This window comes from Streptomyces sp. NPDC007856 (assembly GCF_042868225.1).
Taxonomy (GTDB): Bacteria; Actinomycetota; Actinomycetes; order Streptomycetales; family Streptomycetaceae; genus Streptomyces.
Genome location: NZ_JBIAEC010000014.1, coordinates 181,798 through 237,900 on the forward strand (window position 1 = coordinate 181,798; position 56,103 = coordinate 237,900).

The window sequence follows — 56,103 nt, forward strand, 5'->3', positions numbered from 1 at the left end:
CGGGGCGGATGCCGCCTGCGGGTAGCCGTAGCCGGGCTGCGGCTGCGGAGGCTGCTGTGGCGGCTGGTTCGGGCTCGGGGGGCCGAAACCGGGCTGCTGCGGGGGCTGGTTGGGCGGCGGAGGGGGCGGCTGGGTCATGGGACGGGTACCTCGGTGAGGCCGAAGCGGCCGGACGGCGAAGGGATTCGGTGGGGACGGCGCAGAGGCCGGAACTGGCGGGCCGGAACCGGGAGCGCCCGGTACGGCGGCTCAGTTGCCGAAGGCCATGATCAGCTTCTCCTTCGTCTGGTCGCCGCCGGACAGCCGGCCGTTGGAGATGAAGAACCGCCCGTCGGCCCAGTCCACGACGGACTCGAAGAAGGTGTCCTCGATCTCGGCGGTGCCCTGCGGGTTCTGCAGCAGCCTGGTGGTGCTGTGGGAGGAGCCGGTGGTCGGGATCGACACCACCTGGCCGCCCGTGTCGTACGACGGCTGCACATAGGCGACGAGCTTGCCGCTCTCGGCCTTCAGCGGGTACATCGGCTCGGCGGCCGGAGACTTGACCCGCCACTTCGCCTTGCCGGTGACGAGGCTGATGGCGACGATCTCGTTGGCGCTGCTCGTGGTGTCCGTCGGCAGGTACAGCGTGTCGGCGTCGACCACGACACCCTGACAGCCCTGCAGATCCCGGTTGAGGAAGCCGCAGCGGGGGGCGAACTTCTCGTCGACCGTCACCTGGGAGCGGATCTTGCCGTCCTTGGTGAATGTGGAGATGTTCCAGGCCTTCTTGTCCGGGTTGGTCAGGTACACCACGAGCGGGTCCAGGGAGTACACCTTGGTCACCTGCCAACCCTTCTTGACCGGCAGGCTCCACTTGACCCTGCCGGTGGCCGGGTCCAGTTCCTGGATCTCGTCGTGCTCGTTGGGGGCGTACGCGGCGCAGCCGGACGCCTGGATCAGCCGGCCGGCGCCGCCCGCGTACGCGCTCGGATAGCAGGACCCGCCGTACTTCCCCTTGTCGTACAGCTTCTTGCCGCTGTCGATGTCGTACGCCGTGCCCGACTCCCCGCGGCCCACCATCAGCGTTTTGCCGCTGACGGAGAGGTTGATCTCGACCGCGTTGTCGAACAGCGCGCCGTCGGAGACCTTGCCGCTCCAGCCCTTCCGGCCGGTGTTCAGGTCGATCTGCTGCAGCTGGTTGCACTCGGTCTTGTCGCCGGTGCCGCTCTCGTAGGCCACGACGACCTTGTCGTCAGTGGACTTCTGCGGGGTGATCGCGCAGATCTTCTGCGGGAGGGTGATCGGGGACCAGGCGGGCCTGCCGTCGCCGACGCCGTAGCCGAAGACCTGCTTGTACGCCGCCTTCACCACGGTCGTGCCGGTGACCCACAGGCCGGGCGCGTCGGCACCCGAACCGGGCGCGTCCGGCGCCGACTTGTACCAGAGCACCTTCGCCTCACCGGCCTTCCGGCCCGCGTTGAGGTTCTCCGGGTCGTCACCGCCGCTCGACGGGTTCGGCGAGCCGGAGCCGGACGGCTCGCGGCCGTCGCTCTGCTGGGCGACCGGCTTCTTCTTACCGCCCTTGCCCCCGCCGCTCGTGACCGCGTACACCGTGCCGCCTATGAGGAGCAGCGCGGCCACCGCGGCACCGATGATCAGCGCGGTCTTCCCCCTGGGCCGCCCCCCGGGCGCGGCACCGGGCACACCCGGGTACGGCGGCTGCTGCGGCTGCCCGAACCCGGGCTGGGGCGCCGCCCCGTAGGGCCCCGGTTGCTGCGGATAGCCGTAGGGGCCCGGGGTGCCGGGTGGGGTGGGGGCGCCGTACGGTCCCGGCTGCTGGGCGCCATACGGTCCCGGCTGCTGGGCGCCGTACGGTCCCGGCTGCTGGGCGCCGTACGGTCCCGGCTGCTGGGGATAGCCGTAACCCGGCTGGGGCGGCTGCGGCGGGACGGCGGGCGGCTGGGCCGGCGGCGGGGGCGTGGGAGGTACGCCGGGTGCGCCGGGCGTACCGGGTACGCCCTGGGGGGCGCCCGGGGTGTTGTACGGGGCGCTCGGGGCGCCGAAACCGCCCGGGGCCGGTGGCGTCTGCGGGGCGCCGAATCCGCCGCCCTGCGGCGGCTGGTCCTGCGGCGCTCCGAATCCACCCTGCGGCGGCTGGTTGGGCGGCTGGGTCATCAGCGCTCTTCCCCCTCGTTCACTGATTTTTCGCCACGCCCTGAGGTTCTTGACGGACCCTGGGTCGTTACTCAGACGGTTCTCAGACGGCCCTTTGTATCACCCGGCACCGACAGCACACGGGCCCGGATCCGCCGCTGTTCCCAAGGGACGACCGGCCCGTGATGCCGCCGTTACGCGCCTTCACGCCCCCTTCACGCGGCGCACGCAACGGCCCCGCGCGCCGGGGGCGGGCGGCGGGGCGGTTGGGGGGTGGGGTGGTGAAGTGGGGGTGTGCGGTGGCTGGTTCACGCCAGGGGGCACCCCTCGCGCTACGCGTCCTCCGCCAACTCCAGCCAGCGAAGTTCCAGTTCCTCGCGTTCGCCGGTGAGGTCGCGCAGTTGGGCGTCCAGGCCGGCGACCTTGGCGAAGTCGGTGGCGTTGTCGGCGATCTGGGCGTGCAGCCTGGACTCCTTCTCGGAGATCTTGTCCAACTGGCGCTCGATCTTCTGGAGTTCCTTCTTGGCGGCGCGCTGGTCGGCGGCGCTCTTCTCGGCCGTGGCCGGCTTGGGCACCGCGGCGGCGGCCTGCGCGGCGACCGCCTCCTCCATGCGCCGGCGCCGCTCCAGGTACTCGTCGATGCCGCGCGGCAGCATCCGCAGGGTGCCGTCACCGAGCAGGGCGAAGACCCGGTCCGTGGTGCGCTCGACGAAGAAGCGGTCGTGGGAGATGACGATCATCGAGCCGGGCCAGCCGTCGAGGACGTCCTCCAGCTGTGTGAGGGTCTCGATGTCGAGGTCGTTGGTGGGCTCGTCCAGGAAGAGGACGTTGGGCTCGTCCATGAGGAGCCGCAGCAGCTGGAGCCGCCGGCGCTCACCGCCCGACAGGTCCCCCACCGGCGTCCACTGCTTCTCCTTGCCGAAGCCGAACGTCTCGCACAGCTGCCCGGCGGTCATCTCGCGCCCCTTGCCGAGGTCGACGCGCTCGCGGACCCGCTGCACGGCCTCCAGGACCCGCCAGGTCGGGTCGAGTTCGGCGACCTCCTGGGAGAGGTAGGCGAGCTTGACGGTCCTGCCGACGGCGATCCGGCCGCCCGCCGGCTGTTCCTCGCCTCCGGTGCGGGCGGCGTCGGCCATGGCACGCAGCAGCGAGGTCTTGCCGGCGCCGTTCACGCCGACGAGACCGATCCGGTCGCCCGGTCCGAGCTGCCAGGTGACGTGCTTGAGCAGCACCTTCGGCCCGGCCTGCACGGTGACGTCCTCGAGGTCGAAGACGGTCTTGCCGAGCCGCGAGGAGGCGAACTTCATCAGCTCGCTGCTGTCCCGGGGCGGCGGCACGTCCGCGATCAGCTCGTTGGCGGCCTCCACGCGGAAGCGCGGCTTGGACGTACGGGCGGGGGCGCCGCGCCGCAGCCAGGCCAGCTCCTTGCGCATCAGGTTCTGCCGCTTGACCTCCTCGGTGGCCGCGATCCGCTCGCGCTCGGCGCGTGCGAAGACGTAGTCGGAGTAGCCGCCCTCGTACTCGTACACAGCGCCGCGCTGCACGTCCCACATCCGGGTGCACACCTGGTCCAGGAACCAGCGGTCGTGGGTCACGCACACCAGCGCCGAGCGGCGGTTCTGCAGGTGCTTCGCGAGCCAGGCGATGCCCTCGACGTCGAGGTGGTTGGTGGGCTCGTCGAGGACGAGGAGGTCCTGTTCCTCGATGAGCAGCTTGGCGAGTGCGATCCGGCGCCGCTCGCCACCGGACAGCGGTCCGATGACCGTGTCGAGCCCCTTGGGGAAGCCGGGCAGGTCGAGCCCGCCGAACAGCCCGGCCAGCACGTCCCTGACCTTGGCGTTCCCGGCCCACTCGTGGTCGGCCATGTCACCGATGACCTCGTGGCGGACGGTGGCGGCGGGGTCGAGGGAGTCGTGCTGCGTGAGCACGCCGAGCCGCAGCCCGCCGGAGTGCGTGACGCGCCCGGTGTCGGTCTCCTCCACCTTGGCGAGCATCCGGATGAGGGTGGTCTTGCCGTCGCCGTTGCGTCCGACGACCCCGATCCGGTCCCCTTCCGACACGCCGAGCGAGACGCCGTCCAGCAGTGCACGGGTGCCGTACACCTTGCTGACGTTCTCGACATTGACGAGGTTGACGGCCATTTCACTCCTGTGCGCGGGGCTGTGTCGGCGTGCGGCTCCGCCGCGTGGGTCAGCCTTCTAGCGTAGGGCCTCGGGAGGTGGGGACGGACTGCGAGGGGATGGTCACTCCTTGTGGTGACGCGATCCCTCGTCCGCGGACCGTTCCGCACTCCGTCGCGGTGGACGTCGAGACCCTCCGAGCCCCGCCGTCAGAGGACCGTCGCCCCCGCCACCGGCCCCGCCGCCGTCCGCACCGATCTGCACGTGCCGGACGCCCGCAGGCCCGCCGCCACCTTCTCCGCCGACCCGGCATCACGCGCGAGGAACGCCGTCGTAGGCCCGGACCCGGAGACCAGCGCGGCCGGCGCACCCGCCCCGCGCCCCGCCTCCAGGGTGTCCGCCAGCTCCGGGAACAGGGACAGGGCCGCGGGCTGAAGGTCGTTGGAGACGGAAGCCGCCAGCGCCTCCACGTCGCCCTTCGCCAGCGCCTCCAGCAGGTCCGCCGAGGCCACCGGCTCGGGGATCTCCCGCCCCTGTGCCAGCCGGTCGAACTCGCGGAAGACGGCCGGGGTGGACAGCCCGCGCCCGGCCATCGCGAACACCCAGTGGAAGGTGCCGCCGACCTCCAGTGCGGTCAGTCGCTCGCCCCGGCCGACGCCGAGTGCGGCGCCGCCGACCAGGCTGAACGGGACATCGCTCCCCAACTCGGCGCAGATGGCGAGCAGTTCGGCCCGCGAAGCCCCCGTGCCCCACAGTGTGTTGCAGGCGAGCAGTGCGCCCGCGCCGTCCGCGCTGCCGCCCGCCATGCCACCGGCGACCGGGATGTCCTTGGCGATGTGGATGTGGACGTTCGGTTCGATGCCCCGGCGCGCGGCCAGCGCGATCGCGGCGCGTGCGGCGAGGTTCGTGCGGTCAAGGGGGACCTCGGCGGCGTCCGGGCCCGCGCAGGTGATCCGGAGTTCCTCCGCCGGGGTCACCGTCACCTCGTCGTACAGGCCGACCGCGAGGAAGACGTTGGCGAGGTCGTGGAAGCCGTCGGGGCGCGCGGCACCGACCGCGAGCTGGACGTTGACCTTGGCCGGGACCCGTACCGTGACGCTCACTTGCCGGACTCCTTGTGCTCGGCGATCCGCGCGAACTCCTCCACCGTCAGCGACTCCCCGCGCGCCTGCGGCGAGACCCCGGCCGCGACCAGCGCTGCCTCGGCCTCGGCGGCGGACCCGGCCCAGCCGGCGAGCGCCGCCCGCAGGGTCTTGCGACGCTGCGCGAAGGCCGCGTCGACGACCGCGAAGACCTCCCTCCTGGAGGCCGTCGTCTTGATCGGCTCGGCCCGGCGGACCAGCGAGACCAGGCCGCTGTCGACGTTCGGCGCGGGCCAGAAGACGTTACGACCGATCGCCCCGGCCCGCTTCACCTCGGCGTACCAGTTGGCCTTCACCGACGGCACGCCGTACACCTTCGAGCCGGGTGCGGCGGCGAGGCGGTCGGCGACCTCGGACTGCACCATGACGAGGGTGCGCTCGATGCTCGGGAAGGTGTCGAGCATGTGCAGCAGCACGGGTACGGCGACGTTGTAGGGCAGGTTCGCCACCAGCGCGGTCGGCGGGGGGCCGGGCAGTTCGGTGACGTGCATCGCGTCGGAGTGGACGAGCGCGAACCGGTCGGCGCGCGCCCGCATGCGCGCCCCGATGGTCGTGGGCAGGGCCGCGGCGAGCACGTCGTCGATCTCGACCGCGGTGACCCGGTCGGCGACCTCCAGCAGCGCGAGCGTGAGGGAGCCGAGCCCCGGGCCGACCTCGACGACCACGTCGTCGGGGCGGACCTCGGCGGTGCGGACGATACGGCGGACCGTGTTGGCGTCGATCACGAAGTTCTGGCCGCGCTGCTTGGTGGGTCGGACACCGAGCGCTGCCGCCAGCTCACGGATGTCGGCGGGGCCGAGGAGGGCGTCGGGGGTGGGGCTGCTCACGGGACAAGGGTACGGGGGTCTGCCCGACCGGTTCGCCAGGTGCTCGGCGCCGCGAGCGCCCCGAAGGGGGGGGCTGACCATGCAACCGCGCCCCGCAGCGGGGCTAACCGTGCAGCCGTCTCCCGCAGTGCGGCCAAGGTGCCGACCCCCGCCGCCGGTACAGCTTCTTCGCGCGGAAGGTCTGTTCCGCCGCCGAGGCGTCCTGGGGGCGGCCGGAGCCGCCGAGGCTGTGCCAGGTGTGGGCGTCGAACTGGTAGAGGCCCCCGTAGGTGCCGGAGGGGTCGACCGCGTCCGGGCGCCCGCCGGACTCGCAGGCGGCCAGACGGTGCCAGTCGAGGTCGTCGCCGCCGTCCGCGAAGGCCGGCAGGGGCTTGGTGCCCACCTTCACGATCTGTTTGCGCGGCTCGCGCACCACCTCGGAGGTCTCCCGGCGCGGTCTGTCGCGCACCCCGTTGACGGTGCGCAGGAGGTAGGTGTCGCGGCGCAGTCCGGGCTGCCCGGGCTGCGCGACGACCTCGGTGCCCTTGAAGAGGGTGGGGTCCTCGGTCCGCTCGGTCTCGAACGGGATCTGCTCCTCGCGTACCTCCCGCATGCCGCTGATCCGGAGGACGGTCACCGTCTGCCCGTCCCGGGGGAAGCTGTCGGGCGGGACGGAGGTGGTGTCCTGGCCGTTCAGGCCGATCCCGGCCTCCTCGACGGCCTCGCGGACGGTGGCCGCGTTGGTGCGGATGGACCGGGTCCGGCCGTCGGCCATGATCGTGACGGCGCGCTCGGTGCGCACGTCGAGCGCGAGCCCGGCGCGTCCGATGGGCTGGGAGCGCGAGGCGGACAGGTACGCGCCCTCCGCACGCACCCCCAGCTCGTCCAGCGCCCCTTCCACGGTGTCCGCCGTCGTCCACACCTCGCGCCGCGTGCCGTCCAGAGTGAGCCGGACGGGGCGCCCGTAGCGCACGGCGACTGCGTCTCCGCTGCTGAGCGCGGCGCCGGGGGCGGGCGCGACCATGTCGTGCGCCCCCACGCGCACGCCCTGCTCGGCAAGCAGCTCGTGCACGTCGTCGGCGAAGGTGTGCAGGGTGCGCGGCCGGCCGTCGACGGTGAGCTCGATCGCCTTGTCCTGGGCGACGAACGCGGTGGTGCCGCCGGCGAGGAAGGCCACGACCAGCGCTTGCGGCAGCAGACGGCGCACGGCGGACTCGTGGCGCTCGGCGACCCTGCGCCGGCGTCCGGCATGCCCGTCCGCGCCCTCGGGTGGTCCGGGGTCCTCCGCGTGCACCGGCTCGGGCACGCTCACCACCTGGCGGGACGGCACCGGCTCGGTGACGAAGTAGGCCTGCGCCTCGTAAGCGGGCCGGTAGGTGTCCCGGTACAGCCCACAGGGCAGCGTCTCCGCGTTGTGCACGGAGGTGTCATGGCCGTACGGCTCGTACGTCTCGTACTGCGACTTGCTCACGCCGACACGCTCCAGAGATGCCAGAGGGGTCCGGATCGGGCCCCCAGAACCTAGCGGAGCAGTCGTCACTCTCCAAAGCGACGCGACTACGCACTGTTGCCCGTCGAGCGTGCGCCCAGCACTCGAACGCGGACTCGGCGGACCGCGGAACTCAGTAGCCGAAGGCGCGGGCGGTGCTGGCGGCGAGGGCCGTGGCCAGTGCGTCCTCGTCGATGCCGCGCACGGCGGCCATCGCGCGCACGGTCACCGGGATCAGATACGGCGCGTTGGGGCGCCCGCGGTACGGCGCCGGGGTCAGGAAGGGCGCGTCGGTCTCCACGAGGACCAGCTCCAGCGGGGCGACGGCGAGGGCGTCCCGCAGGTTCTGGGCGTTCTTGAAGGTGACGTTGCCGGCGAAGGACATGAAGTAGCCCTCGCGGGCGCAGATCTCCGCCATCTCCGCGTCGCCGGAGTAGCAGTGGAAGACGGTGCGCTCGGGGGCGCCCTCCTCCTTCAGGACACGCAGGACGTCGGCGTGCGCCTCCCGGTCGTGGATGACGAGTGCCTTGCCGTGCCGCTTGGCGATCTCGATGTGGGCGCGGAAGGACCGCTCCTGCGCCGCCTTGCCCCCCGGGCCGGTGCGGAAGTGGTCCAGCCCCGTCTCGCCGACGCCCTTCACCTGGGGCAGCGCGGCGAGCCGGTCGATCTCGGCGAGGGCCTCGTCGAGCGCCGTCTCGCCGCCCGGCTCCCGGGCGCCCTGCCGCGACCAGCCGTCGGGGTCGCCGTGGACGATGCGCGGGGCCTCGTTGGGGTGGAGGGCGACGGTGGCGTGGACGCTGTCGTGGGCGGCGGCGATCTCGGCGGCCCACTGCGAGCCCTTGATGTCGCAGCCGACCTGGACGACGGTCGTCACCCCCACCGACGCCGCCTTCGCGAGGCCCTCCTCGACCGTGCCGGACTGCATGTCGAGGTGGGTGTGCGAGTCGGCGACCGGAACCCGCAGCGGCGGCGGAAGCGGCGGTGCGGCGTTCTTGTCGCCCTTGGAGGTCTGGCCGGCGTTCGAAGGCATGCCCCGATCCTACGAAAGGGCCATGCCCGCACCGTCCGGTGATCCGCTCAGCCGGCCTTGCGCTGGAACGGGTGCAGAAGATCGGACAGGTGCCAGTGGTGCGGTTCGCGGGGCTCCGCGGGCACCTGAGGGGCCTCGACCGGGCCCGCCTGCGGCACGGCGTGGTGGTGCCCGGCGACCCCGCGCACCGAGGAGACCTGCCCCGCGCGCATGATCCGCACGACATGACCGTCGCAGTTGTGGCAGCCGGGCCGGCTCAGCGGCGACGGCACGACCCGGCCGTCGGCCACGTACAGCACGAACTGGTGCCCGTCGGCGTCCGTGTGGTGCTCTATCTCGTACGACTGCTCCCAGCCGTGGCCGCATCGCATACAGGCGAACGAGTACGACTCGTGAACGACGGCGGTGGGCGTACCACGGAGGCCGGTCTGCCCTGCGATCTCGCTCATGCCAGCTCCTCTTGTCCGCTGGACAAACGCCCCGCAACGGGGCGTCTCTTCAACCAGTGGACGCCTTCACCAGCGCGAACGCACCAGGGCTGTCGAGTGTTGGCAGCGATTTGAGTCTTCCTTGCAGAAAAGGCCCCGATCGGCGGCGTTTCCCTTTGCCATCGGCGACAGCCCTTTGCCGTCCCATGGGCCGCCCGCTCACCCGAGAACAGCCCTGCTCAGAGGGGTTGTCAGGCAGGCCGGGGGCAGCGCCCCGCAAGGGGCGCGGAGGACTGCGCGACAAGCCACGACGGACCCGCGGTCCGCCGCGAAACCAAAGCCCTCACGGCGCTGCCCGGCCCCGGCTCACCCGGCGGAACGCTTCGCTGCAACTACCGCGTCAAAAACAATCCGCTTCGGCACCCCCGCCTCCACGGCCACCGCCGCGATCGCCTCCTTGCGCCGCTCCCCCGCCTCCTCACGCGCGCGTACCCGCCGTACGAGCTCCTCGTCGTCCAGTTCCTCGGGAGAACGCTCCGGCGCCCCCTCGACCACCACGGTGATCTCCCCGCGGACCCCCTCCGCGGCCCACTCCGCCAGCTCGGCCAGCCGGCCGCGCCGTACCTCCTCGTACGTCTTGGTCAGCTCCCGGCACACGGCGGCCCGCCGGTCCGCGCCGAAGACCTCGGCCATGGCGGCGAGGGTGTCGTCGAGCCGGTGCGGGGCCTCGAAGTAGACCAGCGTGCGCCGCTCTGCCGCGACCTCCCGGAGCCGGGACAGGCGCTCGCCGGCCTTGCGCGGCAGGAAGCCCTCGAAGCAGAAGCGGTCGACGGGCAGCCCGGACAGCGCGAGCGCGGTGAGCACGGCGGACGGCCCCGGAACGGCGGTGACCCGGATGTCCTTCTCCACCGCGGCCGCGACCAGCCGGTAGCCCGGGTCGGAGACGGACGGCATACCGGCGTCGGTCACGAGCAGCACGCGCGCGCCGCCGAGCAGTTCCTCGACGAGTTCCGGCGTACGGGCGGACTCGTTGCCCTCGAAGTACGACACGACGCGGCCCTTGGGCGTGACGCCGAGGGCCTGGGTGAGCCGGCGCAGCCGCCGGGTGTCCTCGGCGGCGACCACGTCGGCGCCGGCGAGCTCCTCAGCCAGCCGGGGCGGCGCGTCCGCGATGTCGCCGATGGGGGTACCTGCCAGGACAAGGGTTCCAGTCACACCCCCATCCTCCCAGCCCCCGGCCCTCGCGCGGCCCGCCCCCGCACCCGGGAGAACGACCACATCCCGACCGGTACCCCACATGCACGGGACTCGCACAGAACGGTTCCCTACCATGGCGCGAGTGACCAGTACCGCGTCCTCCATGGACCTCCGGCAGGGCCAGGCGCCGCACGACCAGCGGCCGTCGTGGCAGCAGCGGCTGCGCCGATTCGGGTACGTACCGGCCAAGGACGCGCCCTCGGGCGACGTACGCGGCCGGCTGGTGCCCCCGTACGCCGAGCCGGGCCCCCGGCTGTGGCAGGTGCTCGGCGTGCCGCCGGTCCTCGCCGAGCGGATCACCCGCTGGTCGGGCTGGGGCGGTCCGCTGCTGGTGACGCTGACGGCGGGCCTGATGCGGTTCTGGAACCTGGGCAGCCCGCGTGCGGTGATATTCGACGAGACGTACTACGCCAAGGACGCCTGGGCGCTCGTCCACCGTGGTTTCGAGGTCAACTGGGACAAGAACGCCAACGACCTGGTGCTGCGGACGCACGGCCATCTCGCCATCCCGACGGACGCGGCGTACGTCGTGCATCCGCCGGTCGGCAAGTACGTCATCGGGCTCGGCGAGCTGATGTTCGGGTTCGACCCGTTCGGCTGGCGGTTCATGACGGCGCTGCTCGGGACGCTGAGCGTGCTGCTGCTGTGCCGGATCGGGCGCCGGCTGTTCCGCTCGACGTTCCTCGGCTGCCTGGCGGGCACGCTGATGGCGGTGGACGGCCTGCACTTCGTGATGAGCCGGACCTCGCTGCTCGACGGCGTGCTGATGTTCTTCGTGGTGGCCGCGTTCGGCTGTCTGGTCATCGACCGGGACCGGTCGCGGGAGAGGCTGGCCGCGGCCCTGCCCGTGGCCGCCGACGGCCGGGTCCGCCCGGACTGGCACGTCGCCGACAGGTTCCGTTTCGGCCTGCGCCCATGGCGCTGGATGGCCGGGCTGATGCTGGGCCTGGCCATAGGCACCAAGTGGAACGGCCTGTACATCCTGGCCGCCTTCTGTGTGATGGCGGTGCTGTGGGACGTGGGGGCGCGCAAGACGGCCGGCGCGCGGCACCCGTACACGGCGGCCCTGAAGTACGACACGGGCATCGCCTTCCTGGCGACGGTGCCGGTGGCGATCGCGGTCTATCTGCTCTCCTGGCTCGGCTGGATCCTCTCCCCGGCGGACGGCACCGGCGGCTACTTCCGCAACTGGGCGGCCACCGACGGCAGGGGCGGCAGCTGGACCTTCCTGCCGGACTGGCTGCGCAGCCTGTGGCACTACGAGCACGAGGTGTACAAGTTCCACGTCGGCCTGACCTCCCCGCACACCTATCAGTCCAACCCGTGGAGCTGGATCGTGCTGGGCCGCCCGGTGTCGTACTTCTACGAGTCACCGAACCCCGGCGCCGACGGCTGCCCGGCGGACGCGGGCCAGAAGTGCGCCCGTGAGGTGCTGGCGATCGGCACGCCGCTGCTGTGGTGGGCGGCCTGCTTCGCGATCCTGTACGTGCTGTGGCGGTGGGGGTTCCGCCGCGACTGGCGCGCCGGTGCCATCGCGTGCGGCATCGCGGCGGGGTACCTGCCCTGGTTCCTGTACCAGGAGCGGACGATCTTCCTCTTCTACGCGGTCGTCTTCGTGCCGTTCCTGTGCCTGGCGGTGGCCATGCTGATCGGCGCGATCATCGGCCCACCGGGCTCCTCCGACACCCGCCGAGTGATCGGCGCGGCGGCGGCGGGCGTCCTGGTCCTGCTGATCGCCTGGAACTTCATCTACTTCTGGCCCCTGTACACCGGCACCGCGATCCCGATCGACTCCTGGCGGTCGCGGATGTGGCTGGACACCTGGGTCTAGCTGGACAGACGCGCCACGAGGGCACGGCCGTCGGCCGTGCCCTCGTGGTCGTTGTTCGTCGTTAGCGGTCACCGTTGGCCACCCTCGGACGGCCCAGAGACGGCCCAGACGTGGCCCCCGGCAGATTTACAGCGGGCTAGCTTTAGGTGTCCTGATCAGCTCTTTCCTGCTCCACCGAGCCGTGTGGGGAACGACTGGGGGAAGCGGCACACCCACGGCCACCAGTCGGGCTCTAGCAGGGATCCGGCTGGCCAGCAGCAGGTTCAGCGGCGCGAGCTTACTGACGACGGCGCTGGATCGCCGAACACCTGGGAAAAGCCGGGCTCGACCGCTTATGCTGACGATCGGTAAGGCAGCACGTGGTGGAGGGGTTGAGACGTGCAGGTCATATTGAGCCTCGCTGGAGACTCGGCTGAGGAAGAGGTCCGTTCTCTGTATGACTGGCTACTCCTAGACCGTAAGGTTCGCCGTGAGGCACGCCTTGAAATGGGGTCGTCATCCGCCCCAGTGCCGGGACAGCAGGGCGCAGCCCTGGACCTGATTTCGCTAGTTCTAGGCAATGGGATCAGTGCGGCTTCACTCGGGGTTTCGATCGCGTCATGGCGTGCAACTCGACCGAAAGAGCCAACTATCACTGTCGAACGCGTTGACGGCAGCAAAGTGACGATCACGGGTGCTTCCCAGGCTGAGGCTCAACACCTGGTAGAGCAACTACTCGGGGACCAGCAGTAGGGGTACACATGGGCAGGCTTCCCGACCCGAAAAAGTCGCGGGCACTCTTCATCGGTGTCGACAGCTTCGCCGACCTCGCCCCCTTACCAGCAGTCCGACGTAATGTGGCTTCGCTTGCCAGCCTATTCGCCGACAACGTATGGGGGCTAGGTTCAGCACACTGTTCCAGCCTGCTCAACCCCACCTCCATGCGAGAGGTGGATGAGGAAATCTCACGCGCGGCAGGCGCGGCAACAGACACGCTTATCATTTACTATGCGGGGCATGGACTTCTCGACCGTCAAGGGCGCCTACACCTGGCGATGCCCGACAGCGATAGAGGCTCTGTTCATTCGACAGCATTGCCGTACGAATGGATCCGTATGCGGCTGGCGGAAAGTGTCGCGGCCCGCTGCGTCGTGATTCTTGACTGCTGCTTCAGCGCACGTGCAATGGGTTTGCAGTCGCCAGCTTCAAGCGTGGCGGCCCTCGCGGAAGCGGAAGGCACTTATGTGCTTGCAGCCGCCGATGAGCGCGCGATCGCCCTAGCACCACCTGGGGAAGATTTCACAGCATTCACAGGCGCTTTGGTGCGCGTGTTGACCCACGGCATTCCTGACGGACCAGAGTTTCTTGATCTGGACACGGTCTTTCAGGGAGTCCAGGCCATACTGCGGCGACAGGCGCGACCTGAACCTCAATGCTTGGGACGAAATCAGGTTGGCCGCACGGCGTTTATTAGGAATCCTGCATACATACCCAGCGAACCACTGGATGGCCCCTATGACCTCCAGACAGCAGTCGAAGGTCTTCACCGAGCCTCCAGTTTGGCAGACACGCTCCAGGCTGTCTCAGCGGGCGCTGTAAGCGCGTTGGGGTTTGAGGTAGCGTGCCTGAATCTGGTGCGCCCCGATGGTGATTTGATAGTCGCTTCTTTCGCTGGCGACGCAGAGGTTGAGGCTCGCATCACTGGTCGCGTCGGTTCTCGTGAGGCTTGGGAGCGCCGGCTGGCTATGGGCGAGGCTTGGGGCGACCTCCGCTTTATCCCGCACATCGAGGGCCGAATACTCGACGACGATGTCCCGCAGTGGTACTCCGATGGACCTTCGGACTCTAACGACGGGGGATGGCATCCCTTAGACCGACTCTTCGCTCCTATGTATTTGCCTTTAGCTAGCGCCCGGGGTGACGGGCCGTCCGGTGAGTTGATCGGCGTGCTCTCCGTGGACAGGCCGCGCAGTGGACGCCGACCCGGTCTGCGGCAGCGTGAAGCTCTACAGTCCTATGCCTTCCAAGCGAGGATCGCTGTAAGTACTGCACGTATGCGCAGTAATATGCAGCGAGCGCTGGTGCGCTTGGAGCGCGAGCAGCAGGCTCTGCGTTCCAGCGAGGAAAGTTTTCGACAAGCTTTCGAGTACGCCCCCAACGGCTTCGCAATCGCCGAGATGGACGGTGATAGCCACGGTCGGATATTGCGTACCAACGATGCACTGTGTCGCCTATTGGGTCGACCCGCCTCCGCAATGCGCCGCTACTCGCTCTCCGATTTGGTCCACCCGGAAGACATTGAAACGCTGCTTACAGCCTCTATGGAGGGCGGGAGTGCGGAGCTCCGGCTAGGCCGCCGCGACGGCACATATATTTGGGTTTCGCTCCGAAATTCAGTTGTTGCGGACACGGTCGACGGCCCTCGCTTCCTCCTGACTCATGTCCAGGACATCGAAGAACGCAAGCGTCGCGAGTTCCAGCTCGCCTATCGCGCCTCCCATGACCACCTGACCGGCCTGCCGAACTCTCCAGAGCTACGCGCGCGTCTGGGTGCCCTTCTCTGCCAGCACCCGTCAGAACGAGATGATGCGGGCTTCCCAGCAGCAGAGGAGGACGGCGCAAGCAACCGTCATATACACAGGTGGGTGCCGCAGATTGACCACGAGGATAACGTCAAGGGGCTCGCCATCATTTTGTGCGGGCTCGACGGCTTTAAATCGATCAACGATGTATTGGGGTACAGCGCGGGCGATGAAGTGCTTGTAGAGGTCGCTAAGCGTCTCTCCCGGGTCATTCAAGCGGGTGACACAGTTGCCCGACTCCGAGGTGACGAGTTCGTTATCCTCGTCGACGGACTTGGCGGAGGTGAAGCACGTAACTTCGCGATACGGCTGCGCAACGAGATCACCCAGCCAATTCGCGCTGGGAACCAGTTACTCCGAGTCGACGCAAGTTTCGGTGTCGGGTGGGCCGCCTGCGGCATGACTGTCGACGAAATTCTGCAAGCAGCCGAGGTGCGAATGGCTTCTGAGAAGCGAACTCGCTCTGGGCAGCACAATAGTCCGATCAAACCAAAGCGGACCAAGTCGTAGGTGCACCCGCAGCGCACCCTTGTGGCGTGGCCGCGCCACGACGGTTTCCGAAACCGCGGAGACGGAAGGTCGCCGAACGTAGGCGTGGCGGAGCGTATGCGGGGCTGACCCGCTCGTAGGCTGATGTTGCTCGGGGCTACTGCGGAGGTCTGCCATGCCCCGAACCATCTGGAGCGGCGCGATCAGCTTCGGGCTCGTGACCGTCCCCTGCAGCGTTGTGAGCGCGACCGAGGATCACAGCATTCGTTTCCACCAGTACCACCTCGAGGACATGGGCCGAGTGCGGTACCGCAAGATCTGCGAGCTGGAGGACCGCGAGGTCGACCAGTCCGAGATCGGCAAGGGATACGAGCTGACCAAGACCCAGGTCATCCCGATCACGGACGAGGAGCTGAGCAACCTGCCGTTGCCGACGGCGAAGGCCATCGAGATCGACGCGTTCGTGCCGCTTGCCTCGATCGACCCGCTGAAGATCGCCGAGGGCTACTACCTCCAGCCGTCCAGCCCGGTCGCCGCCAAGCCGTACAAGCTCCTCGTCCAGGCCCTCAGCCGCTCGGCCAAAGTAGCGGTCGCGAAGTACGCCTGGTCCGGCCGAGAGCGACTCGGCCTGCTCCGCGTCCGCGACGACGCCCTGGTCCTCCACGCCATGCACTGGCCCGACGAGATCCGCGACCCCACCGAGCTGCTCCCACCACCGACCGAAGTGTCCGACCAGGAGATCGAAGGCGCGCTCGCCCTCATGGACACCATGACCGTCGAGAATCTGACCGAGCTGGGCGTGCGCGACGAGTACACCGAGGCCGTCGCCCGGATCATCGAAGCGAAGCGGGAGGAGAAGCCGCTCCCCGAGGCGCCCGAGCCCGAGCAGCCGACCGCCGCGCTCGACCTCATGGCCGCCCTGAACGAGTCGGTGCAGAAAGCGAAGGCCGCCCGCAGCGCGGGCACCAGGCCGACCGAGGTGCACGAGCTGCCGGAGCCGACGAAGAAGGCGGCCGCGAAGAAGCAGCCGGCCAAGAAGGCGGCAGGGAAGAAGACGGCGGGCCGCCGGCCGCGTAGCGCCTGATCTCGGCTCGTCCGAACCGCGGCGTACCGCCGCTTTGTGGTCCTCCCACCCGTTTGCGAGGGGCCGTGCTGGGCACGCAGGACTCACCGCCGAATGCGGATAAATCGTTAACCAGGCAGGAGGCGTGTCTGCCATGTCAGCTGGTGAGAAGGCCAGGGCCAAGGCCGAGCAGGCCAAGGGAAAGATCAAGAAGGCCATGGGGCGAGCCGCTGTCGACGACCCGATGGTTGTCGAGGGGCAGGCGGAGAAGTCCAAGGGCGATGCGCGCCAAGCCAAGGAGAAGATCAAGGACATGTTCAAGCGCTGACCTCTGGCTCCGCTCATGAGCGCTGGGCCTTCGCCTCGGCCAAGGGGGCGAAGGCCCTTCCTGCTACCGGGCCGCCTGGGGCCCGTCACGCCGCGTCCGGCCGGCAGTGAGGGCACGCTGGCACGCCGCTCGCGAGCGCCTGGCGGGCCTCGGCTTCATCCACGCCGCGGCTGCGTTTACCCGCATTCCAGCTGTCCCGTCTCAAGCGATCTGGTCCCTGTCTCAGTTGATCTGGTCCGATTCACTCGGCGTCTCAACTGATCTGGTCCGGGGGCGGGCGGAGGGTGGGGAAACCTCGTTGGTTGTATCCCGTGATCGGAGCCCAAGGATCCTCGCTTGGTGAGCAGTCCCTGGCGGATGCCATGATCGCCTTTGCCAGTGTGAGCACGCTGGCTTCGCGACTCGGGGTGGCTTGTATGAACACGTGGCAGGAGCTTTCAACGCTGGTGGAGGAGCGACTGAGGGGGAGGTCGTCCGGGGAACGCGGCGTTTTCGCTGCCGGTGTTGCGGAACGGCTCATGAGCCGGCACGAGGCGCTCCCCGAAGACGAGCAGGCAGCGTTCACCTTGACCCTTCGCCCCCTGCTGAACTCTGTGTGGGAGGGCGTTCTCGGTGATACGACGGCCTTCTCGGCAGTGAAGCGCGGTGTCGCCGAGTACATGCTCAGCGACTACTGCCACAACGACGGCCAGGACGGGCCCGATGATGCGGACGAATCCGCCGCAGCGGCGGCGTTGTATGCCGCGCACGCCTATCTGTTCGGCTGCCACGACTTCGCCAGCTGGACCAGTCGCCGGGCTCTGGAGGCGGTTGATCAACACCTTGAGTACCTGGCCGAGCAGGATGGAGACGAACTCGTCCCTGATCCGGACGAAGCGCTGGCCTCTGAACTGCAGCGGCAGTTGAGGGATCTTGATCTCATCGCGAAGTACTCGGCAGATCTTCGCTACTCCAGCATGGGCCTGCCCATCGACACCTCGATCCGACTCCGCGTGGAGCTTCGAGCTCCTCTCTCCAGCCGGGCGTGAGCGCCCGAGAAGCCGGATCCCTGATGCTCACGCTGGAAGCAGACACAGGTCACAGCCCCAGCCCAGGACCAGATCAGTTGAGACGGGACACCAGCAGTCCCCACGGTGCACGTAGACGGCGTGGTCGCGGTTCAGGCCGACCTCGAGCAGCCAGTCGGGCGCCGGCGGCCGGCTCTCCTCGCCCTGGCGTTGCTCGGTCTGCCGCCGCTCCTCGTCGGCGATCTACTGGTCGATGGTGGCGAGCTGTCAGGCGGTGTGCTCGGCTACGACGCGGCGGGCGAAGCGGAGGGCGTCGAGCCGCGAGAGTCGATCTTCCATGTGCTCACTCCTCGCTGGCGTGTCCCCGCTTGCCCAGAAATTCGAACACGCGCTCTAATCCCAGTATGCACCGCGTAGACCACCTCACCCCGATCCAGGAGCGCATCCTCCGCTGCATCCGGGACGCGATTGCCGACCAGGGCGAGGCACCCACCGTGGCCGAGATCGGCGAGGCCGTCGGTTTGCGTAGCGGGTCATCCGTCCACTACCAACTGGTCGAACTCGAATCGAAACAGGCGATCGTCCGCGAACCCGGCCGGTACAGAGGGATCCGGCTCGCATGACCAGCCCCGGCCGCTACCACCTGCTCCTCACCACCAGCGGCCGGCCGGTCCAGCACGGCTGGTGGGCGAGCGGGGAAACCGCCCGCCGGAAGCTCGTCGGCTGGATCGGCGCCGTCGGCAACATGCCCGAGCCGCAGATCACCCTCACCGACGAGGAGACCGGCACCGCCTTGGCGACCTGGCCAACCGAGTCGTAGCAGCCTCTGTGCGTGCTGACGATGTGTCCGGCCGGGGCCTCGACAACGCGTCCTCGCGTAGCGTCGCCTTGTGCTGGCACTCTTTGACCTGGACAACACCCTGATCGATCGCAGCGCGGGCCTTGAGGGCTGGGCTCGCAGCTTCGTGCGCTCGCGCCGGTTGCCCCGGACCGCGGAGTCCGTCGTATGCGATCGGCTCAGGGAGCGCGCCTACCCGGCGGACTTCGTACACCTGCGGACGGTGCTGGGGCTCCGCGAGGATCCGGGCAACCTCTGGCGTGAGTACGTCGCTGGTGTCGCTCGGTCGGTGCGCCCCTTCCCTGGGGTTCGGGAAGGGCTCGAAGGGCTGCGCCGCGCGGGGTGGACGCTCGGCATCGCGACGAACGGGGCAGGGGACATTCAGCGATCCAAGCTCGACACGACTCGGCTCACACCGCTCTTCGACGGCATCTGCGTCTCCGCGGAGGTAGGGGTACGGAAGCCGGAGCGTCGCCTCTTCGAGGCCGCGGCTACGGCTTGTGGAGTCGAGCTGAGCGCCGGCGGGTGGATGATCGGCGACAACCCGGACACGGACATGGATGGCGCAAGGGCAGCGGGTCTCCGGACGGTCTGGGTGGCCAACGGCCGCCAATGGCCTGATGGCCAACCAGAAGCCGGTCGCTGCGGTGCACCGAGTCACAGAGGCCATCGAGCTGCTGCGAGAGGTAAGGGACTAGCTCGAATCGCCGTGCGGGCCTGTATGCAGCTCCTCCATCACAAGCGCTAGATCCGGCGACGCATCCTTGAGGCCCGACCACCGTTCCATAACGGCCGCTGCGGCGTTAGCCAGGTCGGAAGGAAGTCCGGCCTCTTCGAGGGCGTGCGCCGCTTCCCTCATCTCGGGGCCCCAACGCCATGACCGGGCGGCGACCTTCGGGAAGTACGTTGTTTCTGTCAGATAGCTGGTCGTACGCCCTGCGGCGATGTCGAGTAGCTCCCCCTCCACCCCGTGGTCACTAGCGAGGGCATAAGCGACGGCGGCCAGGGCGCGGCTCGCCTTCTGGTAGCTGCTGTACGACAGCTTGAGCGCGGGGGCCTGCCCGACCCCGCCCGACAAAGCACGAGCTTGGACGGAGCTTCCGTCGAAGAGCCCGAGGACCGCCGGCAGAGCTTCGGCCGGACCCGAGAGGTAGAAGCGGGGTCTCTTCGAGTTCGACGGCGGGGATCCGATCACGGAGCCGTCGACCACGGTCGCCCCGGAGCGCAGCAGGATGGCGCTGATGTTAGCCATCGTCGCTGGAGAGACAGCGTTCCCATCGACGTAGATTCGCCCGTACGAGCAGGCCGCGATGTCTCGCGCCACTGGAACTGCGCCCCCAGGGCCCACACTTTGTGGTCGACAACCGCCTAGGCGCGGCCGTTGCCTTGGTCGATGAAGCGCGCGACGTGCTGATCATGGTCATGTAATAGACCTGATCTCGGTCCACTGCGCACAGACCAAGTCGAGATCACCAATTGCAATCCAGGAGAGGTAATCCACTTCAGCAGAGAGTGAACTGACCGATCCCAAGCTATAGGTCTGCAATCTGTTTGAAATATCGCCAGGCAATCCGACTTCCTCTTGCCCCACCTTCAAGTCTACGGGCCTTGGCGTCGGAAGCTCCGGTTGTCGGTTCTTAATGAAGGTGGCGAGCCAGCGATAAGCGAACAGAGGGTCAATATTCAGAGTTGTGGTGCCGACCCACATCCCGCGACCATCAAAATCATACTTGACGAAGAAGGTTTCGTGTACTCCATCTTGCTGTTGACTGAGCGTCCCCATGGGATTGCACTCTCTGAGGCCGAACATCACCCCGTCAAAGTCCCTCGCGGCCTTTGCGATTTCTTTCTCCATCGCGTGTCGATGACTTGGCGGGGTGATGTTCATTTTCCCTCACTCACTGAAGTGCGTGGTCAGTCCTTGTAGTAGTACGTCTGATCCCACGGCGATCCGGAGTAGCACTCTTCACCGTCGAGCAGGATGGCGTAGCTTCCGCCTTCAACCCGCGCGACAGCGTCTCCCGAGCCTCCCGAGTGCGTGAGAAAATGCATTTCATGATTCGGTCCAGTGGCCCAGCCGCTGTCGTGTAGCTTACCAACCCCGAATCGGTCTGTGACGTCGACGGTCCAGCCGTAGCGAACGACGTCGTGGTGGAGCCGGTAGCCGGTAGAGATCTCACCCTCGTAGTTGCCCCCCGTTGAATTGAAGTGGATGTACGATTCTCCGCAGTCGCCGTATATCACGGGGACAGGTGCTGTATGCGGGACGACGCGCCCGTCCTTCGGTACGGAGGTCTGCTTTCCGTTCGGCAACGTGACGATTTTATAGCCGTGCTGTTCCGCTACTGCTGAATCGAATCCGACTACCTTCATCGACGTCGTGACAGTTACCTTGCGCCCTTGAGGTGTCGAAGGGTCAGCAGAAGCTGCATTTGCGCTTGCCAGCGCAATAGCAGCCGAAAGCGTGGACACCGCGGCTATAACCCTTACCGAGTTTCGCATGATCCCCCTTGGCTTGGATGTTTTGCCCATGACTCATATCGCCCCCGGGTCGAGATTGAAGCTATGAGGTCCCCGCCTCCGCCCACAAGCTACCTTTTGCGACATAAACCGGTAGCTTGACTTCCGATTGCTACAGGTTGTGAGCATGTATCGCGGGCGATCGGCTTCAGAGCTCCGATCGGCTTTCTTGCAGCGACGCAGAGTCATACGTGTGCTGGCTCGCAATAGTCGGGGCTGACTGAAAAGGGTCGACTCTCGCGAGGCGTCCGAAAATCGGTGACAGCGCAAGCCCGCGGACAGCCAGCACGGATTGGATGCCATGGCGGAGGGCACTGAGCCTTTTCCAACCTCTCGCGTTGGTTCGGACGTAGAGGAACAAGCCAGGAAGCGATGGCTGGAACTGAGGGCGACTGCGCGCTTTCGCCGGAACACACTGTCCACGAGCGAGACGGAATCGGGTTTCCGGTCGACAAGTCATAGGAGTTGCGACGATGAAGATCCAGAACAGGATCACCGTCCTGGCGGCGACGCTTCTGAGCTGCGCAGGCATGGTCACGTTGGCGACGGGAGCGAGTGCCGCCGTGCCGACGCCGGGCTCTACGACGGGAGTGTCCGCCCGTGTCACGGCCGCCGCTGCCGCGAGCAGCTATCACACGATCAAGAACATGGCCTACAGCCAATGCGTGGACGCGCCCGGCGGGGTGCTCAACGTCAGACTTCAGCTGGCCAACTGCAACGGCTCCAGCACGCAGAACTGGGCGTTCGTGTCGACCGGTTCGGCGGGCACCTACTACCTGGTGAATCAGGCGAGCGGGTACTGCGCCGAGGTCAACAACGGCACCAGCGTTCCGGGCGAGGCCGTCGACGAGTACCTCTGTGACGGGCTGGCCTCGGAACAGTGGGTCGAGACCGCCGTGATCGTCGACCAGAAGATCGGCGCGAAGTTCAGGCACGTGGGCACCAATCTGTGCCTCGACACGGTCGGCGGTGCCGGCAGCCAGCTCATGCAGTGGAGTTGCGACGACGCACACCCGGCGGCGGCCCAGGTCTGGATCGTGAGTTAGGCCGCTTCCGAGCAGCCTGCCGCTCAGCGTTCGGCGGGCTTGCTCAACCGAACGCCGTTCCTGCCGGGGCGATCCCACGGCAGGAACGGCGTTCACAACAGCAGGGCCTCCTGGCGGTTCGGGATGCGATCCCGGCCGAATACCAGGAGCCCTGCTGTGGCAGTGAGCCTTTCCAACCTCTCGCGTTGGTGGGGCAGTTGGCCTGACAGACAGGTGAAGCCCCTGGTAGATGGGTTTCGACCAAGAGAACCGTCTCCACCAGAGGCTTCGCATGCGTGTCTACCCGTCCGGCGTCGACGTGTCCAGCTCTGCCCTCCGTTTCCTCGCCACCCGCCTGAGAGAACGTCGGCGCGCTCTCGGCACACGGTGGCGGCGCCTGAACGCAGGCCGACAGGCCCTGCTCACCCTCGCCCACCTCCGCAACGGCCAGCCCTACGCACAGCTCGCAGCCGGCTTCGGGATCGGCAGCACCACCGCCTACCGCTACATCACGGAGGCCGTTGGGCTCCTGGCCGCTCTAGCCCCCACGCTCGCCGAAGCAGTACGGGCCGCGTCGATGAAGGCGTATCTGATCCTCGACGGGACACTTCTGCCCATCGACCGGATCGCCGCCGACCGTCCCTTCTACTCGGGCAAACACAAGAAACACGGCATGAATGTGCAAGTCATAGCCGACCCCCAAGGCCGTCTCCTGTGGGCTTCACCGGCCCTGGCGGGTGCCGTCCATGACGTCCGGGCCGCCCGTGAGCACGGCATCATCGACGCTCTGACCGAGGCCGGCATCAACTGCTGGGCGGACAAGGGTTACCAGGGCGCAGGCGGCGCGGTCCGCCTCCCGTACCGCGGCCGATGGAAGAGCCTCTCCGCCGGTCAGCAGGCCGTCAACCGGTCCCACGCGAAGGTCCGAGCCCTGGTCGAACAAGCCATCGCCACCCTCAAGTCGTGGCGGCTCCTGCGCAAGCTCCGCTGCTCGACAACCCGGATCACAAGCCTCGTCCAAGCGGTCTTCACCCTCCATCTGGCCAGCTCAGACTGAGGTTGGAAAAGGCTCACTGAGTAGCGAGAGCCCGGTCGGCTCGCTGGTTCCCGCTCGCTATGGCCGGGTGGCCTTCTACCTTCCTGTGCATGGATCCCAAGTTGTGGGAACGCATCACCGGCGCGGCTTTCTGAACGCCGCCTACCGCACCTCACAGAGGCACAGCGAACCAAGATCACGGCCCCCAGACGGCCCAAGCTAGATGAGTCGGCCCTTGCCAGAGCCAAACACCCTGGTCAGAGCCCCGCCGACCCCCACCACGCAGACTTCATCTACTTCTGGCCCCTGTACACCGGCACCGCGATCCCGATCGACTCGTGGCGGTCGCGGATGTGGCTGGACACCTGGGTCTAGCCGGGCAGACGCGTCAGGGCGGTGGCGCCTGTGAGGTGGTGCTGGTGTCGTAGGTGGCGCTGATGAATTCGTCGAAGATCAAGAGCACGGCCCCAAGGACGAGGAACACGACGACCAGGGCTTTGCCCGCGCCGCTGAGCAGCAGCGGGCGGGTAGCTGAGCGGGGTTGCTCGCCGGGGGCGGGCGCGTCGCCGAACAGCCGCTTGGGGTAGGCCGCGGTGAGCATCATCAGGTAGGCGTACAGGCGCATGTCGTAGCGGGCGGTGGCGGCGGTCGCCTCGAACAGCGGGCGCGGCATCCGGCCGCGGATCAGCACCATGACCCAGAAGACGGGGCAGATCACGTACCAGCCGAGGATGAGCAGCTCCACGACGACGGCGGCGGGGATGAGCAGAATGATGCGGAACAGGACGGCGAGGCGGTTGAGCTTCCCGGGATGGACCTCGACCTGGACGGGGTGGTCGGGCGCCAGGAAGGCGAACGGCGGGTAGGCGTCGACCAACAGCATCGCGTAGGCGGTGACGCGGGTCGAGTAGACGAGGTAGCCGGTCAGGAACGAGGCGATCGGTTCGGGCAGCCGTCCGGTGATCAGGGCGGCGAACCAGCCGACGACCATGACGACGGACGCGGCGATCCACAGGAAGAGCAGGGCGATGTATTGGGGGATCAGCAGGAGCCAGCGCAGCAGCACGGTCCAGCGACGCTGTCGGCCGGGCTCGGGGAGATCCAACTCCGGGAGTACCTCCGGCGGGGGAGCGGGGTGCGGCGCCCACGTGTGGTCTGCCATATCCAGCTCCTGTCAGGTCCGCGCCTGTCGCTGGGCTCAGAGCTTCAGGATCACGCCGGTCGGCCCGGTGCACGCGCGGTGAGGGCCAACCGGGTGACCGGGGTGCTCGCAGTTGAGGGTGCGAACCGCCCCGGCGCCGGAGCCATTGCTCGACGTCCTGGCGGGCTAAGGTCTGCGGATGACCTTGGAATGGGAACAGGTAATCGTTCACTCTGAGGACCCGGTAGCTCTGGGGCAGTGGTGGGCGAAGGCTCTTGGCTGGGTCGTGGTCCACTCCTCCGATGAGGAGTTCGAGATCCGCCCGGCGCCGGATCGCCTGCCGGGGTTGGACTTCGTCCGGCTCGAGGAGAGCAAGAAGGCCAAGAGCCGGCTGCACCTCGACTTCAGGCCCGATGACCAGGACGCCGAGGTGGCTCGTCTGCTGGCTCATGGCGCACAGCGTGTCGACATCGGCCAGGGTGAGCAGTCGTGGGTTGTCCTGGCAGACCCCGAGGGCAACGAGTTCTGTGTCCTCGGCCAGCGGCGTCAGTGAGGCTCAAACGCATCGGCCGGACGGGGACAGCGTCCGAGTCCACCGCATGCATGACGACGGCCCCGCCCCGGCGATCCGGTGCGGGGCCGCTGTACGCCCGATGTTCAGCCGCGGAAGTCGTCGCCGAGGACCCCACCACGCCACCACGATCAGGACTCGCACCACCGTGCCCACCACGCCGAAGGGGATGAGCGCGCTCGACGATCAAGGCGATCGCTCCGGTACACACCCTGACCCGAATCCACGCGAACCGGGAGCGGCCGTGAATTGTCGCAAGCGTGCTACGGATTTGCCCCGGACATCACCCGCCGAGGCGGGGACCTTATGGTGATTGCCGTCGTTGGGGAGTGTGAGGGCTACGGGGACCCTGGGGAAGGCACGGAGGATCTGAGGCTGTGGGCAAGAGAAGGCGCGTCGCCGAGCGACGCATGAGTCCCGGTCCCGCCCTGGTCGGCGGGGTGATCGTCCTCGCCGTCGGCGGTGCCGGCTTCGCCGGCTACGTGCTGACCGACGGCGGTGCCGCCGCCGACGAGCGGACGTCCGCCTCGGCCGACCACAAGGCTGTCAAGACCGGCCCGCTCAGCGCCGCCGAGATCCGCACCGCCTCCACCCGCTTCCTCACCGCGTGGCAGCAGGGCAGGATCGGCGAGGCGGCCGCCGCGACCGACGACGCCTCCGCCGCCACCGGGCTGCTGACCGGCTACACCAAGGACGCCCATCTGAAGGACGTCACCCTCACCGCCGGCACGCCCACGGGCGCCAAGGTGCCGTTCTCCGTCAAGGCGACGGTGTCGTACCGGAACCTCAGCAAGCCGCTGGCGTACGGCAGTTCGTTCACGGTGGTACGGCGGGCGAGCGACGGCAAGCCGCTGGTCGACTGGCACTCCTCGGTGGTCCACCCGGATCTGAAGGACGGCGACACGCTCGTCACCGGCGAGTCCGGCACCCCGCCCATCAAGGCGCTGGACCGTGACGGCGGCGAGGTGACGGCCGCCAAGTACCCGTCCCTGGGGCCGGTGTTGGACGGTCTGCGGGAGAAGTACGGCAAGACGGCGGGCGGCAAGGCGGGCGTGGAGCTGCGTGTGGTGCGCGGCAAGGCCTCGCAGAAGGCAGGGCTGTCCGACAAGACGCTGGTGGAGCTGAGCAAGGGCACGCCGGGCACGGTGAAGACGACGCTGAGCCCCACCTTCCAGGCGGCGGCCGAGCAGCAGGTCGGCAAGCGCTCGCAGGCCTCCGTGGTCGTCGTACGGCCCTCGACCGGCGAGATCCTCGCGGTCGCCAACAGCGAGCACGGCTTCAACGTCGGCTTCCAGGGCTCCCTCGCCCCCGGCTCCACGATGAAGATCGTGACGTCGACCATGCTGTTCGAGAAGAAGCTCATCACCCCGGACGCCTCGCACCCCTGCCCCAAGACGTACAAGCTGGCCGGCTGGACGTTCCACAACGACGGCGACTCCGAGATCAAGAAGGGCACCTTCGAGCAGAGCTTCGGGGCCTCCTGCAACAACGCCTTCATCGACTTCGCGCCGAAGCTGTCCAACAGCGACCTGACGAAGGAGGCCCAGGAGGTCTACGGCCTCTCCATGAACAACTGGGCCATCGGCGTCCCGTCCTTCGACGGCACCGTCCCGGTGCAGAGCGGCGCGCAGATGGGCGCCTCGCTGATCGGGCAGGGCGGGGTGCGCATGAACCCGCTGAACATGGCGTCGGTGGCGGCCACGGTGGAGTCGGGCGCCTTCCACCAGCCGTACCTGGTGTCCCCCGAGGTGGACCACCGCACGCTGGCGAAGGCGTCGCGCACCATGTCCGCGAAGACGCAGTCCCAGCTGAAGCAGGTCATGCGGTTCACGGCGGACTACGGCACGGCGGCCAAGGCGATGGCGGGCATGAGCGGGGACTACGGCGCCAAGACGGGTTCCGCCGAGGTCGACGGCCAGAAGAAGCCGAACGGCTGGTTCACCGCGTTCAAGGGCGACCTGGCCGCCGCGGGTGTGGTCCAGGCGGGCGGCCACGGCGGTGACACGGCCGGGCCGATCGTGGCGACCCTGCTGAAGATGGGCTGATCAGACGAGCTGATCAAGCCCGCCTCAAGCCCGTACAGACTCCCCTCAAGCCCGTACCGGCTCCGCGGTGTACGTCCGGCGCAGAAATCTCACCAGCGTCTTGGACTCGAACTGGACCACCTCGACACCGTTGTCGGAGTGGAACTCGACGACGGCCTGGACACGCCCGCACGGCCACACCCGTACCGCGCCGCTCTCCACCGGTGCGCGCAGGCCCCGTTCGAGCAGCGCGCGCGAGAAGGTCCACTCGTGCGGGCCCGGCAGGCCGACCCGGACCGACCGTGGATCGGAGTCGGGGTCGTACCGCAGCACCACCGGTACAGCCCCCGGGTCCTCCTCGTCCGTGACGATATGGGCGCGCGCGTACTGCTCGACCACAGACATCGAATCGCCCCTTCACCCTGAGTGACCTATCCGAAAGCCACGCTTCCGCTTTCTCTCTAATGTCCCATATTTTCCGATTTGCGCCTCGCTGGGATGCGAGACCTCGCTACTCGTCTACCCGGGATGGATTCCCGTCCTCGCCGCTCGGCTTCGATCCGGAGTCCGTGACAATGGGTGCGTGACGAACCAGGACCGCGACGCCGAGGGGTCGCTGCTGCTGGACGACCAGCTGTGCTTCGCGCTGTACGCCGCACAGCGGGCCGTGACCGCCGGATACCGTCCACTTCTGGACGACCTCGGACTCACCTACCCGCAGTACCTCGTGCTGCTGGTGCTGTGGGAGCGCGGCGAGACCAGCGTGAAGGAACTGGCGCGCGCCCTGCGCCTGGACTACGGGACCGTCTCGCCGTTGCTGAAGCGGCTGGAGGGGGCGGGCCTGGTGCGCAGGGAGCGCGCGGCGGCCGACGAGCGCTCGGTACTGGTCGCGTGCACGGGGCGCGGAGAGCAACTCAGGGAGCGCGCGGCACGCATACCCGGCGCCCTTCTCACCACGACGGGCCTCGGCGCGCAGGAGGTCGCGTACCTGCGCGAGGCGTTGTGGCAACTCACCGAGCGCGCCGACGCGGCGGCCGAGCGGCGCTGATCCCCCGCGCCGGTCCACCGATCCCACTCCGATCCCGCGTTACCCACGGTTGCCAGCCCCTGGTGCCACCCGCTGACGTACCGGCCAGTACCTTGTGCACGATGTACTTGTGCGCCACTTGTTCCGGGGGAGGCCGGCCATGACCGAGGACACCGCTGTCGACACCCGTCCGACCGTCGACACCCGTCCGACGAAGATCATGTACGTCGCCGAGGCCACCGCCCACGGCGGCCGCGACGGCTATGTCACCAGCCAGGACGGCCAGATCGAGCTGAAGGTCGCGATGCCTCCGGAGCTGGGCGGCCACGGCAACGGCACCAACCCGGAACAGCTGTTCGCGGCCGGCTACAGCTCCTGTTTCCACAACTCGCTGATCCTCGTCGGCAACCGGGAGGGCTACGACCTGACCGGCTCCACGGTCGCCGCCAAGGTCGGCATCGGCCCGAACAGGCACCGCGGCTACGGCCTCGCGGTCGCCCTCAGCGTCTCCCTGCCGGTACTGGACGCGGACGTCGCGGCCCGGCTGGTGGACGCGGCGCACGAGGTCTGCCCCTACTCCAACGCCACCCGCGGCAACATCGACGTAACGATCCTGCTGGGCTGACCCCACCGAGGAATCACAGGCGCGCAGCCCGCGTTGCGCCCACAGTCGCAGGCGATGGGACAGTGACCGAAGGGACGGCGGACGTGGACGTGAACGGCGCAGTGGCCGAGGGCTTCGAGCCGGTCAGGGAGGCGTTCGCGGCGAACTTCGCGCTGCTCGGGGAGCGCGGCGCTGCCGTCGCCGTGTACCGCGACGGGCACAAGGTCGTCGACCTGTGGGCCGGCACCAGGGATGTGGACGGTACGGCGCCCTGGGAGCCCGGGACCGCGCAGATCGTGCGTTCCGCGACCAAGGGTGTCGCCGCCGCCGCGCTGCTGCTCCTGCACCAGCGCGGCGAACTGGACCTGGACGCCCCGGTCGGCGCGTACTGGCCCGAGTACAAGGCGGCCGGCAAGGAGCACACCCTCGTCCGGCACTTGCTCGCCCACCGCGCGGGTGTGCCCGTGCTGGACCGCCCGCTGACCCCCGCCGAGGCCGCCGACCCCGATCTCGGCGCCGCAGCCGTCGCCGCGCAGGCGCCGGTGTGGGCACCGGGCACGGACCACGGCTACCACGCCCAGACCTACAGCTGGCTCACCGGCGAGCTGATCCGGCGGATCACCGGACGCCCGGTCGGCGACTGGATCGCGGACGAGATCGCCGGCCCGGTCGGCGCGGACCTGTGGCTCGGCCTGCCGGAGTCGGAGCACGCGCGCGTGGGCCGTGTCGGCCCGGTCGAGGCGGCCGAGGCCGTGGGCGGCCTGAAGACCCGCCCCAAGCGCGCGGTGGCCCAGGCCTACGCCGACCCGGACTCGCTGACCCGGCGCGCGTTCGCCGCGATCACCCCGCTGCCCGACGAGAACGACCCCGCCTACCGCGCGGCCGCCCTGCCCGCGTCCAACGGCATCGCCACGGCCGAGGGCCTGGCCCGCTTCTACGCCTCGCTCATCGGCGAGGTCGACGGCGGCAGACGGCTGTTCACGCCGGAGACGGGGGAACTGGCCCGCGCCGAGCAGTCCGCCGGACCGGACCGGGTCCTGGTGGTCGGCACCCGGTTCGGCCTCGGCCCCATGCTGCACGGCGCGGCGTCCCCGCTGCTCTCCCCCGGCTCCTTCGGCCACCCGGGCCGGGGCGGCGCCCTCGCGTTCGCCGACCCGGAGACCGGGATCGCCTTCGGCTATGTCACCAACGGCTTCCGGAAGAGCGTGACGGCGGACCCGAGGGCACAGGCGCTGGTACGGGCGGTACGCGCGGCGCTCGCGTAGGTTGCGCCGTCACACGTTGATCGGGTGCGAGGTCCGTCCGGACGCCTCGTCGATCTCGCCATGGGCCTTGCTCAGCAGTTCCATGGCCAGCTCGTTCAGGGCGCGTGCGCCGGCCACCTCCTCGCCGACCCGTGGCTGATTGGCGTCGACGCGGTGCCGGGTGGCGTGCCCGTGCGCCCGCACCTCCGTACCGTCGGGCAAGCGCAGCAGGGCCGCCGCATCCGTGTGCTGATCGTCCTCCTTGAACTCCAGCTCGACATGCCATCCGACAGCGGTGTGCGTCATGACGATCACCTCCGAAAACCGCTGCTTCCAGGGTGCCTCCCGGTACCCCGCCCCGTCATGTCGACGCCTCGTCACCCGCGCGGAGTCCGGCTCTGCTCGCCTTTCTCCCTCTCCTGCCGCCCGTCCTGGTCGAAGCTGGCGAAGTACGCGGCGGCCATGTCCTCGTCCGCGTGGCCCTGGGCGGCGGCGCGGGCGAACCGCTGCGCGGTCGCGGCGGCGACGTCCAGCCGTACCCCGCCGCGCTCGCCCGCCTGGACGATGAGCCGGGCGTCCTTCTCGGCGGTGGCCACCGCGAACGACGGCGGGGTCAGCTTGCCGTCGAGCACCAGCGCGGACTTCGCCCGCAGGTATCCCATGTCGAGCGGACCGCCCTCGATGAGCTCGAAGAACCCCTGCGGATCCACGCCGAGGGCCCGGGCGAGGGCGAGCACCTCCCCGGTCGCCGCGGTGACCGAGAGCAGCCAGCTGTTGGCCACCAGCTTCAGCCGGCTGGCGCTGCCCGCGCCGCCGTCGGACCCGGTCCACATGGTCTTCGCGCCGACCGCGTCGAACACGGGCGCGACCGTCTGCCGCCCCTCCTGCGGGCCGGCGGCCAGTACGGTCAGCTGACCGGTCTCGGCGGGCTGCCTGGTGCCGAGGACGGGTGCGTCGTAGAAGACGAGTCCGTGCTCGCCCGCGAAGGCGGCCAGGTCGGTGACCAGGTCGATCCCGGCGGTGGTGCACTGCGCCCACACCGTGCCGGGGGTCAGGGCCGGTGCGGCCTCGCGCATGACGTCCAGGACGGTGTTGCCGTCGTACAGCATCGTCAGGACGACGTCGGCGCCCTCGACGGCCTCCGCGGGTGTGCCGGCGATCCGTGCGCCGTCGGCGGCGAGCGGCTCGGCCTTCGCGCGCGTACGGTTCCACGCGCGGACCTCCAGCCCGGCGCGGCACAGGTTCCGGGCCATCGCGGCCCCCATGATGCCGGTGCCCAGAACGCTGACGGTCGGCTTGTCGGTCATTGACGGCTCCCTGTCGTCCGGTTGCTGCCCGGTGGTTCTCACTACCGGTACCCGACTACCCGGTATGCGTCATCACCCCGAGACCCACCAGCAGCCCGGGGCCGCGATCCGGGTGACCGCCGCCTGTCCGGGTGAGGCCGCGTCTGCCGAACGGCTTACCTGCGTGGCCTTCAGCAGGTGCGGACGGCTCTTGTCGCTTACCGTCGCCCGAGGAATGCCCCCGTCTTGATCCTTCTGGGTCAAAGGGGTGAACCGGACGAAGCGTTCGAAGACCAGTGGCACCGCCAGGGGGAAAGGGTGCCGGGAGCCCGGGAGGCCGGCCATGGCGACGCGACAGCTGCGGAATCGCCGGACACGAAGGCGGTCCTGGCGCCCTGTCGGGGCCTGCATGCTCGCGGCCGGGTGCGTCGTCGCGATCGGTCTGCCCCCGGCGGCGGCAAGGCCGCAAGCGGGCGACCACCTGTGCGCGACGGAGCCCTTCCCCCCGACGAAAAGTTCTCCGCCCCCGGTCCTCTCGGGCAGCGATGTGTGGAGCTTCGTCTCCGAGCCGGGCCTTCACCCCATGCGGGTGACCGTGACCGCGAACAGACCGGGAACGGCCCGCGGAGACATCCTCGTGGGCCCGTTCAGCGCGGACAGGATGATCGGCCAGACCGGGGCGTTGATCAACGACAACTCCGGTGATCCGGTCTGGTTCCGCCCGCTCCCCTCCGTGAACCTCCAGAACGCCGACATCAGGGTCCAGACCTATTACGACGGCCGCAGGGGCCGGGGAAAGCCGGTGCTGACCTGGTGGCAGGGAACCCTCGCCCTGCCGCCGTCGTACACGAACCTGCCGGCGGGTGCCCCGGAACCGGGCGGGTGCTACTACATCTACGACACCCATTACCGCCTGCTCAAGACGGTCTTCGCGCATCACGGCTACTACCCGGACGAGCACGAGTTCACCCTGACCCGCCGGGGTACCGCGCTGTTCATCGCGTCCAAGCCCGTGCCCATGGACCTCACGCCCTACGGTGGGCCGAAGAACGGCGCCATCGAGAACAGCGAGGTCCAGGAGGTCGACCTCGCCACGGGCAGACTGCTCTTCTCGTGGAACGCGCTGGACCACCTGGACCCCGCGGATTCCGAGGAGCCGGTGTCCAGCGCGTCGTCGTCCGACGGCGTGTGGGATGCCTTCCACATCAACTCCGTCGACGCGGGTCCTGACGGCCGACTGCTGATCTCGGCCCGGAACATGTGGGCGATCTACGACGTCATCAGGAGATCCGGGAGAATCCGCTATCAGATCGGAGGAAAGAAGAGCGACTTCGCCTTCGGGCCCAACGCGGACTTCTACTGGCAGCACGATGCCCGGTACCGGCCGGGACACCGGATCAGCATGTTCGACGACGGCTGCTGCGACCTGCCCGACGGCGCCCCCGAACAGGTGTCGCACGGCCTGATCCTCAACCTCGACTTCCGCAGCCGGAAGGCGACCGTGGACAGGACCTACTACCACCAGCCGCCGCTCGAGTCACCGACCCAGGGAAACACACAGGCCCTTTCGAACGGCAACGAGTTCATCGGATGGGGCCAGAGCCCGTACTACTCCGAGTACGCAGGCGAGGGAAACACCCAGGGCAACGGCTTGCGAAACCTGCTCTACGACGCGGAACTGCCGGGCTCCGACATCTCCTACCGGGCGTTCCGGAACGAATGGATCGGCACTCCGTACTACCCCCCGAGTGCCGCGGCACGCTCCGGCGCCGAGGGCAACGTCGTCTACGCCTCCTGGAACGGTTCGACGCGGACCAGAGCGTGGCGTGTACTGGCCGGGTCCAACCCCCACTCCCTGTCGGTCGTTGTCGGACACGCCCCACGCTCCGGATTCGAGACAGCCGTCACCACGAGCGCTCCCGGACCGTATTTCCAAGTGAAGGCGCTCGATGCGCGGGGCAAGGTGCTTGGGACCTCACGCGTCGTGGGACTCATCCAAGCCCCCTGAACAGCCGGTTGCCCCAGGCCGGGTAGCTTGATCCGCGTGGATCAGGGGCGGGTGGTCGAAGCGTTTCGTCTTGAGGCGGGTCAACTCGCGCGGGCGATGACCGGCGTCTCGATCGCCGAATGGCTTCTGCCGACGAGGTTTGCGCCGTGGAAGGTGCGCGACTTGCTGGCCCATGTCCGGGTGGTGATCGCCTGGCTGCCGGGCATGCTGGCGGCGCCGGCGCCGACCCGCGCCGAGGTCTCGGCGGTGGAGTACTACCGGCCCGACGACCGTTTCGCTCCGGACACCGACGCGGCTCGGATCGCTCTGGCCCAAGTGCACGCGGCCGAACAGCTCAGCGGTGCCGCGCTCGCCGACGACTTCGACACCACCTGGCAACAGGTGGACCGACTGTGCCGGGCCGAGCCCGAAGGGCGTGTGGTGCGCACCCGGCACGGCGATCCGATGCTCCTGTCGGAGTTCCTGCTGACGCGCGTGGTCGAGGTCGCCGTGCACGGCCTGGACCTGGCCGACGCCCTGGGGCGCGAGCCGTGGCTGACTTCCCAGGCCGCAGATTTGGTGCAGGACCTTCTGCTCGGCCCGGACGGGGCAGCCGCGCTGGAGAAGCTGGGCTGGGATCAGCTTCGCTTCCTGCGCAAGGCGACGGGGCGCGAGCCGATCACGAGGGAGGAGGCATCGGACGTCGGTCGCCTGGGCATCCGATGGCTCACGCTGGGGTGAGAACGTCGCCAGCAGACGCCGGCGGTCAAAGCCGTCAAGCGCGCTGCTCGCGCACGTCCACCAGGTCGGCCCCGGCGTGGGCCACCAGTGCCTTGGGCTCGATCGGGAAGACGGTGTGCGGTGTTCCGGCGGCCGCCCACACCACGTCATGGGCGAGCAGCGAGCGGTCGGCGAGGACGCGCGTGCGGGTGCGGTGCCCGAAGGGCGGCACGCCGCCGATGGCATACCCGGTGGTCTCGCGTACGACGCCTGCGCCGGCCCGGGTGACCCGGCCGGCGCCCAGCTCCTCCCGCACCCGGTCCACGTCCACGCGCGAGGCCCCGTCCATGAGGACCAGCACCGGCACCCCGTCGGCGGCAAAGATCAGCGACTTGCAGATCTGGCTGAGCTCGCACCCGATGGCCGCGGCGGCCTCGGCCGCGGTCCGGGTGGCCTCCGGGAACCTCCTGGTCCGTGCGAGCACGTCGTCCAGGCCGAGCGCGCGGAGCGCTTCGGCGAACCGGGGGTGGGCTCCGGACCCGTCGGCGTCAGTGGCGGCTGTCGTCGTCATGCCGGGCACGCTACGCCATCGCCCGAGGCCCGCTCGCGAGGTTTTCGAGGGAGAACCGGAAAGCCGGTGAGGGTGCAGCCCCGTCCCCACGGGCACCCTCACCGGCCGCTCCGGCTCAGGAGCGGTACGTCAGGCCCGTACCAGCTCCCTCTCCTCGTCGGGGTCGGCGTCCTTGCCGGCCGCGGCGGGCTCGGTGCGCAGTCCCTCGCCCTCGACGTCCACGTTGGGCAGCGCGCGGTCGAGCCACTTCGGCAGCCACCAGGCCCGCTTGCCGAGCAGGGCGAGGACCGCCGGGACGATGGCCATGCGGACGATGAACGCGTCGAAGAAGACGGCGATCGCGAGGCCGAAGCCGATCATCTTGACCATCGCCTCGCTGGAGCCGATGAAGCCGGAGAAGACGGCGATCATGATCACGGCCGCGGCGGTCACCACCCTCGCCCCGTACTTGAAGCCGGTCACCACGGCCTGGTTGGGCTTCTCGCCGTGGACGAACGCCTCCCGCATCCGGGTCACGAGGAAGACCTCGTAGTCCATCGCGAGACCGAAGACGACACCCACCATGAAGATCGGCATCATCGACATGACCGGGCCGGTCTGCTCGACGTTCATCAGGCCGGACAGCCAGCCCCACTGGAAGACCGCGACCACGGCGCCCAGGGCCGCCATCACGCTGAGCAGGAAGCCGAGGGCCGCCTTCAGCGGGACGAGGACCGAGCGGAAGACCACGATCAGCAGCAGGAACGCGAGACCCACCACCAGCGCCAGGTAGGGCAGAAGGGCGTCGTTGAGCCTCTGCGAGACGTCGATGTTCATCGCCGTCGTACCGGTCACCAGGACCTTGGAGTCGGTCTTCGCGGTGATGCCCGCCCCCTTGTCACGGATGGCGTGCACCAGGTCCTCGGTCGTCTTCGAGGACGGCTTGGACCTGGGTACGACGGTGATCGTCGCGGTGTCGCCGGCCTTGTTGGGCACGGCCGGGGTGACCGTGACGACGTCCTTCAGGCCCTTGATCTCGTCGCCGACCTCGCTGAACGCCTTCTTGGGGTGGGCGCTGTCCTTGGCGTCGACCACGACCATCAGGGGGCCGTTGAAGCCCGGTCCGAAGCCCTCGGACAGCAGGTCGTAGGCGCGGCGCTGGGTGGTGGAGGTGGGCTGGGAACCGTCGTCGGGCAGACCCAGTTCCAGGGACGCGGCCGGGACCGCCGCCGCGCCGAGGCCGAGCACCCCGAGCAGCAGGACGGCGACCGGACGCCGTACGACGAAGCTCGCCCAGCGGGTGCCCATGTTGGGGCGGCCGGGCTTCTTCGGCGTACGGCCGCCGCTCAGCAGCTTGCTCTTCTGGCCGGCCGGCTTGACCCTGCGGCCCGCGTAGCCGAGCAGCGCCGGGATCATCGTCAGCGCGATCAGCACGGCGATGGCGACCGTGCCCGCCGCGGCGATGCCCATCTTGGTCAGCATCGGGATGTTGACGACCGACAGGCCGACCAGGGCGATGACGACGGTGAGGCCGGCGAAGACCACCGCCGAGCCCGCCGTGCCGACAGCGCGCCCGGCCGCGTCCTCGCGCTCGCGTCCCTCGGCGAGTTCGGCGCGGTAGCGGGAGACGATGAAGAGGGCGTAGTCGATGCCGACGGCCAGGCCGATCATCGAGGCCAGGGTGGAGGTCGTGGAGCCGAGGTCCAGGGCGCTGGCGAGCGCGGTGATCGTGGACACGCCGATGCCGACCCCGATGATGGCGGTGAGCAGCGGGAATCCGGCCGCGAGCAGCGAGCCGAAGGTGATGACGAGGACCACGGCGGCGATCCCGATGCCGATGACCTCGCTGGATCCGGTCTCGGGGGTCGCGGTGAGCGCGTCACCGCCGACCTCGACGCTCAGCCCGGCGTCACGCGCGTGCTGGGCGGCCTCCTTCAGGGCGTCCTTGGAGGAGTCCTTCAGCTCCATGCCGGAGACCTTGTACTTCACCGAGGCGTAGGCGATGGTGCCGTTCCTGCTGACGGCGTGCCCGGCGTAGGGGTCGGCGACGGAGACGACCTCGGAGCCGCTCCGCAGCTCCTTGACGGTCTTCTCGACGGCCGCCTTGTTGTCGTGGTCGGTCACCTTCTCGCCGCTCGGGGCCTTGAAGACCACGCGCGCGGTGGCGCCGTCGGCGCTCATCCCGGGGAAGCGCTGTTCCAGCAGGTCGAAGGCCTTCTGGGCCTCGGTGCCGGGGATGGAGAAGGACGTGCTGCCGGCGGGCGGCGCGGAGGCGGCGCCGACCCCGGCGAGGGTGAGCAGCGCGACCCATATGAGGGCGACGAAGTGCCGTCGCCGGAAGGCGAGACGGCCTGCTTTGTACAGAAACGTGGCCACGGAGGCGTACTCCCGGTCAGGTCGTGGGGTTCATCAGGGCAGGGGAGATCAGCCCGACGACGTGAGCGGTGACGTCAGACGGTGGGCTTGCTCGGGGATCGGAGGATGATCAGCTGGTGGGTGCGCCGAGGGCGGGGAGGACCACGGCGTCGATGTACGACAGGAGGAACGCCTGCGTCGGCGGCTGCTCGTCGATGAGCGAGCGGGCGGCGAACCCGCCGATCATCATGTGCATCACGTAGTCGATCGCGGGGTTGTCCGCACGGACCTCGCCCCGGTCGATCGCCCGCTGCAGCACACGGCGGAACTCGGCCAGCTCCGGCTCGATGAGATGTTCCTTGAACGCCTTCAGGAGGTCCGGGTTGCCGTGGACGGCCATCGCCAGACCCCGCATCAGCGCGGAGTTCTGCTCCATCTCGCAGTCGTCGGAGCGCAGGGTGAGGGCGTGCAGATCGCCTCGGAGCGACCCGGTGTCGACCCCGTCGGCGGAGCCGCCCGGCTTGCTGTGCCGCACCGCCTTCGCCACCAGCTCGGCCTTGCCGCCCCACTGGCGGTAGAGCGTGGCCTTGCTGGACCGGGTGCGGGCGGCGACGGCGTCCATGGTGAGGGCGTCGTAGCCGACCTCCCGGAGCAGGTCGAGCACCGCCTCGTACAACTCGGCCTCGCGCTCGGGCGTGATCCGGCTGCGCCGTGACGTTGCGACAACCTCGGTCATGCCACTCGCCTTCCCACTCCGGAGCTTCCTGCTTCGTACCACCATGAAGATACCCTGAGACCATTCGAAACGAAACCGTTTCGTACGTGTGCTGGGTCACGAACGTGAGAGGCGCATAAGTTCGCGGCCGCGAGGACCGCACAAGGAGCGGCCTCGCGGGCCGCACGAGTTGCTGGCCCCCAGCGGGCGGAAAAGCATGGGGAGGGTGAGCTATCTGCGCTTTCCCCACCTCAGCGGCGACCTGGTGTGTTTCGTGGCCGAGGACGACGTCTGGCTGGCCCCACTCGAGGCCCCGGGCCGGGCCTGGCGGCTCACCGCGGACCGCACGAAGGACGGGCACCCGCGCTTCTCGCCCGACGGCCGCCAGATCGCGTTCACCAGCTGGCGCAGCTTCGTCCCCGAGATCCACCTCGTCGGCGTCGAGGGCGGTCCCGCCCGGCAGTTGACGTACTGGGGCAGCACCGACACCCAGGTCTGCGGCTGGACGCCCCCGGACGAGGACGGGACGTGCCACATCCTCGCCGTCGCCTCCCACGGCGAGCCCTTCTCGTACTTCACCTGGGCCTACAAGGTGTCCCCCGACGGCGACCCCGGGCGCAAACTGCCCTGGGGCCCGGTCGCCGACATCCAGGTCGCCGACGTCGCCGGCGGGCACAAGACCCTGCTGCTCACCGGCACCCCGCCGCACGAGCCGGCCTCCTGGAAGCGGTACCGGGGCGGCGCCATGGGCCGCCTCTGGCTGCACGGGCAACGCCTGCTGCCCGGCATCGAGGGGCATCTGGCCTGCCCCATGTTCGTCGCGGGCCGCATCGCCTTCCTCTCTGACCACGAGGGCGTCGGCAACCTCTACTCCTGCGCCTACGACGGCACCGACCTGCGCCGCCACACCGACCACGACGCCTTCTACGCCCGGCACGCCTCCAGCGACGGCACGCGGGTGGTGTACCAGTGCGCGGGCGACCTGTGGATGGTGGACGACTTCTCCCCGGCCGCCGTACCGCGCAAGCTGGACATCCGCCTGGCCGGGCCGGCCACCGGGCGCCGCCGCTACCAGGTGCCGGCCGCGCAGCACGTCGACGGCATCTCCGTGGACGAAACCGGCCGGGCCAGCGCCGTCGTCGTACGCGGCAGCCTGTACTGGCTCACCCACCGCGACGGCCCCGCCCGCACGATCACCGACACACCCGGCGTACGGGTACGGCTGCCGGAGATGCTGGGGACGACCGGCCAGGTGGCGTATGTGACAGACGCCGAGGGCGAGGACGCCGTCGAGATCGCCCAGCTGCCCCGCGCGAGCGGCGACCGCGCGCCCCGCCGGCTGGCCTCCGGCCGGCTGGGCCGCGTCCTGGAGATGGCCTGCGACCCGGAGGGCGAACGGCTGGCGGTCGCCTCGCACGACGGGCGGTTGCTGCTGATCGATGTGACGGAGGAGACGGAAGGCACGGAGGGTCAGGTCACCGAAGAGGCGGTGGACGCTGGAAGCGACTCGGGCGACTCCGGTGGCTCAAGTGAGTCAAGTGAGTCAAGTGGCTCTGAGAGTTCCGGTGACTTGGGCGACTCCGGTGACTCAAGTGGCTCTGAGAGTTCCGGCGAGTCCGGTGACTCTGGTGACCCCGGTGACGGCGGCTCAGGTGGCTCAGATGCCGCCGACGTCGGCGAGCACGTGACCGAGCTGATCCGGTCCGTCAACGGCCCCGTGCGCGACCTCGCCTTCTCCCCGGACGGCGCCTGGCTCACCTGGTCCCACCCGGGCATCGGCCGCTCCCTGCGCCAGATCAAGCTGGCCCGCATCAAGGACCGGCTGATCGTGGACGTGACCAACGGCCGCTTCGAGGACGAGAACCCCGTCTTCACCCGCGACGGTCGCTATCTCGCCTTCCTCTCCTGGCGCGGCTTCGACCCGGTGTACGACGTCCACACCGGCGACCTGTCCTTCCCGCTCGGCTGCCGCCCCTACCTCGTCCCGCTGAACTCGGCGACCCCCTCCCCCTTCGCCCTGAATCCCGAGGGCCGTCCGGCGGCCGGCGGCCTCGACCCGGCCGAGGAGGAGGAGACCGGCGAGGCCGGCACGGTGACCGTGGAGGTCGAGGGCCTGGCGATGCGGGTCACGCCGTTCCCGGTGATCGCCTCCAAGTACTCCGGGCTGTCCCCGGTCGCCGGCGGCGGACTGGTCTGGCTGCGCTGGCCGATCTCCGGCGCGCTCGGCGAGACCTTCGCCAACCCGGCCGACATCAGCGGCCGCCCGACCCTGGAGTACTTCAACCTCGCCAAGGCGAAAAAGTCCGAACTTGTCGACCACCTCGACTGGTTCGCGGTCAGCGGCGACGGCACCCGGCTGGTCGTCGTGGACGAGGGCGAGCTGCGCGCGGTGCCCTCCACGGAGATGGGCGACAGCGACACCACCGTCTGGATCGACCTGCGCCGCATCCTGCACGTGGTCGACCCGCCCGCCGAGTGGCGCCAGGCCTACGACGAGGCCGGCCGCCTCATCCGCGCCTACTTCTGGGACCCGGGCATGTCCGGCATCGACTGGGACGCGGTGCTCGACCAGTACCGTCCCCTCGTCGAACGGGTCGCCTCCCCCGACGAGTTCGCCGATCTCCTGCGGGAGGTCCTCGGCGAACTGGGCACCTCGCACGCCTACGTCACCGCCGCCCGCCGCAACGAGGGCCCGCCCCACTACCAGCGCTGGCAGGGCCTCCTCGGCACCAACTTCGTCCACCGGGAACAGGGTTGGATTGTCAAACGCATCCTGCCCGGCGACTCCTCCGACTCCAAGGCCCGCTCGCCACTGGCCGGCACCGGCATCCGCGAGGGCGCGATCCTCACCCACGTCGACGGCCGCCCGGTCGATCCGGTGACCGGCCCGTATCCGCTGCTCGCCGGCTCCGGGGGTACAACCGTGGAGCTGACGTTCCTTCCGGCACAGGGCGAGCCGGACCGGGCGCGCCGGGTCGCCGTCGTCCCGCTCATCGACGAACGGCCGCTTCGCTACCAGGACTGGGTCGCCAAACGCCGCGCGGTCGTACGGGAGTTGAGCGGCGGCAAGTGCGGCTATCTGCACATCCCCGACATGGGCGGCTCCGGCTGGGCCCAGTTCAACCGCGACCTGCGCATGGAGGTGTCCCGGCCCGCCCTGATCGTGGACGTGCGCGGCAACGCGGGCGGACACATCAGCGAACTCGTCATCGAGAAGCTGACCCGGACGATCCTCGGCTGGGACCTGACGCGGGACGCGCAACCGGTGTCGTACACCTCGAACGCGCCGAGGGGACCGGTGGTGGCCCTCGCCGACGAGGCGACCTCCTCGGACGGCGACATGATCACGGCCGCCTTCAAGCTGCTGAAACTCGGCCCGGTGGTCGGCCAGCGCACCTGGGGCGGCGTGGTCGGCATGACCGGCCGGCATCGCCTGGGCGACGGCACGGTGATCACGGTCCCGATGAACGCGGCCTGGTTCGACGCCTACGGCTGGTCCGTCGAGAACCACGGCGTCGCCCCCGACCTGGAGATCCTGCGCACCCCCCTGGACTGGGCGGAAGGCCGCCACGCCCAGTTGACCGACGCGGTCGAACTCGCCCTGGAACTCCTGGAGTCCTACCCGGCCGCCATCCCCCCCGACTACACCGAGGTCCCCAACCGAGCCCGCCCCGAGCTACCGCCGCGGGCCACCTGACGAGGAGGGGTGCGTGTTGGAGGGGCGCGGGGAACTGCGCGACAAGCCACAACGCACCCGCGCACGACCACACATCCCCACCACCCCAAAAACCAGCGCAGGGCACCCTCCGCAAAGAAGGGCGCCCCACGCAAACCGGCCAAAGCCGAGCGCAGCGACTACGCGTCGTAGTCCCGGTCGAAGCGGTCTTCCATCTCCGCTTCCGTGTCCTCGATGTCGCGCAGATTCTCGCGGCCGCGCTGCGGCTGCTGCTGGCCACGCTGCGGCTGCTGCTGACCGCGCTGGGGCTGCTGCTGACCGCGCTGGCCGGCCCGCTCGCGGGCCTCACCGATCTTCTGCTTGCCCTGTTCCTGCCACTCGTTGGCCTTGTCCTTCATACCCATGTGGGTTCACTCCCGTGGTGGGTGAGTTGGGGGTCGGCCCCTCGGTGGGGCCTCACCCAGATTCACACGGGCGACCACGCAGCGCATGTGGATCAGTCACGGTGCGTAGCGCGCGCCGCCTCGTCGGCCGCCCCGCCTGCACCGACGAGCCCCGAGCGCATTCCTTGCAGACGGGGCGCGAACCGCTTCATCTCACGCTGCCCGACCGTCCCGATGAGCGCCGGCAGATACCCGCGCACACCCTGCATGCCACGCAGCCACCACTGCCCGTACACATGCGCCGAGCGCCGCTCGATCCCGGCGACGAGCCGGTCCACCGCGGGCCCCAGCGGGTAGGTCTTGTTGGACGGCCACGGCAGCCGCTGCCGCAGTTCGCGCATGACGTCGTCCTGATCGGCGCCGCGCACCATGTCGGTGTCGGTCCAGGACAGGTACCCGACGCCGACGCGGACTCCCTGGTAGCCGACCTCGGCGCGCAGACTGTGCGCGTACGCCTCCACACCCGACTTGGACGCGCAGTACGCCGTCATCATCGGCGCCGGCGTGATCGCGGCGAGCGAGGCGATCTGGAGGAGATAGCCCCGGCTCTCCACCAGCACCGGCAGGAACGCCCGGGCCGTCACCGCCGAACCGATCAGGTTCACCTCGATCACCCGCCGCCAGGCCTGCGGATCGGAGTCGGCGAACGGACCGCCCGTCGCCACACCGGCGTTGGCCACCACGATGTCGACCTTCCCGAACCGCGCCTTAACCTCCTGCGCGACCCGGCTCATCGTGTCGTGGTCGGTGACGTCGGCGTACCAGTGGGCGCTGTCGCAGTGCAGGCGCGAGGAGACGTCCTTGAGCGCCTCCTCCTCCAGCCCGACCAGCGCCACCTTCGCGCCGCGCGCGGAGAGCTTGCGCGCCAGCAGTTCACCGACACCGCGCGCCGCCCCGGTGACGACCGCGACCTGCCCTTCGAGGCTGACCCTGCTCATGCGCCCTCCTTGATCTGCACGCCTGTGGCCTTCTTGGTGGTGACGTAGGTGGTGACGAGTTCCCGGATCCGGCCGGTCACCAGCTCCGGGGCCTCGATCGGGGTCATGTGGCCGACGCCGGTCAGCTCGGTCAGGCCGACGCAGTGCGGCAGCGCGGCGACCAGCGCACGGGCGTGCACCGGGGGCGTGAGCCGGTCGGACGCGCCGTGCACGATCGCGGTGGGCGCGTACAACTCCCTTACGCCGTGGTCGAGATCGAGCGCTTCGAGCACGCGCGACCAGGCGTGGCGCACGGCGCGCGGGCAGGCGTGCACGATCAGCGCACACGCCTCCACCATGTGCGGGGCGGAACCGGCGCCCATGGTGGCGTACTTGAGGATGCGCTTGGCGACCGGCGTGACCGGGCCGAGCGGGGCGCGCGAGCCGAGAATGCGCGCGGTGATCCAGGTGCGCACACGCCCGGCGCCGAGCGGCACCACACGCGCCTCCGCGACCAGCCGCGAGCTGCCGGTGCTGCACAGCAGGACGGCTGCGGCGTGGTCACGGAAGCGGGGGCGCGTGGCTGCGGCCATGACGGTCATCCCGCCCATGGAGTGGCCGACGATCAGCGCCTTCTCCCCGGGCGCGAGGGTCTGCGCGAGCACCGCTTCCAGGTCGTCCGCCAGCGCGTGGGTGGTGCACGCGGGGCTCGCGGGACTGCGCCCGTGCCCCCTCTGGTCGTACGCGATCACGCGATGGTCGGTCGCCAGGTCCCGGATCTGCGCCGCCCAGAAAGCGGTCGAGCAGGTCCAGCCGTGCGCGAGGACGACGGGGGGCGCGTTGTCGGGGCCGTGCACCTCGACGTGCAGCCGCGCGCCATCGGCGGAGACGACGGTGAGTTCACGGGAGGGGGTGGGCGGGGCGTACGGCCCGGAGGTCACGGGAGCGAGCCGGCTCATGCGGCGCCCTCGCTCTGCGGAACGGCGGCGACCGTCTTCTCCACGGCTGTACCAGCCTTCCGGATGACCTCGTACTCCCCCAGGTCCACCCGCCGGGTCGCGCGCCGGAACTCCGATGTCGTACCGGGCCAGATGGTGGTGTTGCGGCCGCTGGCGTCCAGGTACCAGCTGGTGCAGCCGCCGGTGTTCCACACGGTGCGCTTCATGCGCTCCTGGACCTTGCGGTTCCAGTCCTCGACGGCCGCGGGCCGGGCATCGAGGGCCGTACGGCGGCCGAGGACGTCCAGTTGCCGCAGATAGTCGGCCATGTAGTTCAGCTGGGACTCGATCATGAGGATCATGGAGGAGTTCCCGAGTCCGGTGTTGGGCCCGATGATCGTCATCCAGTTCGGGAATCCGGCGGCCGCGGCGCCGCGCAGCGCCTGCATGCCGTTCTTCCAGGACTCGGCGAGGGTGACGCCCTCCGCCCCGACCACCCGCTCGGCGATCGGCATGTCCGTGACGTGGAAGCCCGTACCGAAGATGATCACGTCGGCCTCGGCCTCGGTGCCGTCGGCCGCGACCAGGGTCGACCCGCGGATCTCGCTGAGCCCGCTGGCGACGACGTCCACGTTCGGCCTGGCCAGCGCCGGGTAGTACGTGCTGGACAGCAGGATCCGCTTGCAGCCGATGCGGTAGTCGGGGGTGAGCTTGGTGCGCAGGGCCGGATCCTTGATGGCGCGGGCCATGTTGCGCTTGGCGAGCTGCTCGATCAGGCCGAGTTCGTCCGGGTGCTTGGTGAACGCCTGGACCTGCAGTTCCCGGATGCCCCACAGCAGGCCGCGCCGCAGCTGGGTGGTGAAGGGCACGGCCCGGTGCAGCCGGCGCTCGGCGCCGCTGATGGCGCGGTCCATGCGGGGCATCACCCACGGCGGGGTGCGCTGGAAGAGGGTGAGCCGGTCGACCTGCGGCTGGATCGCGGGCACGATCTGGATGGCGGAGGCGCCGGTGCCGATCACGGCGACACGCTTGCCGCGCAGGTCGTGGTCGTGGTCCCAGCGGGCGGAGTGGAACACCTTGCCCGGGAAGGATTCCAGGCCGGGGATCTCCGGGACCTTCGGGTCGGACAGCGGCCCGGTCGCGGAGACGACCACGTCGGCGGAGAGCGACCCGCGTGTGGTCTCGATGTCCCACCGCAGGTTCTCGTTGTCCCAGCTCATCAGCTTGACCTCGGAGTCGAAGCGGATGTGCGGGCGCAGTCCGAAGAGGTCGGTGACGTGCTCCAGGTAGGCGCGGATGTGCTCCTGCCCCGAGAAGGTGCGCGGCCACTCGGGGTTGGGCGCGAAGGAGAAGGAGTACAGATGGGAGGGCACGTCACAGGCGCACCCTGGGTAACTGTTGTCCCGCCAGGTGCCGCCGACGCTGTCCGCCCGCTCCAGGACGACGAAGTCGGTGATCCCTTCGCGGCGCAGCCGCACGGCGGCCCCCAGGCCGCCGAACCCGGACCCGATCACCGCCACCCGTACATGCTCGTGCTCGGCCATCCCGAAGCCTCCACGCATCGCCTTGGACTCTGCCAGTGAACACTGGCGCAATGGGACTGTAGAGCAGCCCCGTACCGAGCGGTAGGGGTCGGGAACAGGAAAGTTACCGGCGGTACAACATAGGCTGCGGGCGTGGCAGAGGACGCAGAACGCAAGGAAGGCGGGCGCGAGTACCGCATGGAGGAGCTGGCGCGGCTGGCCGGCATCACCGTGCGCACGCTGCGCTTCTACCGCGAGCGCAAGCTGATCCCACCACCCCGCCGCGAGGGCCGTATCGCCTGGTACGACGACCACCACCTGGCCCGCCTGCGGACCATCGCCGCCCTGCTGGAGCGCGGCCACACCCTGAACGGCATCGCGGAGCTCGCCGAGGCCCTCGATCAGGGCCGAGGCGTCGCCGACCTGCTCGGCGTCGGCACCCCCACCGAGGAGGAGCCGGTCCGCCTCACCCCGGAGGAACTCGCCGCCCGCTTCGAGGGCGAGGTCACCCCCGAGAACCTCGCCGCCGCCATGGAACTGGGCTACCTGGGCACGGACGGCGACGAGATCGTCCACATCAGCCGCCGCCTGCTGGACGTCTCCTCCGCCCTGGTCCGCGAGGGCATCCCGCTCGCCGAGGTCCTCACGGCCGCCGCCCGCGTCCGCGAACACGCCGACGCCCTGGCCGGACTCTTCACCGACCTGATCCTGCGCCACGGCCCCGAGGAGGACCTCCACCGCCTGCGCCCGCTGGCCCGCAGCGTGGTGGAGGCGGAACTGTCGCTGGCGCTGGACCGGCGGATCAGCCAGCGGGACTAGAGGTCGTAGACGACGGTCACGGGCGCGTGGTCGGACCAGCGCTCGGCGTGCGTGGCCGCGCGCTCCACCAGGCCCTTGACGGCCTTCCCGGCGAGACCGGGCGTGGCGACCTGGTAGTCGATGCGCCATCCGGAGTCGTTGTCGAAAGCCCGCCCCCGGTACGACCACCAGGTGTACGGACCCTCGACGTCCGGGTGCAGGGCCCGTACGACGTCGACGTAGCCGGCTTCCTCCGCCGCGAACACCCGGCCGAGCCACTCGCGTTCCTCGGGCAGGAATCCGGAGTTCTTGGTGTTGCCGCGCCAGTTCTTGAGGTCGGCCTGCTGGTGGGCGATGTTCCAGTCGCCACAGACGACCACCTCGCGCCCGTCGGCGGCGGCCCGCTCGCGCAGGGTCTTGAGGTGGGCGAGGAACTCGCCCATGAAGCGGACCTTCTCGTCCTGCCGCTCGGTGCCGACCTCGCCGGAGGGCAGATAGAGGGAGGCGACGGTGACGCCGGGCAGGTCGGCCTCGACATAGCGGCCGCTGCCGTCGAACTCGGCCGAGTCGAAGCCGACCCGGACGCGGTCGGGCTCGCGCCGGGTGTAGAGGGAGACGCCCGCACGGCCCTTGGCGGCGGCCGGCGCGTGCACGACGTGCCAGCCGTCGGGCTGCCGCACCTCCTCGGGCAGCTGGTGCGGCTCGGCGCGCACCTCCTGCAGGCAGACGACGTCCGCTTCCGTCTGCGCGAGCCACTCCACGAAGCCCTTCTTGGCGGCGGCTCGCAGCCCGTTCACGTTAACCGAGGTCACAGTCAGCACCCGGGCACCATACCGGCACACTGGTCGGAGCCCTCAAAGCCCGAGGCCCCCCGTCTGCATAGAAGTACGATATCCAGAATGTATATACGCCGCGTTCGTTTCGATCATCCCGACGCCGTGAAGCTCAACACCGAGGTCCAGGCCGAGTACGCCGAGCGTTACGGCGACGACGGCGACGCCACCGTCCTCGACACGACGGACTTCGACCCGCCCCACGGCGTCTATCTGATCGCGTACGACGAGTTCGACCGCCCCGTGGCCACCGGCGGCTGGCGCAGCCAGGACCGCAACGAGGAGGGCAACGAAGACGGCGACGCCGAGCTGAAGCGCATGTTCGTCATAGCGGAGATGCGCGGCCGCGGCCTGGCCCGCCGGATCCTCACCGCCCTGGAGGAGGACGCCCGCACGGCCGGCCGTGTCCGCATGGTCCTGGAGACCGGGACCAAGCAGCCGGAGGCCATCGCGCTGTACACCGCGAGCGGCTACGAGCCGTGCACCAAGTTCGGCTACTACCGCCACCACGAGGAGAGCCGCTGCTTCGCGAAGAAGCTGTAGACACGATGAAGCCCCGGTCGGCTCTCGCCGACCGGGGCTTCATGCTGCGTGGACCTGAGGGGATTTGAACCCCTGGCCCCCTCGATGCGAACGAGGTGCGCTACCGGACTGCGCCACAGGCCCTTGCAACGAGTGAAACTTTAGCATCCCGATCGGGGTGCTTGGAAATCCGTTCCCTGACTGGTCAGCGCGCCTTCCGGAAGTGTGGCGGGCGTCACTCGTTGGCCGCGCGCGGGCGGTCGCCGTCCTCGTACTGATCGAACAGGGGGGTGCGCCCGCGCTCGCGCGACCGGCGTGCGGAGGCTGTGCGACGCGCGTCGCTGCGGCCGTCCGCCGGCTTGTCCCCGGACTCGGGCGCCTGCTCGTCCGCCTCGGCCTCCGGCGTGCGGCTCGCCTCGTGCTCCGGCGTCACCGAGCTGGAGCGCGCCGAACTCCAGGTGTCGGGCGCCCCCAGATCCACATCGGACGTGGCACGCGGCGCGACCGGCGCGGTCACGTACGTCGGCAGGGGCACCGGCACCGGGTCCCAGCTGTCCCCGCCGGGCCGCCGCTGCCGCTCGCGCTGCTGGTCGACCCACTCGGCGTGGTCCGTCTGCTCGACCAGGGCGCGCCGGTCCGCGGCGAGTGCGGCGAGCCCGGTGTCCGTCTGGACCTGAGGGGCTTCCTCCGGTTCGTCGGCACCGGGGCCCGCGTCGAGTGGCGCGCGGCGGCGCGGCTGGCGCTCCCGCAGCCGCTGGGCGGCCACCTCGGCACGCCGGCGGTCCATCTGGTAGGCGAAGCGGCGGCGTTCCTGGGAGCGCAGGTAGGCGATGTACGCGCTGAGCAGCACGGCCGGCGCGGCGGGCGCCCACAGGAAGGCGAGCCCGCCGACGGCGGCGACGATCGCGCCCAGTGTGAAGGCGAGGAAGAGAACCACGGTGGTGCGCCTGCGGCGCGCGAGGACCTTCGAGCGCCGGGCCCGTGCTGCGGCCGCCTGCGCGGAGGACGACTGCGCGGAGGACGCCTGGCGCGCGGACGGCACTCGCTTCTGCGCGGGCACGGAGGCGGAGTTGCGCGCCGGCGCAGCACCGGAGTTGCGCGCCGGCGCGGCGTCGCGTTCTCGCTCCGGTTCCACCCTCCCGGACGCCTCGGGCTCGGCGTCGGCGTGCACCTGACGGCGGGTCGGAGGCATGGCGAAAGCCCGGACGTCCACCGAGTCGGTGGCGTCCGGGTCGCGGGCGCCCGGCTCCCCCTCCTGGGCGGAGCGCGCCCGCAGGTCCTTGGCGTACCGGCGCTCCATTCCCGCCCGTCCGGACAGCAGCCGGATGGCGGTGCTGAAGCGTTCCGTCGGACGGGCCTCGTTCAGCTCGTCCTGCCTACGGAGCCACATCGGCACCAAGTAGGCGGCCCAGGCCCCGACAATGACTGCGTAGATGAGGCCGCTGCTGCTCACATCTCACACCGTAGAGGGGTTTGCATGAGGCCATCCGCCAATTGGGCCGGTGTGTCGCACGATCTGGCTGATATTTCCAGCACTTTTGCGACCGATGCGATCAGCGCACCGTCTCGGGCGGGAATTCATTGCCCCGGAGACGGTCATCAACCGATCAATTTCGAACACATATTCAATTTCCGGTGCTCTGGGGTTTCTGCCGCACCTCCTGGGAGCGTGCCCGCTGCCACCGCGCGAGCAAACCGTCGGGCACCTCTTCCGCGGTGAGCGCGAACACCAGATGGTCGCGCCAGGCCCCGTCGATGTGCAGATAGCGCGGCCGGAGCCCCTCCTCGCGGAATCCGAGTTTCTCCACGACCCGGCGACTGGGCCGGTTCTCGGGCCGAATGCAGACCTCGATGCGGTGCAGTCCGACGGTGCGGAAACAGTGGTCCACGACAAGCGCGACGGCCGTCGGCATCACCCCGCGCCCGGCCACCGCCTCGTCCACCCAGTAGCCGACGTGCCCCGAGCACATCGATCCCCAGGTGATCCCGGCGACCGTGAGCTGGCCGACGAGCCGCCCCTGGTACTCGATGACGAACGGCAGCATCCGGCCCGCGTTGGCCTCGGAACGCAGGTGCCGGACCATCTGGCGGTAGGTCGGCCGGTGCGCGATCGGCCCGCTCGGCGTGGGCGGCGGAATGGTCGCCTCCCAGGGGCGCAGCCAGTCCCGGTTGCGCCGGTTCACCTCCCGCCAGGCCCGCTGGTCGCGCAGCCTTATCGGCCGGAGGACGACATCGCCGTCCGCCAGCACGACGGGCCAGGAAGGGCTGTTCAGCTCGCACCCCCGCTACTGGGTCTGGGGTGGTCGCCGCCGCGGATCTGGTCGACGGCGTGGACCAGCAGGGGCTCCAGCACGGCGAGGCCGTCCTTCACGCCGCCCGTGGAGCCCGGCAGGTTGACGATCAGGGTCCGGCCCGCGACCCCGGCCAGGCCCCGGGAGAGCGCCGCGGTCGGAACCTTCTCGCGCCCGAACGCCCGGATGGCCTCCGCGATGCCCGGCACCTCGTGGTCGATCACCGCGCGGGTCGCCTCGGGCGTGCGGTCGGTGGGCGAGATCCCGGTGCCGCCGGTGGTGACGATGGCGTCGTACCCGGCGTCGACTCCCGCGCGCAGGGCCGCCTCCACGGGCTCCCCGTCCGGGACGACCCGGGGGCCGTCGACGGCGAAACCGAGGCTCTTCAGGCCGTCGGCGACCAAGGGGCCGCCCTTGTCCTCGTAGACGCCCGCGGCAGCCCTGTTGGAGGCGGTGACCACCAGGGCCCGGTAGGTCATGCCCGGCTCCAGTCGCCCGACTTGCCGCCCGTTTTCTCTTCCACCCGCACGTCCGTGATGACCGCTCCCTTGTCGACCGCCTTGACCATGTCGATCACGGTGAGCGCGGCGACCGTCACGGCGGTGAGGGCCTCCATCTCGACACCCGTACGGTCCGTCGTCTTCACGGTGGCCTGGATCTCCACCGCGTCGTCCGCGACCGACAGGTCCAGTTTCACACCCGACACCGACAACGGGTGGCACAGCGGAATCAGGTCCGGGGTGCGCTTGGCGCCCATGATCCCGGCGATCCGCGCGGTGGCGAGGGCATCGCCCTTGGGCATCCCCTCGCCGCGCAGCAGCTCGACCACCCGGGGCGAGACGAGGACGCGGCCGCTGGCGCGGGCGGTGCGCGCGGTCACGTCCTTCCCGGACACGTCGACCATGCGGGCCGCGCCCGCCTCGTCGATGTGCGTCAGTCCGTCCTGCGCAGGGGGTCCGGAGGTCTCCCCCCGGAATGACTCAGTCATGCTGTGTGCCGCTCCCGGTCCGGGCCCGGCGCAGTGCGGTGCGCGGGCCTGTTGTGCGCGACACGGTACCGCCCTGTCCGCGCAGGCACCGGCCCAGGACCCACGTCGGCCTTTTCGCACGCGCACGCGCGCGTGCCTCAGCCGAGCAGGACGACCTCCACCTCGGTGCCGGGCTCGACGGACTCCACGTCCTCGGGGACGACGATCAGCGCGTCGGCGTGCGCCAGCGCCGCGATCAGGTGCGAGCCGGCGCCGCCCACGGGGGTGACCTCGCCGTCGCCGTAGGCACCGCGCAGGAACTGCCGGCGGCCCTTGGGCGAGCGCAGCGCCTGATCGGTCTTCAGGGTGGCCAGGACACGGGGCCGGTGCACGTCCGTGAGGCCCATCAGGGTGCGGATGGCGGGACGCACGAACAGCTCGAAGGAGACGTACGACGACACGGGGTTGCCCGGCAGGGCGAGCAGCGGTGTGTGGTCGGGGCCGATGGAGCCGAAGCCCTGGGGCTTGCCGGGCTGCATGGCGAGCTTGCGGAACTCCACGCCGCTGCCGGCCTCGTCCTCGTCGCCGGCGTACGACAGCGCCTCCTTGACGACGTCGTACGCCCCGACGCTCACCCCGCCGGTGGTGACCATCAGGTCGGCGCGGACGAGCTGGTCCTCGATGGTGGAGCGGAGGGTCTCGGCGTCGTCGGCGACGGCGCCCACCCGGTAGGCGATCGCGCCGGCGTCCCGCGCGGCGGCGGTGAGGGCGAAGCTGTTGGAGTCGTAGATCTGGCCGCCGGCCAGTTCCTCGCCGGGCTGCACGAGTTCGCTGCCGGTGGACAGCACGACCACGCGCGGGCGCGGGCGCACGCGTACCGTGCCGCGGCCGACCGCGGCCAGCAGCGCGATCTGCGGCGGGCCGAGGACCGCCCCGGCCTCCAGGGCGCGGTCACCGGCCTTCACGTCGCTGCCCCTGGCGCGCACGTGCGCGCGTGCCTCGACGGGGCGGTGCACGCGTACCTGCCCCTCGGCGCCCTCCGGGGCCAGGCTGCGCGCCCGCATCCCGCTCACCGGGCCTTCGCCGAGTCCGCCGTCGGTCCACTCCACCGGGACGACGGCCTCGGCGCCCGGCGGCAGCGGGGCGCCGGTCATGATGCGGGCGGCCTGGCCGGGGCCGACCCGGACCGGATGGGCCGCGCCCGCGGCGACGTCGCCGACGACCTCCAGGGCGGCCGGGAACTCCTCGCTGGCGCCCGCCACGTCCGCGACCCGCACCGCGTACCCGTCCATGGAGCTGTTGTCGAACGGCGGCAGGGACACCGGCACCGTGACGTCGTCGACCAGGACGCAGCCCTGGGCGTCGAGCAGTTGCAGCTCGATGGGTTCCAGGGGACGGACGGTCGAGAGGATGTCCTCCAGGTGCTCGTCCACCGACCACAGGTCGTCCGGGCCGGCGGGGCGGGTCGCGGCGCTGCTCAAGATTGCTGCATCTCCTCGGCTACGTAACTGCGAAGCCAGGTCCGGAAGTCCGGACCCAGGTCTTCACGTTCGCACGCGAGTCTGACAATGGCACGCAGGTAGTCGCCACGGTCGCCGGTGTCATAGCGGCGGCCCTTGAAGACGACGCCGTGCACCGGGCCGCCGACCTTCTCGTCCGTCGCGAGCTGCTGGAGGGCGTCGGTGAGCTGGATCTCGCCGCCGCGGCCCGGCTCGGTCTTGCGGAGTATGTCGAAGATGTGCGGGTCGAGGACGTAACGGCCGATGACCGCGTAGTTCGAGGGGGCGTCCGCCGGGTCGGGCTTCTCGACGAGACCGGTGACCCGTACGACGTCACCGTCGGCCGTCGCCTCCACGGCCGCGCAGCCGTAGAGGTGGATCTGCTCGGGCGCGACCTCCATGAGGGCGATCACGCTGCCGCCGTGCTCCTCCTGGACCTCGATCATGCGCTGCAGGAGCGGGTCGCGCGGGTCGATCAGGTCGTCGCCGAGGAGCACCGCGAAGGGCTCCTGGCCGACGTGCGGGGCGGCGCACAGCACGGCGTGGCCGAGACCCCGGGGGTCGCCCTGGCGCACATAGTGCATGGTCGCCAGGTCGCTGGACTGCTGCACCTTGGCGAGCCGTTCGGCGTCGCCCTTCTTCTGGAGCGCCGATTCCAGCTCGTAGTTGCGGTCGAAGTGGTCCTCGAGAGGACGCTTGTTGCGTCCGGTGATCATGAGGACGTCGTCGAGCCCCGCTGACACGGCCTCCTCGACCACGTACTGGATCGCGGGCTTGTCGACGACCGGCAGCATTTCCTTGGGAGTGGCCTTCGTGGCCGGCAGGAACCGGGTGCCGAGACCTGCTGCGGGAATGACAGCCTTACTGATCCTGGGGTGCGACTGAGTCATGCCCGCAACCTTATCCGGTGCCTTTGTCAGGAATCTGTGGCTCCGGTTGGTTGGCCCTTTATGACGGCATTCAAGAAGGGTGCGAGAACGACCCGTGGAACACGACGGACGCGCGAGCGAGCCTGACAAGGGAATGTTGCGGCGGGAGCTCCTCTCGGTGAGGAAAAGGTTGACGGACGATGACGTCGACGAGACGGGCCGCGCGCTGGCGGAGCGCGCCCTGGAGCTGCCCGAGCTGGCACATGCGCGCACGGTGGCGGCCTACGTCTCCGTGGGGAGCGAGCCCGGCACGGGGCCGCTGCTGGACGCGCTGCGGGCGCGAGGCGTGCGGGTGCTGCTCCCCGCGCTCCTGCCCGACAACGACCTCGACTGGGGCGAGTACGCCGGCCCGGATTCCCTCACGCGGGTCCAACACGGCGGGAAAATGGCGCTTTTCGAACCGTCCGGCGCGCGTCTCGGTCCGGACGCCGTGACGGCCGCGGACATCGTGCTGCTGCCCGGGCTCGCGGTCGACGCGCGCGGGATGCGCCTGGGGCGCGGCGGCGGGTCGTACGACCGCGTACTGGCCCGTCTGGAGCGCGCGGGCGCACGCCCCCGGCTCGTGGTGCTGCTGTACGACACGGAGGTCGTCGCGCAGGTCCCGGCAGAGGCGCACGACAGGCCCGTGCACGCCGTGGTGACGCCCTCCGGCGTGCGCCGCTTCCCGAGCGCCTGAACGGGGCTCACCGACACGGAAGACGGCCCTCCACGCGCGCGTGGAGGGCCGTCTTCCGTGCTGCCGTCAGAGGGTCACGGCTTGAGGACGAGTGTGTCGCTCGTGCTGCTGTCGACCGCCTTGGCCGAGAACGACCAGGGCAGCAGTTCGCCCTTGGCCCACAGGCTCGTCTGGTCCGTGTAGTGCGCGCTGAAGGCGTGCCCGGAGGCGCCGGTCAGGTTGATCCACCTGGACTTGTCGAAGTCGGCGAGGTTGACGACCATCCGCATGGACGGCACCCAGACGACGCCGTAGCCGCCGGCGGCGTTCCAGCCGGTCGCGTTCACCGTGGCCTCGCCGCCGCTGAGCCTCCAGGGGCCGCGGTTGAGGATGTACTGCAGCGCCTTGGGGCCGTCGGTGCCGAGGGTCTGGTTCTTCAGGAACAGGCGGTGCAGCCGGCCCCAGCTCCAGGTGTCGATGTCCTTGCCGAGCTTGGCGGTCAGCTCCCAGCGGGCGTCGATCATGGCCCGGGCGAGGAGCTGGTCCACGTTGTTCGCCGCGGGGCGGGTGCCCGACTTGGGGGTCTTCCACCAGTCGCTGTCCGGCTTGTCCATCAGGGTGCGCACGACCTCGAACCAGCGGTCGCCGCCGTCCGGCTGCGCCTGGTCGGTGTCGCGGTCGCCGCACTCGCGCACCTTGGTGTCGTCGTCGACCGGGCCGGTGCTGTCCATCTTGTCGACCCACAGGCACTGTCCCTGGACGCGCAGTTCCTTGGGCAGTTTGTTCCCGAAGGCGAGCTTGAGGATGTTGCGCCAGACCGCGTTGAAGTAGGCGGCCGCCGCGGAGTCGGACTCCTGGGTGTAGTCCCAGCCTTCCAGCAGCTTCTGCGCGTCGCGGACGTTCTTGTCGCCGAGGTTGATCTTCAGCAGCTTCGGCACGAGCAGCTTGGCGATCTCGCTGCTGTTGTCCAGCTGCATCTGACGCATGTCGTCGGTGGAGATCTTGCCGCCGTCCTTGATCTTGGACTCGATCAGGTCGGTGATGCGCTGGCTGCGAGTGCCGTAGCCCCAGTCGGTGGTGAGGGTGTACGGGTACTTGTCCTTGCCGACCACGGCCTGGTTGGCGGTGACGATGTAGCCGCGCCTGGGGTTGTACTCGTAGGGCAGCTCGTTCTGCTTGATGAAGCCGGTCCAGCGGTACTTCGAGTCCCAGCCGGGCGCCGGGACGGCACCGTCGTCCACCGAGGAGCGCGTGGGGATCCTGCCGGGCAGCGTGTAGCCGATGTGGTTGGCGGTGTCGGCGTAGACCAGGTTCTGCGAGGGCACGTCGAACAGGGCCGCCGCCTGGCGGAAGTCGCTCCAGTTCGCCGCCTTGTCGAGGGCGAACACGGCGTCCATGGAGGTGCCCGGGTCGAGCGCGGTCCACCTCAGGGCGATGCCGTAGCCGTCGCCGCGGTCGGGGGCGGCGGTGTTGACCGCGGCCCGCTTGCCGACCTGGACGAGTTCGTCGTCGCGGTCGGACAGCAGCGGCATCCCGTCCTGGGTCTGGCGCACGACGATCGTCTTGGACGAGCCGCCGGCGACCTTGATGGTCTCCTCACGGGTCCTGAACGGCCGGACCTTGCCGTCGTACAGGTAGCCGTTCGCGCTGACCTTCTCCAGGTAGAGGTCGGTGACGTCGACCCCGGAGTTGGTCATGCCCCAGGCGATGTCCGCGTTGTGGCCGATGATCACACCGGGCATGCCGGCGAAGGTGTAGCCGGTCACGTCGTACTGGCACTTGCTGGAGACGGTGCGGCAGTGCAGGCCCATCTGGTACCAGACCGACGGCAGCGACGCCGACAGGTGCGGGTCGTTGGCGAGCAGCGGCTTGCCGGTGATGGTGTACTTCCCGGCCACCACCCACGAGTTGGAGCCGATGCCATGGCCGTTCACTCCGACGGCGGTGGGGACGTCGTCCAGGACGTTGTAGAGACCCGCCAGCTGGCTTGTGAGCGACGATCCGGACGCCGTCGAGGTGGCGGAGCCGGTCGTGCCCGTGGAGCCCGCAGAGCCGCCGGTCGTGCCGGACGTGCCCGTCGTGCCGGTGCCCTGCGAGGTTCCGGTGCCGCCGCTCTGCTGGAAGGACCTGGTCAGCGTGCTGTACTGGCCTTCCTGCACGATCGGCTTGTTACGGCTGTACGGGTACTCGGGGTACAGGTCCTGGATCTGCTGCGGGCCGAGCCGGCTGGTCATCAGGGCGCGGTCGATCTCGTCCTGCATGTTGCCGCGCAGGTCCCACGCCATCGCCTTCAGCCACGAGACCGAGTCGACCGGGGTCCACTTCTCGGGCTTGTAGTCGTTGGTGAAGCCCAGGGCGGCGTACTCCAGGGAGATGTCCTTGCCGTCCTTGCCCTGCAGGTAGGCGTTGACGCCCGCGGCGTAGGCCTGGAGGTACTTCTTCGTGGCGGCCGACAGCTTGGTGTCGTACTCCTGCCGGGCGATCCGGTCCCAGCCGAGGGTGCGCAGGAACTCGTCGTTCTTGACCTGGCCCTTTCCGAACATCTCCGACAGGCGCCCGGAGGTCATGTGCCGGCGCACGTCCATCTGCCAGAACCGGTCCTGCGCCTGCACGTAGCCCTGCGCCATGAACAGGTCCTCGTCGGAGGCCGCGTAGATCTGCGGGATGCCGTTGCCGTCCCGCTTGACGTCGACCGGCCCCGACAGGCCCTGGAGCGTGATCGTGCCCTTGGTCTGCGGGAAGGAGGCGCGGACGGTACTGACCGACCAGTAGGCGCCGTAGGCGA

53 protein-coding genes, 1 tRNA gene and 1 pseudogene (1 of these 55 only partly in view) are annotated in these 56,103 nt (G+C 69.7%); 23 read left to right on the forward strand and 32 right to left on the reverse strand.

Going from position 1 to position 56,103, the window contains the following annotated elements; genetic code table 11:
* Positions 1–249: 249 nt before the first annotated feature.
* From ACFYOH_RS30620 to rsmI, 8 genes are all read right to left on the reverse strand, one after another.
* Positions 250–2,154, reverse strand: a complete 1,905-nt coding sequence (locus ACFYOH_RS30620; protein WP_388632121.1) for a PQQ-binding-like beta-propeller repeat protein — start codon at positions 2,152–2,154, stop codon at positions 250–252.
* 311 nt (positions 2,155–2,465) lie between these two features.
* Positions 2,466–4,274: an ABC-F family ATP-binding cassette domain-containing protein gene (locus tag ACFYOH_RS30625; RefSeq protein WP_388632124.1), complete on the reverse strand. Its 1,809-nt coding sequence runs from the start codon at positions 4,272–4,274 to the stop codon at positions 2,466–2,468.
* A gap of 188 nt (positions 4,275–4,462) precedes the next feature.
* Positions 4,463–5,356, reverse strand: coding sequence for a 4-(cytidine 5'-diphospho)-2-C-methyl-D-erythritol kinase (locus ACFYOH_RS30630; RefSeq protein ID WP_388632127.1), 894 nt, complete (start codon positions 5,354–5,356; stop codon positions 4,463–4,465).
* Complete coding sequence (gene rsmA, locus ACFYOH_RS30635) at positions 5,353–6,222, reverse strand: 16S rRNA (adenine(1518)-N(6)/adenine(1519)-N(6))-dimethyltransferase RsmA (protein ID WP_388632129.1); 870 nt, start codon at positions 6,220–6,222, stop codon at positions 5,353–5,355. Before rsmA ends, ACFYOH_RS30630 begins: the two co-directional genes overlap by 4 nt.
* 103 nt (positions 6,223–6,325) lie before the next feature.
* The gene (locus ACFYOH_RS30640; protein ID WP_388632132.1) at positions 6,326–7,672 is read right to left on the reverse strand and encodes a ubiquitin-like domain-containing protein; all 1,347 of its coding nucleotides are present in this window, start codon (positions 7,670–7,672) and stop codon (positions 6,326–6,328) included.
* 151 nt (positions 7,673–7,823) lie between these two features.
* Positions 7,824–8,720, reverse strand: a complete 897-nt coding sequence (locus ACFYOH_RS30645) for a TatD family hydrolase (RefSeq protein WP_388632134.1) — start codon at positions 8,718–8,720, stop codon at positions 7,824–7,826.
* 47 nt (positions 8,721–8,767) lie between these two features.
* Positions 8,768–9,169, reverse strand: coding sequence for a hypothetical protein (locus tag ACFYOH_RS30650; protein WP_388632136.1), 402 nt, complete (start codon positions 9,167–9,169; stop codon positions 8,768–8,770).
* A 345-nt stretch (positions 9,170–9,514) separates the two neighbouring features.
* A complete protein-coding gene (gene rsmI, locus ACFYOH_RS30655; protein ID WP_388632139.1) occupies positions 9,515–10,363 on the reverse strand; it encodes a 16S rRNA (cytidine(1402)-2'-O)-methyltransferase in 849 nt (282 codons plus the stop codon).
* 124 nt (positions 10,364–10,487) lie between these two features.
* Between rsmI and ACFYOH_RS30660 the strand changes: the two genes are divergently transcribed.
* From ACFYOH_RS30660 to ACFYOH_RS30685, 6 genes and pseudogenes are all read left to right on the forward strand, one after another.
* Entirely contained in the window at positions 10,488–12,236 is a 1,749-nt protein-coding gene (locus tag ACFYOH_RS30660) for a dolichyl-phosphate-mannose--protein mannosyltransferase (protein WP_388632141.1), read from the forward strand.
* 378 nt (positions 12,237–12,614) lie between these two features.
* A complete protein-coding gene (locus tag ACFYOH_RS30665; protein ID WP_388632143.1) occupies positions 12,615–12,968 on the forward strand; it encodes a hypothetical protein in 354 nt (117 codons plus the stop codon).
* Between the two features lie 8 nt (positions 12,969–12,976).
* Positions 12,977–13,618 (forward strand): annotated as a pseudogene (locus ACFYOH_RS30670) (caspase domain-containing protein); the annotation flags it as partial.
* A 99-nt stretch (positions 13,619–13,717) separates the two neighbouring features.
* Positions 13,718–15,307 carry a diguanylate cyclase CdgB gene (cdgB, locus tag ACFYOH_RS30675; protein ID WP_388632369.1) on the forward strand — a complete coding sequence of 530 codons (1,590 nt, stop codon included), beginning with the start codon at positions 13,718–13,720 and terminating at the stop codon, positions 15,305–15,307.
* A gap of 154 nt (positions 15,308–15,461) precedes the next feature.
* Positions 15,462–16,370: a Ku protein gene (locus ACFYOH_RS30680; protein WP_388632145.1), complete on the forward strand. Its 909-nt coding sequence runs from the start codon at positions 15,462–15,464 to the stop codon at positions 16,368–16,370.
* Positions 16,371–16,503: 133 nt separating this feature from the next.
* Positions 16,504–16,677 (forward strand): CsbD family protein, encoded by a 174-nt coding sequence (locus tag ACFYOH_RS30685; RefSeq protein ID WP_388632148.1) that lies wholly within the window; start codon positions 16,504–16,506, stop codon positions 16,675–16,677.
* Positions 16,678–16,762: 85 nt separating this feature from the next.
* Here ACFYOH_RS30685 and ACFYOH_RS30690 read toward each other — a convergent pair whose 3' ends face one another.
* Entirely contained in the window at positions 16,763–16,882 is a 120-nt protein-coding gene (locus ACFYOH_RS30690; protein ID WP_388632151.1) for a DUF6233 domain-containing protein, read from the reverse strand.
* Positions 16,883–17,093: 211 nt separating this feature from the next.
* Between ACFYOH_RS30690 and ACFYOH_RS30695 the strand changes: the two genes are divergently transcribed.
* The 4 genes from ACFYOH_RS30695 to ACFYOH_RS30710 all read left to right on the forward strand — a co-directional run bounded on the left by ACFYOH_RS30695 (position 17,094) and on the right by ACFYOH_RS30710 (position 19,270).
* Positions 17,094–17,705, forward strand: a complete 612-nt coding sequence (locus tag ACFYOH_RS30695) for a hypothetical protein (protein WP_388632154.1) — start codon at positions 17,094–17,096, stop codon at positions 17,703–17,705.
* A gap of 383 nt (positions 17,706–18,088) precedes the next feature.
* Complete coding sequence (locus tag ACFYOH_RS30700) at positions 18,089–18,307, forward strand: LexA family protein (protein ID WP_388632157.1); 219 nt, start codon at positions 18,089–18,091, stop codon at positions 18,305–18,307.
* The gene (locus tag ACFYOH_RS30705; RefSeq protein WP_388632160.1) at positions 18,304–18,504 is read left to right on the forward strand and encodes a hypothetical protein; all 201 of its coding nucleotides are present in this window, start codon (positions 18,304–18,306) and stop codon (positions 18,502–18,504) included. The genes ACFYOH_RS30700 and ACFYOH_RS30705 overlap by 4 nt, the downstream gene beginning before the upstream one ends.
* A 70-nt stretch (positions 18,505–18,574) precedes the next feature.
* Entirely contained in the window at positions 18,575–19,270 is a 696-nt protein-coding gene (locus tag ACFYOH_RS30710; RefSeq protein ID WP_388632163.1) for an HAD family hydrolase, read from the forward strand.
* On the opposite strand, the gene ACFYOH_RS30715 is transcribed toward ACFYOH_RS30710, so the two are convergent.
* The 3 genes from ACFYOH_RS30715 to ACFYOH_RS30725 all read right to left on the reverse strand — a co-directional run bounded on the left by ACFYOH_RS30715 (position 19,217) and on the right by ACFYOH_RS30725 (position 21,054).
* Complete coding sequence (locus tag ACFYOH_RS30715; RefSeq protein WP_388632166.1) at positions 19,217–19,774, reverse strand: DUF1932 domain-containing protein; 558 nt, start codon at positions 19,772–19,774, stop codon at positions 19,217–19,219. The two genes, ACFYOH_RS30710 and ACFYOH_RS30715, sit on opposite strands and share 54 nt — an antisense overlap.
* Before the next feature lie 168 nt (positions 19,775–19,942).
* Entirely contained in the window at positions 19,943–20,410 is a 468-nt protein-coding gene (locus ACFYOH_RS30720) for a hypothetical protein (protein WP_388632168.1), read from the reverse strand.
* 26 nt (positions 20,411–20,436) lie between these two features.
* A complete protein-coding gene (locus tag ACFYOH_RS30725) occupies positions 20,437–21,054 on the reverse strand; it encodes a hypothetical protein (protein WP_388632171.1) in 618 nt (205 codons plus the stop codon).
* Positions 21,055–21,515: 461 nt separating this feature from the next.
* Between ACFYOH_RS30725 and ACFYOH_RS30730 the strand changes: the two genes are divergently transcribed.
* The gene (locus ACFYOH_RS30730) at positions 21,516–22,088 is read left to right on the forward strand and encodes an RICIN domain-containing protein (RefSeq protein ID WP_360096988.1); all 573 of its coding nucleotides are present in this window, start codon (positions 21,516–21,518) and stop codon (positions 22,086–22,088) included.
* A gap of 271 nt (positions 22,089–22,359) precedes the next feature.
* Complete coding sequence (locus tag ACFYOH_RS30735; protein WP_388632174.1) at positions 22,360–23,124, forward strand: IS5 family transposase; 765 nt, start codon at positions 22,360–22,362, stop codon at positions 23,122–23,124.
* 367 nt (positions 23,125–23,491) lie between these two features.
* Here ACFYOH_RS30735 and ACFYOH_RS30740 read toward each other — a convergent pair whose 3' ends face one another.
* A complete protein-coding gene (locus ACFYOH_RS30740; RefSeq protein ID WP_388632177.1) occupies positions 23,492–24,265 on the reverse strand; it encodes a DUF4389 domain-containing protein in 774 nt (257 codons plus the stop codon).
* A 178-nt stretch (positions 24,266–24,443) separates the two neighbouring features.
* Between ACFYOH_RS30740 and ACFYOH_RS30745 the strand changes: the two genes are divergently transcribed.
* Together ACFYOH_RS30745 and ACFYOH_RS30750 are read left to right on the forward strand one after the other, a co-directional pair.
* Positions 24,444–24,797, forward strand: coding sequence for a VOC family protein (locus ACFYOH_RS30745; protein ID WP_388632180.1), 354 nt, complete (start codon positions 24,444–24,446; stop codon positions 24,795–24,797).
* Between the two features lie 395 nt (positions 24,798–25,192).
* The gene (locus tag ACFYOH_RS30750; protein ID WP_388632183.1) at positions 25,193–26,860 is read left to right on the forward strand and encodes a penicillin-binding transpeptidase domain-containing protein; all 1,668 of its coding nucleotides are present in this window, start codon (positions 25,193–25,195) and stop codon (positions 26,858–26,860) included.
* Positions 26,861–26,905: 45 nt separating this feature from the next.
* Here the strand turns inward: ACFYOH_RS30750 and ACFYOH_RS30755 are convergent, their stop codons facing one another.
* On the reverse strand, positions 26,906–27,244 hold the full coding sequence (locus ACFYOH_RS30755) for an SsgA family sporulation/cell division regulator (protein ID WP_388632186.1): 339 nt from the start codon (positions 27,242–27,244) through the stop codon (positions 26,906–26,908).
* A gap of 178 nt (positions 27,245–27,422) precedes the next feature.
* Here ACFYOH_RS30755 and ACFYOH_RS30760 point away from each other — a divergent pair, with 178 nt between their 5' ends.
* The 3 genes from ACFYOH_RS30760 to ACFYOH_RS30770 all read left to right on the forward strand — a co-directional run bounded on the left by ACFYOH_RS30760 (position 27,423) and on the right by ACFYOH_RS30770 (position 29,735).
* Positions 27,423–27,887, forward strand: a complete 465-nt coding sequence (locus ACFYOH_RS30760) for a MarR family winged helix-turn-helix transcriptional regulator (protein WP_388632189.1) — start codon at positions 27,423–27,425, stop codon at positions 27,885–27,887.
* Positions 27,888–28,026: 139 nt separating this feature from the next.
* A complete protein-coding gene (locus ACFYOH_RS30765) occupies positions 28,027–28,491 on the forward strand; it encodes an organic hydroperoxide resistance protein (protein ID WP_388632191.1) in 465 nt (154 codons plus the stop codon).
* A gap of 83 nt (positions 28,492–28,574) precedes the next feature.
* Positions 28,575–29,735 carry a serine hydrolase domain-containing protein gene (locus ACFYOH_RS30770; protein ID WP_388632372.1) on the forward strand — a complete coding sequence of 387 codons (1,161 nt, stop codon included), beginning with the start codon at positions 28,575–28,577 and terminating at the stop codon, positions 29,733–29,735.
* A gap of 9 nt (positions 29,736–29,744) precedes the next feature.
* On the opposite strand, the gene ACFYOH_RS30775 is transcribed toward ACFYOH_RS30770, so the two are convergent.
* Positions 29,745–30,020 (reverse strand): DUF1876 domain-containing protein, encoded by a 276-nt coding sequence (locus ACFYOH_RS30775; RefSeq protein ID WP_388632194.1) that lies wholly within the window; start codon positions 30,018–30,020, stop codon positions 29,745–29,747.
* Between the two features lie 71 nt (positions 30,021–30,091).
* Positions 30,092–31,021: an NAD(P)-dependent oxidoreductase gene (locus tag ACFYOH_RS30780; RefSeq protein WP_388632197.1), complete on the reverse strand. Its 930-nt coding sequence runs from the start codon at positions 31,019–31,021 to the stop codon at positions 30,092–30,094.
* A gap of 574 nt (positions 31,022–31,595) precedes the next feature.
* On the opposite strand from ACFYOH_RS30780, the gene ACFYOH_RS30785 reads away from it, so the two are divergent.
* The gene (locus tag ACFYOH_RS30785; RefSeq protein WP_388632200.1) at positions 31,596–33,008 is read left to right on the forward strand and encodes an arylsulfotransferase family protein; all 1,413 of its coding nucleotides are present in this window, start codon (positions 31,596–31,598) and stop codon (positions 33,006–33,008) included.
* Positions 33,009–33,044: 36 nt separating this feature from the next.
* Positions 33,045–33,728, forward strand: a complete 684-nt coding sequence (locus ACFYOH_RS30790; RefSeq protein ID WP_388632203.1) for a maleylpyruvate isomerase N-terminal domain-containing protein — start codon at positions 33,045–33,047, stop codon at positions 33,726–33,728.
* Positions 33,729–33,762: 34 nt separating this feature from the next.
* Here the strand turns inward: ACFYOH_RS30790 and ACFYOH_RS30795 are convergent, their stop codons facing one another.
* The 3 genes from ACFYOH_RS30795 to ACFYOH_RS30805 all read right to left on the reverse strand — a co-directional run bounded on the left by ACFYOH_RS30795 (position 33,763) and on the right by ACFYOH_RS30805 (position 37,348).
* The gene (locus ACFYOH_RS30795; protein ID WP_388632206.1) at positions 33,763–34,278 is read right to left on the reverse strand and encodes a YbaK/EbsC family protein; all 516 of its coding nucleotides are present in this window, start codon (positions 34,276–34,278) and stop codon (positions 33,763–33,765) included.
* A gap of 129 nt (positions 34,279–34,407) precedes the next feature.
* Positions 34,408–36,633 (reverse strand): MMPL family transporter, encoded by a 2,226-nt coding sequence (locus ACFYOH_RS30800; RefSeq protein ID WP_388632209.1) that lies wholly within the window; start codon positions 36,631–36,633, stop codon positions 34,408–34,410.
* A 109-nt stretch (positions 36,634–36,742) separates the two neighbouring features.
* Entirely contained in the window at positions 36,743–37,348 is a 606-nt protein-coding gene (locus ACFYOH_RS30805) for a TetR/AcrR family transcriptional regulator (RefSeq protein WP_388632212.1), read from the reverse strand.
* A gap of 196 nt (positions 37,349–37,544) precedes the next feature.
* On the opposite strand from ACFYOH_RS30805, the gene ACFYOH_RS30810 reads away from it, so the two are divergent.
* Positions 37,545–41,024, forward strand: coding sequence for a S41 family peptidase (locus ACFYOH_RS30810; RefSeq protein WP_388632215.1), 3,480 nt, complete (start codon positions 37,545–37,547; stop codon positions 41,022–41,024).
* Positions 41,025–41,182: 158 nt separating this feature from the next.
* On the opposite strand, the gene ACFYOH_RS30815 is transcribed toward ACFYOH_RS30810, so the two are convergent.
* The 4 genes from ACFYOH_RS30815 to ACFYOH_RS30830 all read right to left on the reverse strand — a co-directional run bounded on the left by ACFYOH_RS30815 (position 41,183) and on the right by ACFYOH_RS30830 (position 44,845).
* A complete protein-coding gene (locus ACFYOH_RS30815; protein WP_388632218.1) occupies positions 41,183–41,407 on the reverse strand; it encodes a hypothetical protein in 225 nt (74 codons plus the stop codon).
* Positions 41,408–41,499: 92 nt separating this feature from the next.
* Positions 41,500–42,384, reverse strand: a complete 885-nt coding sequence (locus ACFYOH_RS30820) for an SDR family oxidoreductase (protein WP_388632221.1) — start codon at positions 42,382–42,384, stop codon at positions 41,500–41,502.
* Positions 42,381–43,322: an alpha/beta fold hydrolase gene (locus tag ACFYOH_RS30825; protein ID WP_388632224.1), complete on the reverse strand. Its 942-nt coding sequence runs from the start codon at positions 43,320–43,322 to the stop codon at positions 42,381–42,383. The genes ACFYOH_RS30820 and ACFYOH_RS30825 overlap by 4 nt, the downstream gene beginning before the upstream one ends.
* Positions 43,319–44,845, reverse strand: a complete 1,527-nt coding sequence (locus ACFYOH_RS30830) for a flavin-containing monooxygenase (protein ID WP_388632227.1) — start codon at positions 44,843–44,845, stop codon at positions 43,319–43,321. Before ACFYOH_RS30830 ends, ACFYOH_RS30825 begins: the two co-directional genes overlap by 4 nt.
* Positions 44,846–45,022: 177 nt before the next feature.
* On the opposite strand from ACFYOH_RS30830, the gene ACFYOH_RS30835 reads away from it, so the two are divergent.
* Entirely contained in the window at positions 45,023–45,643 is a 621-nt protein-coding gene (locus ACFYOH_RS30835; protein ID WP_388632374.1) for a MerR family transcriptional regulator, read from the forward strand.
* Here the strand turns inward: ACFYOH_RS30835 and ACFYOH_RS30840 are convergent.
* Positions 45,640–46,443: an exodeoxyribonuclease III gene (locus tag ACFYOH_RS30840; RefSeq protein WP_388632230.1), complete on the reverse strand. Its 804-nt coding sequence runs from the start codon at positions 46,441–46,443 to the stop codon at positions 45,640–45,642. The genes ACFYOH_RS30835 and ACFYOH_RS30840 overlap by 4 nt on opposite strands.
* A 78-nt stretch (positions 46,444–46,521) precedes the next feature.
* Here ACFYOH_RS30840 and ACFYOH_RS30845 point away from each other — a divergent pair, with 78 nt between their 5' ends.
* A complete protein-coding gene (locus ACFYOH_RS30845; RefSeq protein ID WP_388632233.1) occupies positions 46,522–46,998 on the forward strand; it encodes a GNAT family N-acetyltransferase in 477 nt (158 codons plus the stop codon).
* 49 nt (positions 46,999–47,047) lie between these two features.
* Here ACFYOH_RS30845 and ACFYOH_RS30850 read toward each other — a convergent pair.
* The 7 genes from ACFYOH_RS30850 to galU all read right to left on the reverse strand — a co-directional run bounded on the left by ACFYOH_RS30850 (position 47,048) and on the right by galU (position 52,624).
* Positions 47,048–47,121: transfer RNA gene (locus ACFYOH_RS30850), tRNA-Ala, on the reverse strand.
* A gap of 91 nt (positions 47,122–47,212) precedes the next feature.
* Positions 47,213–48,430 carry a gephyrin-like molybdotransferase receptor GlpR gene (gene glpR / locus ACFYOH_RS30855; RefSeq protein ID WP_388632236.1) on the reverse strand — a complete coding sequence of 406 codons (1,218 nt, stop codon included), beginning with the start codon at positions 48,428–48,430 and terminating at the stop codon, positions 47,213–47,215.
* A gap of 172 nt (positions 48,431–48,602) precedes the next feature.
* Positions 48,603–49,226 (reverse strand): GNAT family N-acetyltransferase, encoded by a 624-nt coding sequence (locus tag ACFYOH_RS30860; RefSeq protein ID WP_388632239.1) that lies wholly within the window; start codon positions 49,224–49,226, stop codon positions 48,603–48,605.
* Positions 49,227–49,246: 20 nt separating this feature from the next.
* Entirely contained in the window at positions 49,247–49,747 is a 501-nt protein-coding gene (locus ACFYOH_RS30865) for a molybdenum cofactor biosynthesis protein B (RefSeq protein ID WP_388632242.1), read from the reverse strand.
* Positions 49,744–50,256 carry a cyclic pyranopterin monophosphate synthase MoaC gene (gene moaC / locus ACFYOH_RS30870; protein WP_388632245.1) on the reverse strand — a complete coding sequence of 171 codons (513 nt, stop codon included), beginning with the start codon at positions 50,254–50,256 and terminating at the stop codon, positions 49,744–49,746. Before moaC ends, ACFYOH_RS30865 begins: the two co-directional genes overlap by 4 nt.
* A gap of 137 nt (positions 50,257–50,393) precedes the next feature.
* On the reverse strand, positions 50,394–51,716 hold the full coding sequence (gene glp / locus ACFYOH_RS30875; protein WP_388632248.1) for a gephyrin-like molybdotransferase Glp: 1,323 nt from the start codon (positions 51,714–51,716) through the stop codon (positions 50,394–50,396).
* Positions 51,713–52,624 carry a UTP--glucose-1-phosphate uridylyltransferase GalU gene (gene galU, locus ACFYOH_RS30880; protein ID WP_388632251.1) on the reverse strand — a complete coding sequence of 304 codons (912 nt, stop codon included), beginning with the start codon at positions 52,622–52,624 and terminating at the stop codon, positions 51,713–51,715. Before galU ends, glp begins: the two co-directional genes overlap by 4 nt.
* 133 nt (positions 52,625–52,757) lie before the next feature.
* Here galU and ACFYOH_RS30885 point away from each other — a divergent pair, with 133 nt between their 5' ends.
* Complete coding sequence (locus ACFYOH_RS30885; RefSeq protein WP_388632376.1) at positions 52,758–53,339, forward strand: 5-formyltetrahydrofolate cyclo-ligase; 582 nt, start codon at positions 52,758–52,760, stop codon at positions 53,337–53,339.
* Positions 53,340–53,413: 74 nt separating this feature from the next.
* Here ACFYOH_RS30885 and ACFYOH_RS30890 read toward each other — a convergent pair whose 3' ends face one another.
* A protein-coding gene (locus ACFYOH_RS30890; RefSeq protein WP_388632254.1) for a penicillin acylase family protein crosses the window boundary here: on the reverse strand, positions 53,414–56,103 show its 3' portion. It continues 133 nt past the right edge of the window; 2,690 of the gene's 2,823 nt are visible here — the last part of the coding sequence; the start codon falls outside the window, past its right edge; it ends in the stop codon at positions 53,414–53,416.

What these genes read in the sequence shown, in the direction of transcription:
- ACFYOH_RS30620 (WP_388632121.1), bottom strand. Translation starts at nt 2,154, where the DNA reads ATGACCCAGCCGCCCAACCAGCCGCCGCAGGGTGGATTCGGAGCGCCG.
- ACFYOH_RS30625 (WP_388632124.1), bottom strand. Translation starts at nt 4,274, where the DNA reads ATGGCCGTCAACCTCGTCAATGTCGAGAACGTCAGCAAGGTGTACGGC.
- ACFYOH_RS30645 (WP_388632134.1), bottom strand. Translation starts at nt 8,720, where the DNA reads ATGCCTTCGAACGCCGGCCAGACCTCCAAGGGCGACAAGAACGCCGCA.
- ACFYOH_RS30650 (WP_388632136.1), bottom strand. Translation starts at nt 9,169, where the DNA reads ATGAGCGAGATCGCAGGGCAGACCGGCCTCCGTGGTACGCCCACCGCC.
- ACFYOH_RS30680 (WP_388632145.1), top strand. Translation starts at nt 15,462, where the DNA reads ATGCCCCGAACCATCTGGAGCGGCGCGATCAGCTTCGGGCTCGTGACC.
- ACFYOH_RS30685 (WP_388632148.1), top strand. Translation starts at nt 16,504, where the DNA reads ATGTCAGCTGGTGAGAAGGCCAGGGCCAAGGCCGAGCAGGCCAAGGGA.
- ACFYOH_RS30695 (WP_388632154.1), top strand. Translation starts at nt 17,094, where the DNA reads ATGAACACGTGGCAGGAGCTTTCAACGCTGGTGGAGGAGCGACTGAGG.
- ACFYOH_RS30700 (WP_388632157.1), top strand. Translation starts at nt 18,089, where the DNA reads ATGCACCGCGTAGACCACCTCACCCCGATCCAGGAGCGCATCCTCCGC.
- ACFYOH_RS30705 (WP_388632160.1), top strand. Translation starts at nt 18,304, where the DNA reads ATGACCAGCCCCGGCCGCTACCACCTGCTCCTCACCACCAGCGGCCGG.
- ACFYOH_RS30715 (WP_388632166.1), bottom strand. Translation starts at nt 19,774, where the DNA reads ATGGCTAACATCAGCGCCATCCTGCTGCGCTCCGGGGCGACCGTGGTC.
- ACFYOH_RS30720 (WP_388632168.1), bottom strand. Translation starts at nt 20,410, where the DNA reads ATGAACATCACCCCGCCAAGTCATCGACACGCGATGGAGAAAGAAATC.
- ACFYOH_RS30725 (WP_388632171.1), bottom strand. Translation starts at nt 21,054, where the DNA reads ATGGGCAAAACATCCAAGCCAAGGGGGATCATGCGAAACTCGGTAAGG.
- ACFYOH_RS30730 (WP_360096988.1), top strand. Translation starts at nt 21,516, where the DNA reads ATGAAGATCCAGAACAGGATCACCGTCCTGGCGGCGACGCTTCTGAGC.
- ACFYOH_RS30735 (WP_388632174.1), top strand. Translation starts at nt 22,360, where the DNA reads ATGCGTGTCTACCCGTCCGGCGTCGACGTGTCCAGCTCTGCCCTCCGT.
- ACFYOH_RS30740 (WP_388632177.1), bottom strand. Translation starts at nt 24,265, where the DNA reads ATGGCAGACCACACGTGGGCGCCGCACCCCGCTCCCCCGCCGGAGGTA.
- ACFYOH_RS30745 (WP_388632180.1), top strand. Translation starts at nt 24,444, where the DNA reads ATGACCTTGGAATGGGAACAGGTAATCGTTCACTCTGAGGACCCGGTA.
- ACFYOH_RS30755 (WP_388632186.1), bottom strand. Translation starts at nt 27,244, where the DNA reads ATGTCTGTGGTCGAGCAGTACGCGCGCGCCCATATCGTCACGGACGAG.
- ACFYOH_RS30765 (WP_388632191.1), top strand. Translation starts at nt 28,027, where the DNA reads ATGACCGAGGACACCGCTGTCGACACCCGTCCGACCGTCGACACCCGT.
- ACFYOH_RS30775 (WP_388632194.1), bottom strand. Translation starts at nt 30,020, where the DNA reads ATGACGCACACCGCTGTCGGATGGCATGTCGAGCTGGAGTTCAAGGAG.
- ACFYOH_RS30780 (WP_388632197.1), bottom strand. Translation starts at nt 31,021, where the DNA reads ATGACCGACAAGCCGACCGTCAGCGTTCTGGGCACCGGCATCATGGGG.
- ACFYOH_RS30795 (WP_388632206.1), bottom strand. Translation starts at nt 34,278, where the DNA reads ATGACGACGACAGCCGCCACTGACGCCGACGGGTCCGGAGCCCACCCC.
- ACFYOH_RS30805 (WP_388632212.1), bottom strand. Translation starts at nt 37,348, where the DNA reads ATGACCGAGGTTGTCGCAACGTCACGGCGCAGCCGGATCACGCCCGAG.
- ACFYOH_RS30810 (WP_388632215.1), top strand. Translation starts at nt 37,545, where the DNA reads ATGGGGAGGGTGAGCTATCTGCGCTTTCCCCACCTCAGCGGCGACCTG.
- ACFYOH_RS30815 (WP_388632218.1), bottom strand. Translation starts at nt 41,407, where the DNA reads ATGGGTATGAAGGACAAGGCCAACGAGTGGCAGGAACAGGGCAAGCAG.
- ACFYOH_RS30820 (WP_388632221.1), bottom strand. Translation starts at nt 42,384, where the DNA reads ATGAGCAGGGTCAGCCTCGAAGGGCAGGTCGCGGTCGTCACCGGGGCG.
- ACFYOH_RS30825 (WP_388632224.1), bottom strand. Translation starts at nt 43,322, where the DNA reads ATGAGCCGGCTCGCTCCCGTGACCTCCGGGCCGTACGCCCCGCCCACC.
- ACFYOH_RS30830 (WP_388632227.1), bottom strand. Translation starts at nt 44,845, where the DNA reads ATGGCCGAGCACGAGCATGTACGGGTGGCGGTGATCGGGTCCGGGTTC.
- ACFYOH_RS30835 (WP_388632374.1), top strand. Translation starts at nt 45,023, where the DNA reads ATGGAGGAGCTGGCGCGGCTGGCCGGCATCACCGTGCGCACGCTGCGC.
- ACFYOH_RS30845 (WP_388632233.1), top strand. Translation starts at nt 46,522, where the DNA reads ATGTATATACGCCGCGTTCGTTTCGATCATCCCGACGCCGTGAAGCTC.
- ACFYOH_RS30865 (WP_388632242.1), bottom strand. Translation starts at nt 49,747, where the DNA reads ATGACCTACCGGGCCCTGGTGGTCACCGCCTCCAACAGGGCTGCCGCG.
- moaC (WP_388632245.1), bottom strand. Translation starts at nt 50,256, where the DNA reads ATGACTGAGTCATTCCGGGGGGAGACCTCCGGACCCCCTGCGCAGGAC.
- galU (WP_388632251.1), bottom strand. Translation starts at nt 52,624, where the DNA reads ATGACTCAGTCGCACCCCAGGATCAGTAAGGCTGTCATTCCCGCAGCA.
- ACFYOH_RS30885 (WP_388632376.1), top strand. Translation starts at nt 52,758, where the DNA reads ATGTTGCGGCGGGAGCTCCTCTCGGTGAGGAAAAGGTTGACGGACGAT.